Source organism: Nitrospirota bacterium, assembly GCA_040757595.1.
In the GTDB taxonomy this organism is placed as follows: domain Bacteria; phylum Nitrospirota; class Nitrospiria; order Nitrospirales; family Nitrospiraceae; genus JBFLWP01.
On the sequence record JBFLWP010000016.1, the window covers coordinates 1 to 56,894 of the forward strand.

The window sequence follows — 56,894 nt, forward strand, 5'->3', positions numbered from 1 at the left end:
GAGATCAAGGCGGCGCGGAAGCGATGGGAGGCGGCCCAGGCCATAGTCCCGCAGGTGCAGACCCTCCCGGACCCCAAGCTCCAGCTCGGGTATCAGCGCATGCCCATGGTCGAGCCGCTGCAAGGGGCCATGTACGGGTTCGGCCAGGAAATCCCGTTTCCCGGCAAGCTGCAGCTCAAGGGTGAGGTCGCCCTGAAGGAGGCGGAACGGTTGGAGCAGGAGTACCGCGCGACGCGGCTCCGCCTCATCGCCGCTCTGAAAGAGGCGTACTTCACGCTGCACTTCGTCCACAAGAGCATCGAGATCGTGGAGAGGAACAAGACCCTGTTGATCCAGTTCGAGAAGACCGCCAAGTCCCGCTACAGCGTCGGACAGGCCGCCCAGCAGGACGTCTTCCGCGCCCAGGTGGAGATCTCGCGGGTCCTGGACCGGCTGGCCGTGCTGGAGCAGCAGAAGGAGAGCCTGCACGCCGCGATCAACCGGCTCCTCAACCGGCCGCCGGCCGATCCCTTGGGCACGCCGGAGGAGATCCAGATCCCGATCCTGACCGTCTCCCTGCCGGAGCTGACCAAGCGGGCCGACGCCTTCTCGCCCGCGCTGCTGGCCTCCGCCAAGGGGATCGAGCGGAGCGAGCAGGCGGTCTCCCTCGCCCGCCGCCAGTTCTACCCCGACTTCGACATCAGCGCGCTCGGCACCAGGAACGACCTCATCAACGACAACGGCTATCAGGTGATGCTGGGGATCAAGATCCCGCTCTTCTACGAAACGAAGCAGCGGCAGGGCGTGAAGGAGGCCCTCGCGACCCTGTCCGGCGCCAGGGAAGACCTGGCTGCCACCCGTCAGGACATCCTCTTCCAGGTGAAAGACGCCTTCGTGCAGACGCAGCGCGCGGAGCGGCTGATCACGATCCTGCGGGACGCCATCATTCCCCAGTCCACCCTGGCTCTCCAGTCCGCGCAGACCGGGTACGCGGTCGGCAAGGTGGACTTCCTCACGCTCCTGAACAGCCTGCTCACCTTGCAGGAGAGCCAGTTGGAGCTGCACGGCGAGATGGTCGCGCACGAGAAGGCGGTGGCGAGGCTGGAAGCGGTCACGGGCGGGCCGCTGGCCGCCAAGCCGGAGGCGGGGAGGCCGTCGCCATGACGCGTCGGGCCCTGGCCGTCGGCCTCACGGCCCTGCTCGTGGCGGGCCTCGCCGCCTCCTACTGGCTGGCGACGCAGGAACCGGCGCCTTCGCCGGCCGGCCCCATGAAAGACTCCATGCCCGGCATGCCGGAGACGCCGGGGATGGAAAAAAGCCGTGAGATTCACCCGTTGCAAAAGGAGGAGCAACGGGTCCCCGACGTGAAACGTGAAACGGAAGCCCTCACGCCGGAAGGCGGCATCGTTACGATCGCGCCCGAGCGGCTCCAGACGATCGGCGTGAAATACGAGCCGGTCGCACGCCGCCCGCTGGAGAAGACCGTCCGCACCGTCGGCCGGGTGACGGTGGACGAACGGCGCCTGGCCAAGGTGACGATCAAGTTCCACGGCTGGATCGAGACCCTCCTCGTCAGCGCCACCGGCGACCACGTCAAGAAGGGCCAGATCCTGTTCACGATCTACAGTCCCGACCTCGTCGCCACCCAGGAGGAGTACCTGCTGGCCCTGCAGGGCAAGAAGCAGCTCGGCCAGAGCGAGTTTCCGGAAGTGGCGCGCGGGTCCGAGGAGCTCCTGGAAGCCACGCGCCGCCGCTTCCAGCTCTGGGACATCACCGAAGACCACATCCGCGAGCTGGAGAAGACGGGGAAGGTGCTCAAGACGCTCCCGATCCATTCGCCGATCACCGGCACCGTCATCAAGAAGGTGGCGCTGGCCGGCGCGCACGTGGACCCGGGCGAGGAGCTCTACACGATCGCCGACCTCTCCCGCATCTGGCTTCTCGCCGACATCTACGAATACGAGCTGGCCTTCATCAAGGTCGGGCAAGGGGCGACCGTCACCCTGTCCTACGACCCGACGACGAAGCTGCACGCCCACGTGGGGTTCATCTATCCCACCCTGGACCCCAAGACCCGTACCGCCAAGGTTCGCTTCGAGCTGGACAACCCGGAGGAGAAGCTCAAACCGGACATGTACGCCAACGTGGAGCTGAAGGCGAACCTGGGCACGAAGCTGGCCGTGCCCCAGGAGGCGGTGATCGAGTCCGGCCAGAAGCAGCTCGTGTTCATCCACCACGGGGGAGGCCGTCTCGAGCCCCGCCTGATCAAGTCCGGAGTCAAGACCGAGAGCTACTACGAAGTCGTCGCGGGCCTCAAGGAGGGGGAGCACGTGGTGACCTCCGCCAACTTCCTGATTGACAGCGAGAGCCGCCTGAAGGCGGTGGTCGAGAGCATGGGTGGGATGGGGATGAAGCCGTGACGGGTGAAGGGTGATCTGTGATGAGCAAAGACGACCAAGGGCGTTCCTATCAAACCCGTCACTCATCACCGATCACCCATCACGGGCTTGAACATGGTTGAAAGAATCATCGAGTTCAGTGCGAGAAACCGCTTTCTCGTCTTCCTGCTGATCTTCACCAGCGCCGCCGCCGGCCTCTGGGCGCTCAAGCAGACCCCGGTGGACGCGCTTCCCGACATCTCCGACACGCAGGTGATCGTCTACACCACCTGGCCCGGCCGGTCCCCGGACCTCGTCGAGGACCAGATCACCTACCCGATCGTGACCGCGCTGCTGTCCGCGCCCAAGGTCACCGTCGTGCGCGGGTTCTCGGACTTCGGCTACTCCTACGTCTACGTCCTCTTCAAGGACGGCACCGACATCTACTGGGCCCGCTCCCGGGTACTGGAATACCTGAACCAGCTCGCCGGGCGCCTCCCGGAGGGGGTGACGGCGCAGCTCGGACCGGACGCCACCGGCGTCGGGTGGGTCTTCCAATACGCCCTCGTGGACGAGACGGGCCAGCACGACCTGGCGGCGCTGCGCAGCTTCCAGGACTGGTACCTCCGCTACTGGCTCCGCAGCGTGGACGGGGTCGCCGAGGTCGCCAGCATCGGCGGGTTCGTGCGCCAGTATCAGGTCAACCTGGACCCGACCAAGGTGCTGGCCTATCGCCTCTCGATCCCGTCCATCGTCGAGACGATCCGGCAGAGCAACAACGACGTGGGCGGCCGGGTCGTGGAGTTTTCGGGGATCGAGTACGTGGTCCGCGGGCGGGGCTACATCAAGCGCGCGGAGGACATCGAGAAGATCGCGGTCGGCGTGAGCGAGAACGGCACCCCGGTCCTGCTGCGCGACGTGGCCACGGTGCGCCTGGGGCCCGACATGCGGCGCGGGCTGGTGGAGCTGGACGGGCAGGGCGAGGTGGCGGGCGGCATCGTCGTGATGCGGTTCGGGGAGAACGCCCTCACGGTCATCGAGCGGGTCAAGGCCAAGCTGAAGGAGATGGAGCCCTCGATGCCGAAGGGCGTCAAGGTCGTCGCCACCTACGACCGGAGCGACCTGATCCGGGAATCCATCGCGACGGCCAACGAGAGCCTCGCCGAGGAGCTGATCGTCACCGGCGTGCTGATCATCGGCTTCCTCCTCCACCTCCGCTCCGCCCTGCTCCCGATCCTGACCCTGCCGCTGGCCATCCTGATCTCCTTCATCGCGATCTACTTCACGGGCGTCGGGCTGCACATCATGTCGCTCGGCGGCATCATCGTGGCGATCGGGGACATGGTGGACGCGGCGATCGTGATGGTGGACAACGCTCACAAGCGCCTGGAGGAATGGGAACGGGGCGGCCGTGAAGGAGACCGGACGCAGGTGCTCATCGAATCGGCCAGGGAAGTCGGGCCGGCCATGTTCGCCTCCTTGCTCGTGATCGCCGTGTCCTTCCTGCCGGTCTTCGTCCTGGAGGCGCAGGAAGGCCGGATGTTCAAGCCCCTGGCCTTCACCAACTTCCTGGGCATTGCGGCCTGCGCGGTGCTGGCGATCACGCTGATCCCGGCCGCCCTCCCGACCGTCATGCGCGGCCGGATCTTCCCAGAGCAGCGGCACCCGGTCAGCCGGCTCCTGCAGGCCCTCTATTCACCCGTGCTGCGGGCGGCGCTGCGCCACCGGCTCGTCGTGCTGCTTCTGGCCGTCGCCCTATTGGCGAGCGTCGTCCCCGCCTACCAGCGGCTGGGCTCCGAGTTCATGCCGCCGCTGTACGAGGGCACGATCCTCTACATGCCGACCACGCCGCCGGGCCTCTCGGTCACCGAAGCCGCCAGGCTGCTGCAGACGATGGACCGGAAGCTCCGCGCCTTTCCCGAAGTCGAGCAGGTCTTCGGGAAGGCGGGCCGGGCCGAGACTTCGACCGACCCGGCGCCGTTCAGCATGATGGAAGTGGTCGTGACGTTGAAGCCGAAGGCCCGGTGGCGGCCCGGCCTGAGCCACGAGGCGCTCGTGGACGAGATGGACCGGGCCTTGCAGTTTCCGGGCGTGACCAACGCCTGGACCATGCCGATCAAGAACCGCATCGACATGCTGACGACCGGCATCCGGACTCCGGTCGGCATCAAGGTCTTCGGGCCGGACTTGAAGCAGATCGAAGAGATCGGCAAGCGCATCGAGGCGGCGGCGAAGGACGTGCCCGGCACCCGCAGCGTCTACGCGGAGCGGGTCTCCGGCGGTTATTTTCTCGACTTCGACATCAACCGCGAGGAGATCGCCCGCTACGGGCTCAAGCTGATGGACGTCGGACGGATCATCGAAACGGCCATCGGAGGCGAGAACATCGCGACCACGATCGAGGGGCGCGAGCGCTACCCGATCAACGTCCGCTACCTGCGCGAGCTGCGCGACGATCCGGAAAAGCTCAAGCGGGTCCTGGTGGACACGCCGACCGGCGCGCAGGTGCCGCTGGCGCAACTGGCGGCGCTCCGGTTCGTGAGCGGGCCGCCCATGATCCGCGACGAGAACGGCATGCTGGCCGGCTACGTCTACCTCGACATGGCCGGACGGGACGTGGGCGGCTACGTGGACGACCTCAAGCGGGTCGTGCGCGCGCAGGTGCCGCTGCCGCCCGGCTACACGATCGCCTGGTCCGGCCAGTACGAGTTCATGCAGCGGGCCTGGGAGCGGCTGCAGCTCGTGGTCCCGCTGACCCTGCTCATCATCTTCGTCCTGTTCTATTTCACGTTCCGGTCCGTGGCCGAGACCTGGATGGTCATGCTGGGCCTGCCCCTGGCCCTCGTCGGCGCCGTCTGGTACCTGGCCGAGCTGAACTACAACATGAGCATCGCGGTCTGGGTCGGCATCATCACCGTGGTAGGCACGGCCGCCGAAACCGGCGCGGTCATGCTGGCCTACCTGGACGAAGCCTGCAAGCGGCGCCAGGCGGCGGGCGGGCTCAAGACGATCGAAGACCTGATCGAGACCGTGCACGCGGGCGCGGTCGAGCGCGTCCGGCCGATGGCGATGATCGGGCTGGTGGACGTACTCGGGCTGGTGCCGGTCATGCTGGCGACCGGTACGGGCGCGGACGTGATGAAGCGGGTGGCGGCCCCGCAGGTCGGCGGGGTCTTCTCCGCCATGATCCTGACCTTGATCGTGATCCCGCCGATCTACGTCCTCTGGCGACGGTGGAAAGAGAGATAAGGAGGACCACCCCTGAACCGATGCGTGGGCTTCCGTGGCAATTCAAGGTGGAATGTGGCATCTACTTTAGCGTGATGAGGAAGGGACTATGGCCTGGAAAGCACTGACGCCCATAGGGCTTGCAGTCACCTTGTTGGGCAGTAGCGGATGCGCGTCACAGCCGGCCCAGAAGCTTCTCCCCGCCCCGGCGGGCACACCAACTGCCGCGGCTCAATACAATGTCGAAGGAATCCAGGCCTATGATCAAGGCCAATGGGAGCGCGCCAAGCAACGATTCGAGGCGGCTATCCAGGCGTCACCGGAACTGGCGGAAGCCCATTACAACCTCGGCCTGGCGTTGTACAAACTGGGGAATCTCCAAGAGGGCGACAAGCACTTCATGAAGGCGGCCAACCTGGCCCCAGGGCACAAGGTCATCTGGGACTCCCCGCCCCTGCGAAACGTCTACGTGCCGTCCAAGTCCGTCGAGCCTTCCGACGGACACTTCGGCCACCGCCACTAGCAGCTCACGCGCAATATCTTGAGAAAGGAGGGACAGTCCATGGGCGACGATGTGTTCTACGTATTGGTAGGCCTGGTGGCGGGCATGCTGAGCGGGCTCATCGGCATAGGAGGAGGGATCGTGATCGTCCCCGCATTGGTCCTGCTGTTCGGCTTCTCGCAGCACCAGGCTCAAGGGACGACCTTGGCCCTCATGGTGCCGCCGATCGGACTTCCGGCGGCATGGACCTATTACAAACACGGCTCCGTCAACTTCGAGGCTGCCCTGCTCGTGTGCCTCGGCTTCTTCCTGGGCGGTTTCTTCGGAGCCAAGCTTGCGACCGGATTGCCCAACGTCATTCTCGAACGGCTGTTCGGCTTGGCCATGCTCGCGATCGCGCTGAAGATGCTCTTCGCGCGGTGACGGGGCTAACCATGCGGCAAGGAGGAGGCCTCGTGAAAATCCAGAAGCTCGTCATGGGGATTGGCGTCCTGCTCGTGGCCGGTTCGTGGAGTCTGGCCCTGACGATCGCCGGCAATCCCGAGAACGGCCGTCTGATTTACGAGCGGCTCTGTCTTCGCTGCCACGGCGAGGCGCTCGACGGGAAAGGACCGGCAGCGAGATCGCTCAGCGTGCCGCCCGCGGACTTTCACGCCTACTCCTCTCGAGTGAAAGACGATTTCGAGCTGCTGCTGACGATCCAGCGGGGCAGAACGTTCACGGAGATGCACCAATGGGAGGACAAGTTGACGGACAAGGAGATCCGCGACGTCGTCGCCTACATCCGCAGCGCGATCCCCGGTGTCAAGCCATAAGCCGCTGGAGGCGCCGGCACGAGGATGTTAGCAAGCCCGGATCAAATGGATGAAATGATGCCACCGTCTCTTCGACTTGCCCTCATCCTATCGGCTTGCGCCGTCCTGCTCGCGCTAGCGGGCTGCGTGGGCATGTATCCGGACCGTCTCATCGCGCGGCAGGACCATGCCGGGCTCGCCCTCCATTACGCCCACGAGGCTCGAGAGCTGAACGAGAAGGCGCATGAGTGGGAGACCCTGGCCAAGCTGTATGAGAAGCATCCCGACGTGAACGCGAAAGCCGAGACGGCTCAGTTCGCCGAACGTTGCCGGACGATCGCCCGGCACTTGAGGCAGGCAGCGGAGGAAGCCGAGACGCTGGCTGCCGCCCACCAACAGACTCTCTCAAAGAACGCATCCGATCCACGTCCGTGATGAGTTTTGAGTCACCGGCATCGGGGCTCAGGCCGCTTCCAACGGCGAGCAATTGAGCGATCCCCCCAGTCCGTACATGTCGAGGCGTAATGAAACAGGTTGCCCGGCCCCCTCGGTCCCAAATTTCTACACGTGGGAACGGCATGTCAGTGTACGAAATTGTACGCCATACGTAAGCCCTTGATACCCTTGTAACTCACAAGCCATCCTTCGCGATCCTTGAGGCCTGGCTTTTGCTCTGTGCCAGTGGCCTCTCGATTGGGTTCTGAGCCGGTCCGCCAACTCAGAGCTGTCATGACCACTGCTTCATTATCATCCGAGAGCAACAAGCTGTACCGGCGCCTGCCTCTGCTGATCCTCGCCATCGGTCTCATGGCGGTGCTCAGCGGCGTTCTCGCTTTGCGCTACCTCCAAACCAGGATGATCGGCACGGCCGGCGAGGGGCTGGCCCTGGCCGCCTCGGACATCGCAGACAAACTCAGCCACGAACTCTTCGAACGATACACCGGCTTGCAGATCTTCGCCAGGACGGCTGAAACCTACATGCACGACCGTTCAGCCTTGACCGCCTATCTCGAGACGGTACGGCGGGTGTATCCCGTGTATCTCTGGCTTGCCGTCGCCGATGCGACGGGGACGATCATCGCTTCGACCGATCCGGCCAGTGTCGGAAAGGATCGCAGCCGGCAGCCCTGGTTCCAATTCGCCAGCGGCGAAGCTCAGGTCTATGTCGGTGAGGTCTCGTCCTCTCCGGACGCCGGCAAATCGCGGGTCGTCTCGATCGCCGCCCCGATCACCGATCGGCCGGGCCGGTTCGCCGGCGCCGTGGTCGCCCATGTCGGAATAGCAGCACTGGAGGATACGGCGGTCAGGAGCCTCCGCAGCTTCCAGGCTATGAAAGGATACTACGGTCGCCTCGAATATGAGCTGCTGACCAGCTCCGGAGAGGTGTTCGTGGATTCCCTCAAGCGGGGAGAGGAATCATTGAACCTCAAACACCTGGGGCTGCCGTCCGCGGAACTCCTCTCGGCAGGCAAGCCCGGCTACGTGAGCGAGATGCACCTCCGTCGCCACGTCCCCGTCCTCACCGGCTACGCCCAGACGGAGGGCTATGGCCGGTTCCCGGGACTGAAGTGGGGCATCCTCATTCGACTCGACGAACGCGACGTCCTCTCCCCGATCCGCAAGGTACAAAGGGTCCTGGCCCTCGTAGCCGCCCTGGTATTCGTCCCCGTCTTGGGGTTCCTTCTCTGGACCAGCGCTCGGCTCCGTCGCGAGGGGGCCCAGGCGCAGGAACAGCACGCCCGCGCGCAGGAAGCCGAGCAGAGAATCCGCGACATCGTCGAGCACAGCACGAACCTGTTCTATTCGCACACCCCGGACCATGTCCTGACCTACCTGAGCCCTCAGGCTCGAACCTACCTCGGATACGATCCGGCGGAGGCCCGCATTAGATGGACAGAGTTTCTCACTGACAATCCCTGCAATCAAAAGGGCGTCGAGCTGACCCAGCGGGCCATTGACACGGGCCAGGCCCAGCCGCCCTATGAGCTGGAGCTCAAGACGAAGGACGGGCGCGTGATCTGTGTAGAAGTCCATGAAGCGCCCGTCGTGCGGGACGGCAAGACCGTGGCCGTCGTCGGCTCGCTGACCGACATCACCGAGCGCAAGAAAGCGGAAGCGGCTCTGCAGGAGGCCAACGCAAGGCTATCCGCGCTCATCAGCTCGTCGCCGCTCGCCATCGCCGTCCTGAATCCGGACGGCAGGGTGGGCCTGTGGAACCCGGCGGCGGAGGCCATGTTCGGCTGGACGCGCGACGAAATCATCGGGCGCTCGCTCCCGATCGTGCCCCCGGGCCGGATGGAAGAGCACCTAGCCCTCCGGTCCCGGACCTTGAAGGGCGAGGCTATCACCGGGATTGAGCTCGTCAGGCAGAAGAAGAGCGGAGCGTCGATCACGATCAGCCTGTCCACGGCCCCCTTGCGGGACTCCAACGGCACAATCACCGGCATCCTGGGCATCATGACCGACGTCACGCAGGCTAAACAGCTCGAGCACCACGCCCGGAGGTTGGAGCACATGGCACTGCTCGGCCAGTTGATGGGCGGGATCGCGCACGAGATCAAGAACCCCCTGTTCGTCCTGACCGGTTCCATGCAACTGCTGAACGACCGGCTGGCCAACAAGGAATATGCCGACCTTCGGGGCGATCTCGACAGGATGGACGAAGCCGCGAAGCGCATGATGCAGAGCATCCAGCGGTTCCTGACCCTGGCGCGGCCGGCCCCTCCGGCACAGGAGGTTTGCGCGGTGCAGGCCATCCTCCAGCAAACCCTGGACTTTCTGCGTCACGAATTTCTCACGAATCAGGTCAGTGTGGAGGCCAATCTCACCCCCGATCTCCCTTCTATTGAGTCCGATCCGAGGCTGCTCCAAGAGGTCTTCCTGAACCTCGTTGTGAACGCGGTCCAGGCCATGCGCGAGGCGCACGGGAAGGGGAAGCTGACCGCGTCTCCGCGTCCCCGCGTCCCCGCGTCGGATCATGCAGGACACGGCGACACGGAGAAGGGGCGACGCAGCGACATTGACCACTGGATTGAAGTCAGGATCCAGGACGACGGGCCGGGGGTCGCGCCGGAGCACCGGGACAAGCTCTTCGAGCCCTTCTTCACAACGAAGCCGCCCGGCATCGGCACCGGGCTCGGCCTCTGGACCGTGCGCTCTAACCTGACCACGCTCGGCGGCGCCGTGACCTTCGAGACCGAGGTCGGACAGGGCACCACCTTCATCGTCCGACTGCCTCTGGTGAGAGAACAGACGCGGGGATGGGGGGGACACGGAGGCGCGGTGAGTGAGAACCGACGCAGAGACACGGCGAAGGGGTGAAACGGCGAGCGCCGCGTCTCCCCGTCTCCCTTTCCCCGCGTCGCTTTTGCCTCCGCGTCGGCTGCCCAAGGCGCCCCGTGACCCGTTCCCCTTCCCAGTCCGGGCGGCTTCGTGGATAATGCCATCCCATGCCCTGGTTGGTCTTCCTCCTCAGCGCCGTCGCCGTCGTCCTCGCCGGGACGAAACTCTCGGAGTACGGCGATGAGATCTCGGAACTCACCGGCCTCGGCCGCCTGTGGATCGGCGTGGTCTTCATGGCCGCCGCCACCTCCCTGCCGGAAGTGTTCACCACCGTGAGCGCCGCCTGGCTGGGCGCCCCGAACCTGGCGGCCGGGGACCTTTTCGGCGCGGTCATGACCAACATGTTGACCTTGGGGATCATTGACCTGGTCCATCGCCAGAAGCGCGTGTGGCAGCAGGCGGCCCTCGGGCATACGCTGGTCGCCTCCCTGGCCATGGCACTGGTCGGCCTCGCCGCCCTGTTCGTCACGGTGAAGCTCAACGTGGCCCTCTGGGGCATCGGGCTCGACAGCTCGCTGCTCATCCTCGTCTACGTCCTGGGCATGCGGGTTGTGTTTCGTCAGGAGGACGTGGAACGCCGGCGGAGGGAGCAGGAACGGATCGTGGAGGCGCTGGAGGCGGCGGAAGCGCGGACCGAAGGCCGGAAGGCCGAGCTTCGCCGGGCGGCGGTCGGCTTCGCCGCCTCCGCCCTGGCTCTGCTGGCCGCCGCGCCGTTCCTGGCCTCCTCGGCCAGGGAGATCGCCGACCTGACCGGCATCGGCACGACGCTCATCGGCACGACGCTGGTCGCCCTCACCACGTCGCTGCCGGAGCTGGTCACCTCGCTGGCCGCCGTGCGCCTGGGCGCCTTCGACCTGGCCGTGGGCAACCTCTTCGGCAGCAACGCCTTCAACATGAGCGCGTTCTTCTTCGCGGACCTGGCCTACCGGTCCGGGCCCCTGCTCGGCTCCGTACAGGGCGCGCACGTCGCCACGGCCCTGTTCGGCATTCTCCTGATGAACGTGGGGCTGATGGGGATCATCTACCGGGCGGAGAAGCGCTTTCTCTTCATCGAGCCGGACAGCCTGCTCATGATCGTGGGCTACACTCTGGGGATTTGGGTCCTGTTCCGGCTGGCGGGATGAAGACGACGACGAATCCGGAACGCCGAACGATGAACGGACCATGGCACGCGACGGCGCCGGAGGCGTTGGCCGGCGAGCTGCACACGAGCCTGGACTCGGGGCTGAGCGGCCGCGACGCCCGCGAGCGGCTCGCCGCGCAGGGGCCCAACGTCCTGCCGGAGGCGCCGCCCGCGTCTCCGCTCCGCCTGTTCCTGGCGCAGTTCGAGAGCCTCATCATCTGGGTCCTGATCGGCGCGGCGGTTCTGTCCGGGCTGCTCGGCGAATGGGTGGACCTCGGGGCCATCCTCGCCATCGTGCTGCTCAACGCCCTGCTCGGCTTCGTCCAGGAATACAAGGCGGAGCGATCGCTGGCGGCGCTCAAGAAGCTCTCGACCGCGACCGCCCGCGTGATCCGGGACGGCGCCGTGCACGTCGTGCCCGCGAGCGACCTGGTTCCCGGCGACCTGATCCTGGTGGAGGCGGGCGACCACGTGCCGGCCGACGCCCGGCTGGTCTATGCCACGGCGCTCCGGACCCATGAAGCCTCACTGACCGGCGAGTCCACGCCCGTGGACAAGACCGCCCGGGCTCTGACCGGCGACCGGCTGCCGCTGGCCGACCGAACCAACCTGCTCTTCCTCGGAACCAGCGTCACGGCCGGCAAGGGCCGGGCGCTCGTGGTCGCCACCGGCACCGGGACCGAGCTGGGCCGCATCGCCAGCCTGCTGCAGAAGGCGCCGGTCGAGCCGACCCCGTTGCAGAAGCGGCTGGGGCAGCTCGGCCACTTCCTGCTCTTCCTATCCCTGGGCATCGTGACGGTCGTCTTCCTGCTGGGCCTCTGGCGGGGCGAGCCGCTCGTGGGCATGTTCCTCACCGCAGTCAGCCTCGCCGTCGCCGCGATCCCGGAGGGGCTGCCGGCCATCGTCACGATGACCCTGGCTCTGGGCGTGACGCGCATGGCCAGGCGCCACGCCCTCATCCGCCGGCTGCCCGCCGTCGAGACCTTGGGCTCGACCACGGTGATCTGCACGGACAAGACCGGCACGTTGACCAAGAACGAGATGACCGTGACGAGGCTCTTCCTGCCCGGGCGGCTCTTCGAGGTGACCGGCGAGGGCTATGCCCCCACAGGAGAAATACGTCAATGGTCAATGGTTAATGGTCAATGGCAAGCGGGCCATGAGCCATCACCCGTCACCCATCACCCATCACCCATCACCCATTCGAGTCTGCGCGAACTGCTCAGCGCCTTCGCCCTCTGCAACGGCGCCTCGCTCAGGGAAGAGGAGGGCGCGTGGCGCATCGTGGGCGATCCGACGGAGGGCGCTCTGCTGGTCGCGGCGGCCAAGCTGGGCCTGTGGAAGGAGCCGCTTGAGGCGGACCAGCCCCTGCTCGGGGAGGCGCCCTTCGATCCGGAGCGGAAGCTGATGACGATGGTCCGGCAAAGCCGTGGCGGCCCGGTCGCCTACGTCAAAGGAGCGCCCGACGTCCTGCTCCTGCGCTGCACCCACCATCTCACGGAGGAGGGGCGGATCGAGCCCTTGGGCGACGCCGTCAGAAAGCAGATCCTGGAGGCGAACGGGACCTTCGCGCAGGAGGCCCTGCGGGTGTTGGGGGCGGCGCGGCGCCCGTTGGACAGGGCCCCGACGGAATTCCGGGCCGACGAATTGGAGCGCGAGCTGATCTTTCTGGGACTGGCGGCCATGAAGGACCCGCTGCGCCCGGAGGCCCTCCGGGCGGTGCAGGCCGCCCGTGAGGCCGGCATCAAGACCGTCATGATCACGGGCGACCATAAGGAGACGGCGATCGCCATCGCCCGCGAGCTGGGTCTCCTGGACGGCCGGGACCGTCTGCCGGGCGAGCCGGCCCCGGCCCTCTCCGGGACCGAGCTGGACGACCTGACGGACGAGGCGCTGGCGGAGCAGGTCGAGCGGATCGCCGTCTACGCCCGCGTCTCGGCCGAGCACAAGCTCCGCATCGTCCGGGCCTGGAAGGCGCGCGGGGCGATTGCGGCCATGACCGGCGACGGGGTCAACGACGCCCCTGCCGTGAAGGAGGCCCACGTCGGGGTCGCCATGGGGTTGACCGGCACGGACGTGACCAAGGAAGCCTCGGACATGGTCGTGACGGACGACAACTTCGCCTCGATCGAGGCGGCGGTGGAGGAGGGCCGGACCATCTACGACAACATCCGGAAGTCCGTCCACTACCTGCTCTCCTGCAACCTGAGCGAAGTGCTCGTCATGCTCCTGGCCGCGCTGCTCGACCTGCCCCTGCCACTCCTGCCCGTCCAGATCCTCTGGATCAACCTGGTCACGGACGGCCTGCCCGCCCTGGCCCTGGCCGTGGACCCGGCCGATCCCGACCTCATGCGGCGGCCGCCGCGCCGGCCCAAGGCCCGGTTCCTGGAGCGGGAGCGGGTCGCGCTCATGTTCGCCCAGGGATCGTTCATGGCCCTTGTCACGATCGCGGCTTTCGCCTACTGTCTCTATGGGATGGACCAGAACCTGGACCGGGCCAGGACCGTGACCTTCACCGTGCTGGTGATGGCGCAACTCTTCCACTCGTTCAACTGCCGGAGTGACCGCCATTCGCTCGTCTCGATCGGCTGGCGGACGAACCCCCATCTCCTCTGGGCGGTCGGCGGCTCGACGCTGTTGCAGACCGCGATCATTTCCACGGCCTGGAGCCGGGAGGTCTTCAAGGTCGCCCCGTTCAACCCGGAACATTGGCTATTCGCTTTCGGGCTCGGCCTCCTGCCCCTGCTGGCGATGGAAGTCTGGAAGGCCGGGCGACGGGGCAGGGGTCCGTTGACCCTGCTCTGTCTGGGGGCTCTGGCCCTCTCCTTCCTCGGCCCGATGGGCTGCACCAGAGAGGGTGAAGAGCCCCGGGACGCCAAGCCCCCGACCGACGCGGCCCGCCCCGGCGTCGTGCGGCTCAAGCCGGAGGCGGCGGCCGCCGCAGGGGTCGCGGTCCAGCCGATCCGGCGCGGCGAGTTCCGCCAGCACCGGGACTTTCCCGCCACGGTCCAGCCCAACCAGAACGAGCTGGCCGAGGTCACGACCCTGGTGCGCGGGCGGGTCGTGGAGGTCTACGTGGACTTCGGGCAGGACGTGAAGAAGGGGACCGAGCTCGCCCGGCTGGACAGCAGCGAGCTGGGGCTCGCGGAGGCCGATTACCTCAAGGACCTGGCCAAGCTGCACGAGGCCGAGCGGGCCTACGAGCGGGCCCGGGACCTCCTGCACGACAAGGCGATCAGCCTGGCCGAGTTCCAGCGCAAGGAGGCGGAGGCCCTCGGCGCCAGGTCGGAGGCCCGCGAATCGCGCAACCGCCTGGGCGTGCTGGGCGTGAACGAGGAGGAGATCGCCCGCCTGGAGAAGGAACAGACGATCCGGTCCACGGTTTCGATCAAGGCCCCCTTCGCGGGACGGATCATCAAGCGCAACGTCGCCCGCGGGGAAGTCATGGAGACCACCGACGAGCTGTTCACGCTGGCCGATCTTTCCGACGTCTGGGTCATCGCCAACGTCCCCGAGAAGGACGTGCGGTTCATCAAGTCCAGCCACGTGGTGGACGTCCGGCTCGCCGCCTACCCGAACGAGGTGTTTCACGGCAAGATCACCTACGTGGGGGACGTGCTGGACCCGGCGACCCGCACGATGAAGCTCCGGGTCACCGTCCCCAATCCGGACGGGCGGCTCAAGCCCGAGATGTTCGCCACGGTCCGGGTCTACGGGGAGCCGGAGCGCCAGGCGCTGGCCGTCCCCCTCTCGGCCGTCCTGCGGGACGCGGGCGCGCCGATGGTCTTCGTGCTGGCCGGGCCCGGCCAGTTCGAGGCGCGGGCCGTGAAGCTGGGCGAAGAGAGCGCGGAGCTGGTCAAGGTCCTGGACGGGCTGCGGGAGGGTGAGCAGGTGGTGACGGCCGGCGCCTTCGCGCTCAAGTCCGAGGCGGAAAAGTACAAGATCGAGCCGACGCGATGATCGCGGCGATTCTCGCCTTCTCCCTGCGCCAGCGCCTCCTCGTGGCCGCCACGGCCTGCCTCCTGGCCGTCGGCGGGGTCTACGCCTACCGGGCCCTCCCCATCGACGCCTTTCCCGACGTCACGAACATCCAGGTGCAGATCCTGACCGAGGCCCCCGGCCTCTCGCCCGTGGAAGTGGAACGGTTCATCACGTTCCCGCTGGAGCTCCAGATGACGGGCCTGCCCCGCCTGACGGAGATCCGGTCCATCTCCAAGTTCGCCCTCTCGCAGGTCACGGTGGTCTTCGACGACCAGACGGACATCTACCGGGCCCGCCAGCTCGTGCTGGAGCGGCTGGCCGAGGCCAAGGGCCGCCTGCCGGAAGGCGTCGAGCCGGTCATGGCGCCGGTCATGACCGGGCTCGGGGAGATCTACCAATACTACCTCGCCGGACCGGAGCCGTCCGCCGACGGGGCGTCCCCCGAGAGCCGGCTGATGACCATGCGGACGGTGCAGGACTGGGTCATCCGCCCGGCCCTCAAGAGCGTGCCCGGCGTGATCGACGTGGACTCGCTGGGCGGCTTCGTCAAGCAGTACCAGGTGCTCGTCCATCCCTCCAGGCTCAGGAAATACAACCTGACCCTGCACGAGATCTTCGATGCGGTGGCCCGGAACAACGCGAACGCGGGCGGCAACGTGCTCGAGCGGCACGCGGAGCGGGCGATCGTGCGGGGCGTGGGGCTGATCCGCACGGTCGAGGACATCGAGAACATCGTCGTCAAGGCGGAGGCCGGCACGCCCGTGTTCGTCCGCGACGTGGCCGAGGTCCGGATCGGCCACGCGGTCCGGCACGGGGCCGCGATCCTGAACGGCGAGCGGGAGGTGATGGCCGGGATCGTGCTCATGCTCCGGGGCGCCAACGCGCGCGAGGTGGTCGAGCGGGTGAAGGACCGGGTCGAGGCGATCCACCGGGACGGCCTCCTGCCGGACGGGCTGCGGATCGTCCCCTTCTACGACCGGAGCGACCTCGTGAACGCGGCGGTGGAGACCGTCTCCGGGGCGGTGCTCGAGGGGGTCGGGCTCGTCACGCTGATCCTGTTCGTCCTGATCGGGAACGTCCGGAGCGCGATCGTGGTCATGGCGACCCTCTGCCTGACCCCGCTCGTCACGTTCCTCGTCATGGGCCGGGTCGGGCTCTCGGCCAACCTGATGTCGCTCGGCGGGCTGGCCATCGCGATCGGGGAGATCGCCGACGCCTCGATCGTGATGGTCGAGAACATCCACCGGCACCTCTCGCAGCCCCACGACGCCTCGCGGAGCCGGCTGCACGTGGTGCTGCAGGCCGCGAAGGAGGTGGGCCGCCCCACGGTCTTCGGCGTCCTCATCATCTGCATCGTGTATCTGCCGATCATGACCCTCTACGGGATGGAGGGGAAGATGTTCGCCCCGCTGGCCTACACGATGGTCATCGCGCTGCTGGTGTCCCTGGCCCTGACCCTGACCCTCTCCCCCGTGCTCTCCTCGCTGCTGCTGAGCGGGCGCGGGACGGACCAGGAGACCGTGGCGGCCCGCTGGGCCAGGCGGCTCTACGCACCCGTCCTCAGCCGGGCGCTGGAGCGGCGCGGGCTCGTGGTAACCGGCTCCGCCCTCCTCCTGATCGGCACCGTCGCGCTGACCCCCTTCCTGGGCCGGGAGTTCATCCCGATCCTCGACGAGGGGGCGCTCACGCCCCAGGTCATCCGGCTGCCCAGCGTCTCCCTGGCCGAGTCCATCGAGATGGAAAAGCGCGTGCAGAAGGCCATGCTGGAGTTCCCCGAGGTGCGGACGGCGGTCGGGAAGATCGGCCGCTCCGAGATCGCCTACAGCCCGGAGGAGCCCAACGAGAGCGACCCGGTCGTGACGCTGCGGCCGAGGGACACTTGGACCACCGCCCAGACGAAGGCCGGCCTGGTGGACGCGATCCGGCGGCGGCTGGCCGACGTTCCGGGCATCTCGATCCTGATGAGCCAGCCGATCCAGGAGCGGGTGGACGAGCTGATCTCCGGCATCCGGACCGAGTGCGCGATCAAGCTCTACGGCGACGATCTGGATACGCTCAAGGCCAAGGCCGACGAGATCGCCGAGATCATGCAGACCGTGCGGGGCGTCAAGGACCTGAAGGTCGAGCAGATCGCCGGCCAGCCCTACCTGACCGTGGACATTGACCGGCACAAGATCGCCCGCCACGGGATCAACGTGGCGGACATCCAGGAGATCGTCACGACCGCGATCGGCGGCAAGCCGGCCACCACCGTGTACGAGGGCGAGCGCCGGTTCCAGCTCTTCCTGCGCTTCCCCGTGGAGTACCGGAACAGCGCGCGGGCGATCGGGGACATCCTGGTCCGGTCCTCCTCGGGCGCGCCGATCCCGTTGAGCGAGCTCGCCGCGATCGAGTGGCGCGAGGGGCCGGCGCGGATCAGCCGCGAGCAGGTGCGCCGCCGGATCTACGTGGGGTTCAACGTGGTGGGCCGCGACATCGGGGGCGTCGTGGAGGAGGGCCGCCAGAAGCTGGCCGCGCAGCTTCACCTGCCGCAGGGCTACACGGTCGTCTGGGGCGGCGCCTTCGAGAACATGGAGCGGGCCATGGCCCGGCTCCAGATCATCGTGCCGCTCTCGGTCGGCTTGATCTTCTTCCTCCTCTTCCTCTCCTTCCATTCGGTCCGCTACGCGCTCCTGATGCTCCTCAACCTGCCCTTCGCCCTGATCGGCGGGGTGGCGGCCCTCTGGGTCAGCGGCCAGTACCTGAGCGTCCCGGCCTCGATCGGCTTCATCAGCCTCTTCGGGGTCGCGGTCGGCAACGGCATCCTGCTCGTCTCCACGATCACCCAGCTCCGCGAGCCGGGGCCGGGACAAGAACGAGGGATGGCGCTCGACGAGGCGATCGTGACCGGCTGCTCCCTCCGGCTGCGCCCGGTCCTGATGACGATGCTGACGACCCTGCTCGGCCTGCTGCCCCTGCTTCTGGCCCAGGGAACCGGCGCCGAGGTCCAGCGGCCCCTGGCGACGGTGACGATCGGCGGACTGGTCACCTCCACCGCCCTGACCCTCCTCGTCCTCCCGGCCCTCTACCGCTGGGTGGAGGAGCGCCGGCCGGCGGCCGGCCAGTCTTGACGGGATCACCGGTGTTGCCGTGCCGCGGGGAACCTTGCTAGGCTTCGACCGGCAAGGGGGAAGCCATGACGTCCCGTGACCTGCTCAGCCCGTTGCTCTGCCTGCCGCTCTTCATCGCTGCTCCATCGGCGGCCTGGGCGGCCGAGAACTCAGCTCCCCTCTTCGACAACCTCGGCTCCTACCACCATGCGATCTCGACCGGATCGCCGCAGGTCCAGCGGTATTTCGACCAGGGCATGGTCCTCTCCTTCGCCTTCAACCATGCGGAGGCGATCCGCTCGTTCCGCGAAGCGATCCGGCTCGACCCGGACTGTGCCATGTGCCACTGGGGCGTCGCCTACGCCCTCGGCCCCAACATCAACAGCGACATGGACCGGAAGGGCGCCCGCGAGGCCTACAAGGCGATCCGGCTTGCGCTGAAGAAGGCCGACCGGGCGACCGAGGCGGAGCAGGCCTACGTCCGGGCGCTCGCCGTCCGTTACGCCGCCAAGCCTCCGTCCGACCGCAAGGCCCTGGATCTTGCCTATGCCGACGCGATGCGGGACCTGGCCCATCGTTTCCCGGACGACGTGGACGCGGCGACGCTCTTCGCCGAATCCCTGATGGACACGACGCCCTGGCACTACTGGACCGAGGACGGGCAGCCGGGGCCGGTCACGGAGGAATTGGTCGCAACCCTGGAGTCCGTGCTGGCCCGGGCTCCCGAGCATCCCTTCGCCCTGCACCTCTACATCCACGCGATGGAGGCCTCCCCGACCCCGGAACGGGCCGAGGCGGCAGCGGACCGGCTGGGTCCGCTCGTGCCCGGAGCCGGACACCTGGTCCACATGCCCGCCCACATCTACCTGCGGATCGGCCGGTACTCTGACGCGGAGGTGGCCAACGCCAAGGCGGCCGCTGCCGACGAGGCCTACTTCGCCCACAGCGATCACAGTCATGCCGAAGGCCTCTACGCAGCCGGCTACTATTTGCACAACATCCACTTCCTCTGGCAGGCGGCGCTGTTCGAAGGGCGAAGCCATGTCGCGCTGGAGGCGGCCAGGAAGCTCGCGCGGGAGGTCACGCCTGGGCGGCTCAAAGCCCACCCGGAGGCGGAGCACTTCCTGCCGATCCCGCTCTTCACGCTGGCGCGGTTCGGCCGGTGGGACGAGATCCTGGCCGAGCCCAAGCCGCCCGCCGCGCACCGCTACCACCGGGCCATGTGGCACTACGCGCGCGGGCTGGCGCTCGCGGCAGGGGGCCGGCTCAAGGAAGCGGGCCGGGAAGCTCGACAGTTGGACCGGCTGGCCGCCGGCCTGAAACGGAAGGCCGGCGCGGAGACTCCGTCGGTCCCGGCCGCCGACCTCGTCGCCCTGGCCGGGCACCTGCTGGCGGCCGAGATCGCCGACCGCGGAGGCCGCTCCGACGAGATGCTCCGCCACTATCGGGACGCGGTTCAGATCCAGGATCGGCTGCCCTACATGGAGCCCCCCTACTGGTACTATCCGGTTCGTCAGGATTTGGGGATGGCGCTGCTGCGGCTGGGACGTCCAGGGGAGGCCGAGGAGGCCTTCCGTGAGTCGCTTCGCCGCCATCCCCGCAACGGCTGGTCGCTTTACGGCCTCGCCCAGAGCCAGAAACAACAGGGCAAGGCCGAGGCGGTCGAGACGCAGCGGCGCTTCGAGGAGGCTTGGGCGAGGGCGGACGTGCCGCTCGCCGATTTACACTTCTGAGCGGCTTTGCCGAGGTGACGATGAAACGCCGTGCGCAATCCGGGACCATTCGGGTGAAGCGGGCCTACGAGCCGGCGAGCTCCAAGGACGGAGCACGCTTTCTGGTGGATCGCCTCTGGCCGCGCGGGCTCACGAAGACCGCCCTCAAGCTCGACGGCTGGCTGAAGGAGGCGGCTCCGAGCGACGGGCTGCGTCGCTGGTTTTCCCACGATCCGGAGAAGTGGGTTGAGTTCCGGCGCCGCTACTCGGCCGAGCTGGACGGCAAGCCGGAGACCTGGCAGCCGATCCTGGAGGCGGCCAGGAAGGGCCCGATCACGCTCCTCTTCGGAGCCAAGGACCGGGCGCACAACAACGCAGTCGCGCTCAAATCCTACCTGGAATCCAAGTTTTTCTCATCTGTAGCGTTCCGCTCCAACGTCCCTCCCCCAGTTGTAGCAAGATGCCATCTGAAAACGGTTGAGGGTCTTCTCTAACCGACGGCTTTCCTTCATAAATCCCGATAACGCCGGCGTTCGTCGGTGGCCCGTGCCTTGCTACTTTCCATCGAATCCGCAAGGATGAGGGTCGTTGTCCGCCGACCCTCCGAGCGACCGAGCGGGGCGCGATGTTTCAGGTGCAACGGAAAGAGCGGGTCATCGGCTTGGCCTTGGCTGCCGCCGTCGCGATCGGCGGATTCGCCGCCATGACGGAGTGGCTCCGCAACCAGCGGCTGCCCGACGGCCTGATCCAGGCCAACGGGCGGATCGAGGGCGATCATGTCACCATTGCCAGCAAGTTCCCGGGACGGGTTCAGGCCCTGCTCGCCCGCGAGGGCGACGTCGTCAAAGCGCGGCAGGTTCTGATTCAGATCGACGACGTCCAGACGAGGGCCAAGGTCGAGCAGGCCCGGCGGGCGTTCGAGACCGTTGAAGCGCAGGTCCAGGCGGCCCACACCTCGCTCGCCGTGTTGAATCTGGAGGTGCCGCTGGCCATCGAGGCCGCGGACGAGCGGGTCACCAGCGCCCGTGCGGCCGTGGCCAAGGCCGAGGCGGTGGAGTACGAAGCGCGTCGCGACGCGGAGCGGATCCGTCCGCTGGTGGCCGAGCAGGCCGTGTCGCAGCAGCAGCACGACCAGGCCGAGGCCCGATGGACCGTGGCCAAGAACGACCTGAAGGCGGCCAAGGCCGCGTTGCTTCAGTCGAGGAAGGAATTGGCGCAGGCGGAGCTGGGCTGGAAGAGGATTCACGCGAAGGAAAGCGAGGTGGCGGCACTGGAGCGCCAGCGCGACCAGGCGGAGGCGGCCCTGAACGAAGCGGACAGCGTGCTGGCCGACCTGACCCTCGTCGCGCCGACCGACGGGACGGTGACGACCCGCTTCGTGGACGTGGGGGAAGTCGTCGCGACCGGCGCCCCGCTGCTCGAGCTCGTGGACCTGGACCGGCTCTACCTCAAGGTCTACGTCCCCGAGGTGCAGATCGGCAAGCTTCGCCTGGGATTGCCGGCCCGCATCTACACGGATGCGTTTCCGGACCAGCCCTTCGAGGCGACGGTCAAATACATCGCCTCGCGGGCCGAGTTCACGCCGAAGGAAGTCCAGACCCCGGACGAGCGGGTGAAGCTCGTCTATGCGGTGAAGCTCTATCTCACCGAAAACCCGCAGCACCGGCTGACGCCCGGATTGCCCGCGGACGCGGTGATCCGGTGGCGCGACGACGTGGCCTGGGCGAAGCCGAAGTGGTGAACCAAACGCAAGGCGTGAAACGTGATGAGTGATCGGTGATGGGTGGTGAAGAGATGATCGAAGAGGACAGGACCGTCACCAGTTCACCGGTCGCGCATCACCCGTCACCCATCACCCACGACGAGATCGTGCGCGTGGCCGGCTTTGGCAAGCGGTACAAGAAGCAGGTCGCCGTTCAGGGCGTGGATCTCACCATCCGGCGCGGCGAGCTGTACGGCCTGATCGGCCCGGACGGAGCCGGCAAGAGCAGCCTGATGAAGGCAATCGCCGGCGTGCTGACGTACGACGAGGGAGCGGTGGAGGTGTTCGGCATCGCCGTGGACTCCGAGCGAGCCGCGGAACGGGTGAAACACCGCCTCGGCTTCCTGCCTCAGGGGCTCGGTCTCAACCTGTACCCGGAGCTCTCCGTCGAGGAGAACATCGACTTTTTCGCCCGCCTGCGTCTGGTGCCTGAACGCGAACTGGCCGAACGGAAGGCCCGCCTGCTCGCCATGAGCCGGCTGGACCGCTTCCGGGATCGCGTCATGAAGCATCTCTCCGGCGGCATGAAGCAAAAACTCGGGCTGATCTGCACGCTCGTCCACGAACCGGACTTTCTCATCCTGGACGAGCCGACGACCGGCGTGGACCCGGTCTCCCGGCGGGACTTCTGGGCCATTGTGTCCGAGCTCGTGCAGGAACGGGGCATGACGGCCCTCGTGTCCACCGCCTACATGGACGAAGCGGCGCGCTTCCACCGGCTGTCCTTCATGTCGAGCGGGCGCGTCCTGGCCTCCGGTTCGCCGCTCGACATTCAATCGCTCGTTCCCGGCACCAAGGTGACCGTGCAGGCCGAGCCCCAGGTCGAGGCCCTGATTCGCCTGAAGAAGACGTTCCCCCACGTCGAAGCGGTGGGTCCGTTCCTGCACGTCTTCGCGGAAGGAGCCGAGCCGGCGGCAGCGGCCCGGCGGATCGAATCCGCCCTGGGGGACATCAAGGCGGGCCGCCTGCAGGCGGAGGAGCCGGAGCTCGAAGACGTGTTCGCCGCCCTGTTGCTCAGACAGGAGGGCCACCAGGATGCCGGCGATCTCCGCGGCGGCGCCCCGTTGCAGCGCCAGCGGGACGGGCTGGCCATCGAAGCGCGGAACCTCGTCCGCGATTTCGGGGCCTTTCGTGCGGCGGATCGGGTCAGCTTCCAGGTCAAACAGGGGGAGATCTTCGGCCTCCTGGGAGCCAACGGCGCGGGAAAGACCACGGTCATCAAGATGCTGACCGGCATCCTGCCGCCCAGCGGGGGAGAAGGCCTGGTCGCCGGAGCCGACATGCGCGGGACCGGCGGGGCCATCAAAGAGCGGATCGGCTACATGTCCCAGGCGTTCTCGCTGTACCTGGACCTGACGGTGGTCGAGAACATCCGCCTCTTCGCCGGGATCTACGGCCTCGGCAAGCGGGAGACGAACGAGCGGCTGGAGTGGATCGTGCACATGGCGGGGCTGGCCGGCTACGAGTCCGGCTTGACGGGCCGGCTCCCCATGGGCGTGCGGCAGCGTTTGGCCCTGGGCTGCGCGCTGGTACACCGCCCGCGCGTCCTGTTCCTCGACGAGCCCACCTCGGGGGTCGATCTGATCGGGCGGGGTCGCTTCTGGGACATCCTGGTCCGCCTCTCGCGGGAGGAAGGGGTGGCGATCCTGATCACGACCCACTACATGGGCGAGGCCGAGCACTGCGACCGCCTGGCGCTGATGCATGCCGGCCGCATCGTGGCGGACGGGACGCCGGCGGACCTGAAGCGGCAGGTGGAACGGGAGGCCGGCCGTCTGCTCGAGGTGGTCGCCGACCAGCCGGGGAAGGCCCTGGTCTATTTGCAGCGGGCCGGCTTTCACGGCGCGTCCCTCTTCGGGACCAAAATCCATTTCCTGTGCCGCGACCCGGTGCGGGACGAGGAATGCGCCTGTCGCGCGCTGGAGGCCAGCGGCGTGGCCGTCAAATCCGTCGCCGGGCGCCCGCTCAGCCTGGAAGACGTCTTCGTCTACAAGGTGATGGCGCTGGAACGGGAGGAGCGCGTGGCCGGCGCGTACGCGCACGCATGAACCTGCGCCGCATCGCCATCGTGGCCTCCAAGGAATGGCGGGAGACGCTGCGCGACCGGATGTTCCTCCTGCTCGCGTTCCTGATCCCCGTCGCCTGGATGACCGTCTTCGGGTACGGCCTGGTCCTCGACGTGGAGCACGTCCCGTTCGCCGCGCTCGACCGGGACCACAGCCGGCTCAGCCGAGACTACGTGTCTCGCTTTCAGCAATCCCGTTACTTCGACTTCCGGGGATACGTCCGGGACGAGCGCGAACTCGATCGTCTCATTGCCCGCGGCGTCGTCCGGGCAGCCATCATCGTGCCGGACACGTTCCAGGAGCGCCTGCTGGCCGGGGAACCGGCCGCCGTGCAGACCCTGCTCGACGGCACCTTTCCCCTGCGCAGCGACATCACCAAGGGCTACGTCATCGCGATCAACGGCGCGTTCAGTCAGGAGCTTCTGGTCGACCATCTCGCCCGCACGCGACGCCTGACGCGGCAACGGGCGGCGGAGATCGCCCAGCCGGTGAAACTCGAGGTGCGCTACCTCTACAACCAGGCCGTGAAAAGCGCCTGGACCATCGCCCCGGCTCTCGTGATGTTCGTGCTCACGATGTCGCCGCCGCTCCTGACCGCACTGGGCATCGTCCGCGAGAAGGAACGCGGCTCGATCTACAACATCTACAGCTCGACCGTCACGCGGTTCGAATTCCTGATGGGGAAGCTCCTGCCCTCCGCGATCATTTCCTCGATCAATGTCGTCGTGCTGTGGCTGATGGCCGTGTACGTGTTCGGGGCGCCGTTCAAAGGGAGCTTCGCCTTCTTCTTCGCCGCCTCCTTGCTCTTCATCGTCTGCACGACCGGCATCGGGCTGGTCGTCTCCATGCTGGTCAGGACGCAGCAGGCCGCGTTGATCATTACGATTCTGATTTCGATCATCCCGTCGGTGAACTACTCGGGCCTGTTGGTCCCGGTCACCTCTTTGACCCACGGCGCGCAAGCCTTCGCCCATGCGTTTCCGGCGATGTACTACACCAACATCGTTCGCGGGATCTTCCTGAAAGGCGTCGGCGTGGACGTTCTGTGGCCCGACGTGCTGATTCTCGTCGCGTTCGCCGTTGCGCTGCGGGTGGTCGGGTGGTTGCTGTTCACGAAGAGGCCGCGGGCATGATCATCTGGTGGCGGCGGTTGCGCGCGATGACCGTCAAGGAGCTCCGGCAACTCGGCCGGGACGCGGCGCTCTTGTTTTTCTTCCTGTGGGCGTTCACGTTCAATATCTACGAGGCGGGCGGCGGGATCAACATGCAGCTCCGCCACGCGAGGATCATGGTCCACGACGCGGATCACAGCGTGTCGTCCCGCGAGTTGCTCAACCGCTTCCACCCGCCCTACTTCGCGTTCCAAGGGGAATTGCCGGACCTCGCGGAGGGCCAACGCCTGATGGATCGGGGCGCCACGCTGGCGATCCTGGACATCCCGCCGCGATTCCACGAATCGCTGGTCGCCAGGGAGCCGACCTCCGTGCAATTGCTGGTGGATACCACCAGCTCGCCGCAGGGCCTGTCGGCGGCCAGCTACGCGGGGCGGATCGTGGGAGAGTTCGGGCTCGACGCGGCGGGGCGACGCGCCGGCCCCGATGCCGGGGAAGCGCCGGACGCGCCTGTCGTCACCAGCCAGCATCGCGTCTGGTACAACCCGGAGCAGAACGAAACCTGGTTCCAGTCCGTGGCGGAGCTGTTGAGCATGATCACGGTGTTCTCCACCCTGCTTCCGGCGGCGGCGCTGGTGCGGGAGAGAGAGCGGGGCACCGTGGAGCAGTTGCTCGTTTCCCCGCTCACGCCGTTCCAGATCATGTTTCCCAAGGTGATCGCGATGACCCTCGTGATCGTGACCGGGACGGCCGCCAGCACGTTCGGGATCATTCAGGGCGTGTTCCACGTGCCGGTCAAAGGCAGCGTGATCCTGTTCTTCGCCCTGACGACGCTCTACGTGTTCACCACTGCGGGCCTCGGTCTCATGATCGCGACGTTCGCCGGCAACCAGGCGCAGGTGGGGCTCATGAACATCCTCGTCGTGGCCCCGATGCTGTTGCTGTCCGGGACCTGGGCCCCCCCGGAGGCGATGCCGGAATGGGTGCGCGGGTTGATGGTGTTTTCTCCCCTGCACTACTTCATCAACATCGCGTACGGGATCCTGCTGAAGGGCTCGGGCCTGGACCTGCTGTGGGATTCGGCCCTGACGATGGCGCTGCTCGGCGGCGCGCTTTTCGGCTTCGGCGTCTGGCGGTTCCGCCGGCAGTTCGCCTAGGATTTGCGCATCCGGCTGGCATCACGGGGGTGGATGGGTGTAAACAATTAGGGGCCCATGCAGCCGAAGACCGAAGACGCACCCCTAGTTCCGCAGGCCGGCTTGTCCGTCGGGGACGACGCCACCGTCCGTTGCGGCGGTCTCTGGACCCTGCCGCAGCTCGCGGAGCTGGAGCGATGCCTCGAAACGTTCCCGTGGCCCGAGGCCGCGGCGGTGGTCTGCGACGCCGGCCAGATCGAGGCGATGGACACGGGCGGGGCCTGGCTGCTGCAGCGGAGCTTGAACGACCTCCGGCAGAGGGGCCGCCAGGTCGAGCTGCGGGGCCTGCGTCCGGAGTTCGCGACCCTGCTGCAGATCGTCGCGGCGACCCCGACGCAGGCGGCGCCGGCGGCCGCGGCCCCTGCCGGGGCTACGCTCGAGCAAGTCGGCCGGATGGCCTGGAACGAATGGGGCCAGGTCACCGGCGGCCTCGCCTTTCTCGGCGAGAGCCTGGTCATGCTGCTCCGCCTCCTGGTCTCGCCCCTGAGGGTCCGCTGGCGGGCCGTGATTCGCAGCCTGGAGCTGGACGGGTTCAACGCCCTGCCCATCGTGGGCCTGTTGTCGTTTCTCATGGGGGTCGTGATCGCCTACCAGGGAGCCGAGCAGTTGAAGACCTTCGGCGCCAACATCTTCATCGTGGACCTGGTCGGGGTCTCCATCCTGCGGGAGATCGCGCCGCTCGTGACGGCGATCCTGGTCGCCGGCCGGTCGGGCTCCGCCTACGCGGCGCAGCTCGGCACGATGAAGGTGACCGAGGAATTGGACGCGATCCGGACCCTCGGTCTCTCGCCGATGGAGCTGCTGGTCGCACCCAAGGTCCTGGCCCTGGCGATCGCGCTCCCGCTGCTGTCGGTCTACGCGGACGCGGTCGGGGTCTTCGGCGGCATGCTGATCGCCAGGAGCGATCTCAGCATCAGCTTCCGGGAGTTCCTCACCCGCTTCGAGGACGCGGTCGCCCTGCGGCACTTCCTGATCGGGATCGCCAAGGCCCCGGTCTTCGCGGTCATCATCGCGCTGGTCGGCTGTTACCAGGGGTTCCAGATCCGGGGCGGGGTGGACGACGTGGGCCGGCGGACGACGGTCAGCGTGGTCCAGGCGATTTTTCTGGTCATCGTGCTCGACGCCTTCTTCTCGATCGCGCTGAACTGGTGGGATCTCTGATGCAGGAGGCGCCCGATCTCATCGAGGTGAGCCACGTCGCGACCCGGTTCGGCCCCGTGGTCGTGCACGAGGACGTGAGCCTGACGGTCCGCCGCGGAGAGATCTTCGCGATCGCGGGCGGGAGCGGCTGCGGGAAGTCCGTGCTGCTGCGGGAGATCGTGCTGCTGCAGAAGCCGACCGCCGGCGAGATCCGGCTGTTCGGCCGGGACGTGCGCACGATGACCGAGGCGGAGGTGCTGGCCTTTCGCCGGCGCTGCGGGGTCCTGTTCCAGGGCGGCGCGCTCTTCAGCTCGCTGACCGTGCTCGAGAACGTGATGGCGCCGCTGCGCGAGCACGCGACGCTCAGCCCCGGGCTCACCCGCGAGCTGGCCGTCCTCAAGCTCGACCTGGCCCGCTTCCCGCTGGACAGCGCGGGCAAGTTCCCCAGCGAGCTGAGCGGCGGCATGCGGCGGCGGGCGGCCCTGGCCCGGTCGATCGCGCTGGACCCGGACCTGCTGTGCCTGGACGAGCCGACGGCCGGGCTGGACCCGGTGACCGCCGGCGGGTTCGACGAGCTCGTGCAGCACCTGCAGACCCTCCTGGGGCTCACGATCGTGATCGTGACCCACGACTTGGACTCGCTCTGGCGGGTGGCGGACCGCGTGGCCGTGCTGGGGAACGGCCGGGTGCTCGGGCTCGGCACGATGGAGGAGCTGTCGGAATCGGAAGAGCCCCTCGTCCGCGAATATTTCCACGGGCCCAGGGGGCGCCAGGCGATGCAGCAGGCGGAGGCATGGAGCCGAAGGTAAACTACACGCTGGTCGGCGCGTTCGTCGTGCTGCTGACCGCGGCGCTGATCGGGGCCGCGCTCTGGCTTGGCAAGGGCGAGTACCGGAAGAGCTATGACCGCTACTACGCCTACATGACCGAATCGGTCTCCGGCATGAGCGTGAATTCGCCTGTGAAGTACCGCGGCGTGGAGGTGGGCCGGGTCAAGGAGATCATCCTGAACCCGGACAACCCCGAGGAGGTGCGGCTGACGATGGACATTCTGCGCGGCACGCCCGTGAAGGAGGACACGGTGGCGATCCTGGAATCCCAGGGGTTGACCGGCCTCGCGTTCGTGAACCTGGCCGGCGGCAGCCGCGAGGCTCCGCCGCTCACGGCCAAGGAGGACCAGGAGTATCCCGTGATCAAGACCGGCGCGTCCCTCTTCTACAAGCTGGACGAGGCCCTGTCGAAGCTCCTGGCCGACGAGTCCGTGTCGCGCCTGCTCAACGATTCCTCCGGGCTCATCCAGGACATCCGGCTCGTCCTGAGCAAAGAAAACCGCGAGTCGCTGAGGCAGGTCCTGAACGACCTGGCGGTCACGACCCATGCCCTGGCCGCGCGCAGCCAGCGGCTGGACGAGGGGGTGGACAGCGCCGCGGAAACGTTCAAGCACCTGGCCAAGACGAGCAAGACACTGAACGACGAGCTCCCGCTCATCCTGGTCCGGGTGCACCGCAGCGCCGCCGCGCTGGAGAGTCTGTCGAAGGACCTCTCCCGCACGAGCGCGACGGTGGGGACGCTGGTGGCGGACACGAAACCCGGCCTGGAGCAGTTCTCCGGTCAGACCCTGGCCGACGTCGGCCAGCTCGTGACGGAGTTGCGGCAGCTCACCGCCACGCTGCAGCGGGTGGCCGCGCGGCTCGAGCGGGAGCCCAACGCGTTGGTGTTCGGCCGGGGGCCGCAGCCCCGCGGGCCGGGAGAATGAACGGCAACACGTGACGGGTGACGCGTGACGAATGACGGGTGGCTCACGCCGGGACGGCGGACGATGCGTGGCGGCTCACGCGCGGCCATTCTTGCGCTGACCGTTCTGCTGGCGGCCGCCTGCAGTTTGGCCCCGTCGCGGACCGTCGAGGACCTGCACACCTACCTGCTGGACCCGGAGCTCCCGTCCGCGGATGGGGCACCGCCGGGCCGGGGCGGAAGCGGGACCCTCCTGATCGGCGTCCCGCGGGCGCAGGCGGGCTTCGACACGCCGCGCATGGTCTATCTGCTGCGGCCGCACGAAATCCAGTACTTCGCCAGCAGCGAATGGGCCGACACGCCGGCCCGGATGCTGACGCCGCTCCTGGAGCAGGCCCTGGAGCGGACCGGCGCCTGGCGCACGGTGGTGCTGGCGACCAGCTCGCTGCGGGGCGACCTGCGCCTGGATGCCGAGCACCTGGCGCTCCAGCAGGAATTCTTTTCGAAGCCCAGCCGCGTGCGGGTGACGCTGCGCGTGCACCTGGTGGAGCCGCGCGGGCAGGCCGTCGTCGCCTCCAAACAGTTCGAGGCCGTCGAGGACGCTCTCAGCGACGACCCCTACGGGGGCGTCCTCGCCGCCAACCGGGCCGTGGCCAAGCTGCTGAACGAGGTCGCGGATTGGGTCGGCGCCCAACGGGTTGCGGTCCAGCCGCGCGACCGGTGAGCACGGCCCGATCTGTCCCGCCGGGCCCATGCCCGGTCTGCCGAATCCTTTCGCCCCTCCTTGCCTCTCACGGCAAGGGAAGGAAGGAGGCAGCCATGGACGTCCGCAGCAAGGTCTACGCCTACCGCACCTCCGTCCGGTGGACCGAGCGCAGGCTCGGTCTCATCTCCTCACCCGGCAAGCCCGACATCCAAGTCGCGACGCCGCCCGAGTTCAAAGGGCACGAAGGCATCTGGTCCCCCGAGGATCTCTTCGTGGCTTCGGCCAACGTCTGCCTGATGACCACCTTCCTGGCCTTCGCGGAACGGGCGGGGTTGGGCTTCACGGCTTATGACAGCGAGGCGGAGGGCCGCCTCGAGCTCGTGGACGGGAGATTCCAGGTCACGGCGATCACGCTGAGGCCGCGGGTCACGCTGAAGCCCGGCGAGGATGCGGCCAAGGCCCGCGAGATCGTCGAGAAGGCCGAGGCCAACTGCCTGATCTCCAATTCGATGAAGAGCCGGATCACGCTCGAACCGACGATCGTCTGACGGCTGATGACTGATTGCCGAGAGCTGTTTTCCGACTGTAGCATCATGCGCTAGGCGCACATGGACACTGTAGCGTTTCTCGCCAGACTGCTTCTCCAGGCCCGTCGAGGAAAAGGCCAAACAGCCTGTTCGCTCAACGGGTTGTCCTTGCCGTGCCCGGGCGCGCCGGTGGGCACGCGAATCGCAGCAATCGCCGGCGTTTCCTCACAAACCCCAGCGTGATCTGGGACCTATCAGGGAGGGACCTATGAAGCGAATCATGACGGCGGCGGCGTTGGTGATCGGCATGGCCCTGCTCACGAGCGGGCCGGCCTGGAGCGACGCGAAGGGCAAGAAGAAAGAGGACGAGGGCAAGGAAAAGGTCGAGATGGCGACGGCCGCCAAGGTCACGATCGATCAGGCCATCAAGACGGCGTCCGAGAAGGTCGCAGGCAAGGTGATCGAGGCCGAGCTGGAGAAGAAGCACGACAAGGCCGTCTGGGAGGTCGAGGTGCTGACCGCGGACGGCAAGGTCATGGAAGTGCACATTGACGCCGACAGCGGCGCGGTGATCGACACCGAGGAGAAGAAGGCGGAGGGCGAGCACGAGCGGAAGCGGGAGCGCAAAGGGAAGCACAAGTAATCGGGCCTGAGGCGCCGACGATGAAGCACGCATCGCTGCAGGCACCGGCCAAGGACGTGATGAACACCAGGGTCATGGCGGTCGGCCCGCACGCGCTGGCCCGTGACGTCGCGCTCCACCTCCTGTCCGGCGTCTTCAGCGGGCTGCCGGTGATCGCACGGGATCGGGCGCTGCTCGGCGTCGTCACGGAATTCGACCTCCTCAAGGCCCTCGAGGAAGGCCGGGACCTGGACGCCGTCGAAGCCGAGGCGATCATGAGCAAGCCGCCGATCACGGTGGAGGAGGACACGCCGATCAAGGCGGTCATCAAGCGGATGACCGAGGCGAACGTCCTGCGCGTGCCGGTGGTCCGCGAGGGGAAGCTCGTCGGCGTGATCTCCCGGTCGGACCTGCTGGACCACCTGATCGCCAAGCGGCTGATCGTGGCCTACGGGACGTTGTGAGCCCATGGGGTCGCGGGTCCTCTGCAGGGTTGCGTTCGTGCTCCTGGGCATCGGGGCCTTCGCCTTGGGCTGGTCTTTCGTCAAGGGCTGGACGGCTCCGGGAAGCGACGGGCGGACGGAGATCCGACTGGCGCCGGCGGAGCGCGACCAGATCCTCGCGGAGATGCGGGACCTGCTCAAGGCCGTCCACGGAGTCGTGGACGGCCTGAGCCAGCCGGACGAAGCGGCGGGCCGGAAGCAGGCCGAGCAGGCCGCCCGCTCCGTAGGGCTGGCCACGGCGGCCGACGTGAATCCGGCGCTCATGGCCAAGCTGCCCCTGGCGTTCAAGCAGATGGGCATGTCCGTCCACCAGGACTTCGACGGGATCGGAGAGGCGCTGGCCCAGGGCGAGGCGCCGGTCCAGGTCCTGACCCGATTGTCCAGCATCAGCAGCCGGTGCACGACCTGCCACGAGATGTACCGGCTGTCGGGAGGGAACCGGTAAACGGTGACCAGTATTCCGTTCTCAGTTTCAGACTCAGAAAACTGACCACTGAGAACCGACAACTGAAAACTTTCATAAGAGGGAGGTGCGCCATGACCTGCAACGTGGGGGGAATCGAACGGCCGATCCGGATCGTGCTCGGAATCATCCTCCTGGGGATCGGCTCCTTCGCCGAGCTGCCGGCTGCGGGAACTGCCGTCGCGTTCATCGTCGGGGCCGTGGCCCTGGTGACCGGGGCCATCGGGTTCTGCCCGGCCTGGGCCCTGTTCGGCATCAACACCTGTCCGACGAAACCGGCCGAGAAGACGTGAAACGTGAGACGTAAGGCGTGAGGAGGCCGGGCTTTCCGTTCTTTCCTCCTCACGTCTAACGTCTAACCTCTCACGTCTCACGCCTTTGGGAAAGGAGCAAACATGGCTCGCATTGTCATCATCGGGGCCTCCATCGGGGGGCTTCCCGCCGCCTACGAGGCGCGCGCGCTGCTGGAGAAGAAGCACAAGGTCACGGTGATCTCGAACGTGGACTACTTCCACTTCGTGCCCTCGAACCCCTGGGTCGCCGTCGGGTGGCGCACGCGCAAGGACATCAGCTTCCCGCTCGGCCCCGTGCTCCAGAAGAAGGGCGTCGAGTTCATCCACGCGGCGGCGGAGCGGATCGAGCCGGAGCAGAACCGGGTCGTCACGGCTAAGGGCGAAGTGCCCTACGATTACCTGGTCATCGCCACCGGCCCCAAGTTGAACTTCCCCGCCGTGGCCGGCCTGGGGCCGAGCGGCTACACCCAGTCGGTCTGCACGGTGGACCATGCGGAGCAGGCCTGGGGCACCTACCAGGCCTTTCTCAAGGACCCGGGCCCGATCGTGGTCGGCGCGGCGCAGGGCGCCTCCTGCTTCGGCCCGGCCTACGAGATGGCCTTCATCCTGGACGCGGACCTGCGGAAGAAGCGCCTGCGGAAGAAAGTGCCGATCTACTTCGTCACGCCGGAGCCCTACATCGGCCACATGGGCCTGGCCGGCGTCGGCGCCTCGCGCCGGCTCATGGAGGACGAGTTCGCCGAGCACTCGATCAAGCCGATCACGAACGCGGTGATCCAAGAGGTCCAGCCCGGTCGGCTGGTGCTCGGGGACGGTCAGGCCATTCCGTTCCGGTACTCGATGTTCATCCCGCCCTTCGCCGGGGTGGATGCGGTGGCCGGCACGGCCGGGCTGTGCAATCCGAAAGGCTTCGTGAACATCGACCAGTACCAGGCCAACCCCAAGTACAAGAACATTTACGCGGTGGGGGTCTGCGTCGCGATCCCGCCGGTGGAGCAGACGCCGGTCCCGACCGGCGCCCCCAAGACCGGCTACATGATCGAGTCCATGGTCTCGGCCACGGTCCACAACATCAAGGCCGACATCGAGAACGATCCCAAGCGGGAGACGGCCACCTGGAACGCGATCTGCCTGGCCGACATGGGGGACACGGGCGTGGCCTTCGTGGCGCTGCCCCAGATGGCCCCGCGCAACGTGACCTGGGCCAGGAAGGGCAAGTGGGTGCACCTGGCCAAGATCGCGCTGGAAAAGTATTTCCTCCGCAAGATGAAGAAGGGCGTGAGCGAGCCCTACTACGAGAAGGCGATCCTGAAGACTCTGGGGATCGCCAAGCTGGAGCAGCAGGCCTGACATGCGAATCCGAGCGCGTGATTGGCGATGGCCCGTGGTCGGCTGGCTGGGAGGGATGGTCCTCGCCGCCTGTGCCACAGGACCTCAGGATCAGTCCTTCCCCGCCCAAGCGGCGCTGATCGGCAAGACGAAGCAGGAGGTGCTGGCCTGCGCGGGCTCGCCGCTGGGCGAGACCAGGAAGGACGAGGCCGTGGTGCTGACCTATTTCAAACACGCGCCGCCCTTCGAAGAATCGTTTGCCGAGTCGAAGGCGAGCCGGCCCGCCGTCCGCCACGGCTGCGTGGCGCGCGTGACGCTGAAGGACGACCGGGTGACGGACGTGCGGTACCAGTCCGTGCCGGAGCGTTTCGCGGCCTACGACCATTGCGAAGAGATCTTCACGAAATGCGCTCAGTAGCTGGGACCTTGCTTCACGGGAGCACGCGGTCGTGATCGGCCAAGCGGTCTTGCCGGTGGCGGCGGGCGTGCCGATCGGCCTGCAGCTCGGCGCCACGGGCACCGGCGGGGCGATCCTGGCCGTCCCCGTGCTCGTCTACGTGGCCGGCATCCCGGCCAAGGAGGCCGCCGCCATGTCCCTCGTGATCGTCGCGGCCTCGGCCTGGCTCGGCGTGTGGGAGTACAGCCGGCTCGGCCTGGTCAAGCCCAAGGCCGCGGTGGCCTTTTCCTGGACCGGCGTCGCCGGCTCCTGGTTCGGAGCCTACGGGCACAAGCTGGTGCCGAACGAAATCCTGCTCGTCGGGTTCGGGATCATGCTGCTGCTGGCCCGGTACTTGATGATGCGCCAGCGCAAGCTCGCCCAGGAAGCCGAGCCGGACTCCAGTTGCGCGGCCCGCTTTCCCCGGACCTGCTGGCTCAAGCTGGCGGGACTGGGCCTGGTGGTCGGGGTGCTGAACGGGTTCTTCGGGGTCGGCGGCGGCTTCATGATCGTCCCGGCTCTGGCCCTCTTTGCCGGGTTCACCCCGCGCCAGGCCATCGGCACCTCGCTCTGCATCATCGCGATCATTTCCTTAGGCGGCATCGCGCGGCACGTCCAGCTCGGAGCGCTGAACGGGCCGCTGACCCTGCTGGTGATCCTCGGAAGCGCGGCCGGCATGGTCCTGGGCGCCCGCCTCGGGCAGATGGTCGCCCCGCAGACGATGAGCCGGTTCACCGCCGCCGTCACGGTCAGCATCGCGGCCATGCTGATCGCCGTGAACGGCGCCAAAATTCTGAATGAGAATTTTTAGTTGAGAGTTTTGAATTTTGAGTTGCCCCCCAACTCAAAACTCACAATTCACAACTCGAAATTCAGGGACAAAGGGACAATATGAGCGTTCACGAACCAGAGCCGAGCAAAGACGCCCCCGGCTTCCACACCCCGGTCGGCTCCCGACGGACGTTCTTCCGGTGGATGACGGGGCTCGCCGCGGGCTTCATCGGCGCCGGACTGGCCGTCCCGCTGCTCGGCTACGTCGTCTCCCCGGCCTTCACGCGCCGGGAAAAACCCTGGGTTCCGGTCGGCCGGGTGGACGACCTGCCCGTCGGCGAGCCCAAGCAACTGGATTACATCACGACCCTCAAGGACGGCTGGATGGAGACCAAGGCCCACAAGGCCGTCTGGGCGATCAAACAGGCCGACGGCCAGGTCACCGTCTTCTCGCCCCTCTGCACCCATCTCGGCTGCGGTTACCGGTGGGACGATCCGGACCGCAAGTTCAAGTGTCCGTGCCACGGCAGCGTGTACGACCTCGCTGGCAAGGTGCTGGGCGGGCCGGCTCCGCGTCGCCTGGACGTGCTTCCCTCGAAGGTCGAAAACGGGCAGCTCTTCGTGATCTACAAGGAATTCAAGGCGGGGCTTCCGACGCCGGTGGAACTGTGACCGTTAGACGTAAAACGTGAGACGTGAGATGTAAGGCGGGAGCGTACAGCGCGGGACGGGAAAAGTGGAGAAACCGCACAAGAAACTGGATGCTTGGCGACTCGCCGTCGAACTCGCAACTTACGTTTACCGAACCACTGATCACTTCCCGAGGGACGAGCGTTTTGGTCTGACCGATCAGATGCGCAGAGCGGCTGTCAGCATCCCCAGCAACATTGCTGAAGGCGCAGCCCGAAAAAGCAAGAAGGAGTTTGCGCAGTTTATTCACACCGCACGCGGTTCGCTGGGCGAGCTTGATACGCACCTGGAACTGGCGCGTCGCCCGGGCTTTCTCGACGAGGGCACATGGAAAGACCTCGACGCGCGCATGAAACGTATTGACATGGCTCTTGCCGGTTTGCTTCGCTTCCGACAATCGTCTCACGTCTGACGTTTCACGTCTTACGAGATAAATATGGCGTCCAAACTATACGAATGGCTGGACAGCCGGCTGAAGCTCCAGCCGATCGAGAAGACGCTGCTGGACGAGCCGATCCCCGGCGGGGCGAGCTGGATCTACGTGTTCGGCTCCGCGACGCTCTTTCTTTTCCTTCTCCAGGCGGTCACCGGCATGTTCCTGGCGATCTACTACGCCCCCACGCCGGACCACGCCTACGACAGTATCCGGTTCATCGAGACCCAGGTGACCTTCGGCGCCTTCGTCCGCGGCCTCCACCACTGGGGCGCCTCGGGGATGGTCGTGGCCATCGGCCTGCACATGCTCCAAACCTTCCTGTACGGGGCCTACAAGCCCCCGCGCGAGGTCATGTGGATGGTCGGGGTCGTGCTCTTCCTGATCACCCTGAGCTTCGCCTTCACCGGCTATCTCCTGCCCTGGGATCAGAACGCCTACTGGGCGACGCAGATCGGGATCAACATGGTGGGGACCGTGCCGGTCGTGGGAGACGTCCTCGTCCGCGTGCTCCGCGGCGGCGAGGCGCTGGGGGCGCTGACTCTTTCCCGGTTCTTCGCCGTCCACGTGCTGTTCCTCCCGGCGACGCTGGCCATCGGCGTCGTGCTCCACCTGTTCATCCTCCGCCGCGTCGGGCCCGCGGGCCCCTGGACCGACGAACGGGCCAGGCTCGGCGGCGAGACCTTCTACCCCCGCCAGGTCTACATGGACGCGGTGGTCATGCTGGCCGTCTTCGCCGGGCTGGCGACCCTGGCGCTCGCGGTCAGCTTTCCGCTGGCGGACAAGGCCAGCCCCTCCGACACCACGTTCGTGCCGATCCCGGAATGGTACTTCCTGTTCTACTACCAGTTGCTGAAATACGTGCACGGGCCGTTGGAGCCGCTGGCCACCTGGGTCCTGCCGGCGCTGTTTTTCCTCCTCCTGCTCTTCTGGCCCTTCATTGACCGCAACCCGGCCCGCAACCCGATCCGGCGCCCCGCCGCCCTGGCGGCCGGCGCGGCGCTCCTCGTGACGGTCTTCGCGCTCCTGGGCGTCTCGCTGCGGGACCTCTACGCGGTCCCGCGCGTGGACCCGGCCGTGGCGCGCGGACAGGCGGTCTTCGCCCGCTTCGGCTGCGCCGGCTGCCACCGCGTCCACGGAGAAGGAGGCGCGATCGGGCCGGACCTGTCCTACGAAGGCGACGCGAGGCCGGAGCGGGAGTGGCACCTGCGGCACTTCCGCGACCCGCAGTCGGTCTCGCCCGGCTCGATCATGCCGAAGTTCCCGCTGACCGAGCAGGAATTGAACGACCTGGCCAGCTACATGCTCAGCCTCAAGCGCCCGGCGGCATGAGCGGGAGACTGATCCCATGGGCGATGACCGCATGAAGCTCTCCGTGGCTTTCCGCGGCGGCGTGCGGCTCGACGTCCTCAGCCGGTCCCATACGGTGGTGACCGACCAGCCGGTCGAGGACGGAGGCGCGGACGCCGGCATGAGCCCGGTGGAGTTGTTCGTCGGCTCCCTGGCGAGCTGCGTAGGGTATTTCGTAGTGCGCTATTGCGCCAGGCACCGGATTCCCTGCGACGGTTTCACCGTCGAGGCCGAGTGGACGATGGCGGAACAGCCCCACCGGGTGGGAGCCGTGGCCCTGCGGATTCAGCTTCCCGCGGAACTCCCCCCAGATCAACAGGAGCGGCTGTTGAAGGTCGCCCACGGCTGCACGGTGCACCAGTCGCTCGTCGTGCCGCCCCAGGTGGAGATCCGCCTGGCTCCGCAAGGCGTCCGGCCCGGCGGCGACTGACGGAAGAAGGGACAAGGATGGGCCCCGTTCTCACGGTGCTGCTCGCCATCGGATTGACCCTGTCCTCGTCAGTCCCTCTTCCGGCGGCCGAGCGGCCCATGATGGCCCCTCGTGTGCCCGCAGACAAACTCGGGGAGGCGCGAGCCTTGCAGAGCCCGCTGCCGGCCTCACCGGACGTCGTCACGAAGGGCAAGGCGCTCTATGAGGGAAAGGGCGCCTGCTTCAACTGTCATGGTAAGGACGGCCGGGGCAACGGGCCGGCGGCGGCGGGCCTCAATCCCCCGCCGCGCGATTTTCGTCACCACGGCTTCTGGCGGCACCGGACGGAAGGCGAGATCTTTTGGGTCATCAAGCACGGCATCCCGGGGACCGCGATGGTCCCGTTCGGAGGACAACTGACGGACGAGGAGATCTGGGCGGTGATCCAGTATGAGCGGAGCTTCGCCGGAGGGCGCGGCGGGCCACGCAGAGGCATGGGCGGCATGGGGCCGAAGGGCTGCTGCGGCCCGGAGTCCGAACGGTAGCCGTGCAAGCCTTGGAGCCGCCATGACCAGGATGATCGCGCTCGTGATCGGCAGCCTGATGCTCCTCGGCGGCGGCTGCGTCGAGGCAGGTCGTCGCTCCGAACCGGTCTCGCCTCCGGAAACCCGTCAGCGCCTGGTAGTGCCGCCGGACACCAAGCGGGAGGCTAGGGCCGTGATGCGGCAGCACCTGGAGTCGGTGCAGCAGATCGTCGCCGCGCTGGCGCGGGAGGACTTCGAGCAGGCACAGGGACTCACCGAGACCCACTTGGGATTCTTCATGCACCGGCAGGCGATGCAGAAGCAGAGGCCGGAAGACTTCCCGCCGGCCTACCACGATCTGGCCATGGCCCATCACGAGGCGGCCGAGGATCTGGCACGGACGATGCCCTCCAGGGACCTGAAGCAGATCCTGCCCAAGCTGGATTCGGTGCTCAAGGCCTGCGTGGCCTGCCACAACGCCTACCGACTGTGACGGGAGACGTCCATGGAACCAACGACAGTCACGCGCTTCTTCCAACAAGATCACGAGCGGCTGGACGGGCTGCTCCGGCAATTCCACGAGCTGAAACGGTCCGATTCGGCCAAGGCCGTGGAGGCGTTCAAGGAGTTCAAGTTCGGCCTGCAGCGACACATCGTGTGGGAGGAGGAGCTGCTGTTCCCCCGATGGGAACAGGCCACGGGCATCACGGAAGGTCCCACCCGGGTCATGCGGATCGAGCACCGCCGCATCGGCGAGGCGCTGGAGATGATCCACAAAAAGGTGCAGGCCGGAGACCCGGAGAGCGACCAGGAGGAGCAGCAGTTGGTCGCGCTCCTGGCCTCCCACAACCAGAAGGAGGAACGGATCCTCTACCCCGCCATTGATCAGGCCCTCGACGAGCGGGACCGCTCCGCCCTGTTCACGGAGATGCGGGCCATCCCCGAAGACCGGTACCGGGTCTGCTGCCCCACCAACCCCGCTTGACCGCAAGCACCGGGACCCGGCGATCCGCCGGCGCCTTGACAGCCCCTCCCCCGGCCCGTACACTCGCTCCGCGATGGGCACCAGCGCGCGAGGACAGGCCGCGACCGGCGATGGCAACGTCGCGGCGCAGTTCGACCGCCTGTACCGGGACCACGTGGACCGGATCTACCGGTTCGCCCAGCGGCTCTGCGGACAGACGGACGACGCCAAGGACCTCGTCCAGGACACCTTCCTCAACGCCTATCGCGGACTCAAGCAGTTCCGCGGCGAGGCGCAACCCTCCACCTGGCTCTATACGATCGCGTCCCGCGCCTGCATCCGCATGCGGCGCAAGCGCAAGGGCGAGCCGGAGCGGGAACTGTCGCTCGAACAGTTCATCCCCACCTCCGAAGGGGAATTCCGCCTCCAGATCCCGACCGAGGGACTGACGCCCGAGGAAGTCCTGGAGAACAAGCAACTCCGGCTGGCGCTCGAGCGGGCCATCCAGAAGCTGCCGAAGAAGTACCGCCTCGTCCTCGTGCTGCGGGACATGGAGGGGCTGACCGCGAAGGAAGTCGGCTCGATCATGGGCCTCAACGAGCGGGCGGTGAAGTCCCGCCTCCACCGGGCCCGGCTGTTCGTGAGGAAAGAGCTGAGCGCCCAGGGAATCACCGATCCGGCCGGCCGCGGGCGGTCCGAGCGGTGGAGGCCGACTGACGACTCTCCGGGAACGAACGCGCTCGAGGTGAAACCATGACGACGAAGCAGCCGGCCACGACCAGACGCCGATCCGTTCATCAGGGTCACGCCGGCCACGGCCATTCCAAGGCGCAATGTATCAAGGTGCTGCGTCGCCTCTCCGCCTACCTGGACAAGGACCTCTCCGTCGCCGTGTGCAAGGAGATCCGCAAGCATCTCGGGGCCTGTCCCAACTGCGAGGTCTTCATCGGATCGTTGCGGCAGGCGATCGCGCTCTGCCGGCACGTGGAGCCGCCCCCGCTCACGCCCGCGCTCAAGGCCAGACTCCGGATCGAAATCCTCAAGGCCGCCGGCCGTTCCTGACCCCCTGAATCCTTCTCCGACCCCATGCCTCATAGAGACTGTCCGTGATGAGTGGAACGTGGTATCCGCCAAACCCGGCGCGATAGAATGTAGCCAGTGGAGACCTTGATGCGGCAGCGGCGGTTCTGGTCGGTCGGAGCCTTCTGGCTCCTGACGGTCTTCCTGACCCCATGGGGACCCGCTTGGGCCGGGCCGACCCTGGCCCCCTCGGACACCATGCCGGAAGAAGAAGTCCTCGTGAAGATCCGCGCCCGTTCGTTCGAGCCGAACCGGGTCGTCCTGCACGCCGGGCGCAAGACGAAGCTGATCTTTCACAATCTCGACGCGGAGCTGCACGCCTTCGTGCCGGTCGGGCTGTTCACGGGCCTCAACCTCAACGTGAGCGGGAACGGCGCGCCGGAGTTCGGACCGGACGGCTTCAAGCGCGTGATCATCCCGTCGGAGGGCCGAGCGGAGTTCCGGTTCATTCCCCTTCAGACGGGCACGTTCCCGTTCTTCTGCGACATGCCGGGCCACGACATGAAAGCCAAGATCGTGGTGGAATGAGGGGAATGCAATGTCTGCGTGGCGGATGGCGCCGCTGACTGCGCTCCCGGCCCTGGCTCTCTGGCTGACCGCGGGCGGCGAGGCGAACGTGCCCGGCGTCCCGGAGCAGGGCAAGCCCATCTATGAAGACCGGTGCGCGAGCTGCCACGGGCTCCAGGGCCGCGGCGACGGCCCCCAGGCGCCGTTCCTGTCGCCCCGGCCGGGCAACCTGGTCTCCGCGGGCATTTCCGTGAAATCCGACAAGGAGCTGCTGGCCGTCATCGCGAACGGCAAGCCTCGCACTGCCATGCCGGCCTGGAAAGACCTGCTGACCGAAGAAGAGCGGCGGGACGTGCTCGCCTACATCCGCAGCCTCGTGCGTTTCAACAAGCCCCTCACCCCCGCGCCGCCCACCGAGTCTCATTAGGGGGCCGCGCGACCCCGGCCGAGATCGATTTAGAGGAGTCGCCACCCGCAACCTGAGAAGCGGCGGACACCGCCGGGGTGTTCGGAATCAGGGTTCAATTCCGAGAAGCACCAGAGGGACCGCCGGCACTCCTCGGCCCTGGCGAACCACATTGTAAAACTCACCCTCGTAATAGGCCACTCCGGAACTCATCTGGCTTTGCAGGGATTTCATCGGAAGAATCTCCACTCCTACATCGATGCGATCACCCACGTAGAATGCAAGGTGTTTGACAAAAAGATCGTAAGCGACGAACGCGTACTTACCAAACTGAACTTCAACCGCTACGCGGTCTTTAACGAAATCAGTCTGATTGTAGCTAAAGATCGGGGTTTCGCCTGCAGCTTCTATTTCCCGCTTCTGCTGTTCAGAGGACATTGTCAGCGTCTTGCGAATCAGTTTTTCGCTGCGCGTAACCCAATAGCTTACCCTACTTTCTTCCCACGCCTTTGTGCGAAGCAGGTTCTTGAAGGCAGCATTCATATCGATCGGGCTGAAGAGAAGCTCTCCTTTCATCGTTTTTTCTTTGGAAACCTTGGTGCGGCACTTGTTCGCATCCACATCTTTGATAACCGATTGAATCTCTTTCCAAAGGGTTGGCTTATGAACGAGAAGAAATTCGAGCCCGTTAAGGTGGGAATAGGTTTCAGCAATTCTCATCGGCGCGCTTTTCTCCCATATTTCGGGCTTCTCTCGAACAATGTAACCTGCCCGGTGGTCTTAGCCCAAGGGGAAACGGTCAGACTATTCCCTCCTTCAACAGGGTCATAAACCGGCCTATCCATGGGGCGGGTACGCAATGTGCCGTCGATTTCCTGTTGAATCCTTTGCCGTGCGAGATGAATGTATCTGGAGACAGTCTCCGCGCCGACCCCTCGTCGTGCGTGCCGAATGGCGGCGATGACCGTTGTCCCCGTTCCAAGGAACGGGTCAAGCACCCAGTGTCCTTCGTTCGATAGAGATAAAACCAATCGTTCGATCAGCTCTACTGGGAACTGGCAGGGATGCTCGGTCTTCTCGATATGGTTGTTCTTGACGTTTGGAATCACCCACAGGTCTCCTGGATTCTTGCCCATGGGGTTACAGGAATACTGGCCAGCTTTGGGGCCTTTGAAATATTTCTTCCCAGGGTACTTCTGTGGTACTCGAACAGCGTCGAGGTTGAAAACGTAGTCGTCAGACTTTGTGAACCATACAATGGTTTCATATCGTCCAGAGAAGCGGCGGCTGCAGTGCAGTCCGTGTTCGAAGTGCCAGATGATGCGATTCCTCATCCTGAGCCCGAGATTCGAGAAAATAGGATAGAGAACTGTGTCCAAAGGGATGATTGCCCCTTCTTCCACGTAGTTGCCGACCTGCCAGCAAATACTGCCTCGCGGGGACAAAGCGCGGACACATTCGGCAATTACCTGCGCCTGTTGTCGAAGGTAGAGATCGAGATGAAGCCTCTTTTCGTACTCCTTGCCGATGTTGTAAGGAGGCGACGTTACTATGAGTTGGACCGATTCGTCCGGAATGGTTTGCAGCAGTGCGAGGCAGTCTCCAGGATAGACGACTATGGATTCCGAAAGGGCAAACTCATCTGCGATTCTTCGCTTCTGGCTGAAAAGGGGCTGGCTGGATGACTTCATTCCTCTTCTCCCTAGTCAGCGTTTTCGTGGAACGCAACGGTTGAGCATGCTGAACAGCACACTGCACCCGCACAAACCGGAAACTGGCGGGTAAGTATGGGGCGCCTTCTATGACTTGTCAACGATCCTATCAAGCCATTTATAAATCTTACCCAGCGGGGATCGTTGAGTCATTTGTGAATCTTACCGGGCGGCATGGTCGTCGCAACGGTTGTGGGAGTCTGCAGGCTCCCTGCCGGAACAATGGCTTCCGCATTTGCCCTATACGACCCGATCGCCGCGTGGTCCGACCTGGCGCGCGTCTCCCCCTCCGGTGGCTGCGCACCGGTCGTCATCCCTGCTTGCGTTGGAGCCGTGGGCTAAAGGTCCACCCGTGCCACGGGGTGCTGGCCCGCGGCTGCGGCCGCCGGGGAGCCGTCTCGCGTGGGGTGCGCGGGGCCCGCGTCGCGAGCGCCCCCAGCCGCTCGAGGTGGCCGTCAATCCGCTGCGAGAGGACAAACGGGTCGGTGGTCTCCAGCACCCGCTGCAACGCGGCGACCTTGGCCGGATCCGCCTCCGGACAAGCCCGCACCCGCTCGAACGGCGTCTGCGGCCGGTCATAGCGCCGAAGCAGCCGCGAGCCCACTCGCACCTTGCGTACCAGTTTCATGGACGGTTGGAACAGATTCTGAAAGAGCCGCAGGTCCACATAGAGGGCGTTGAGGGCGGTCAGGGCCTCCCGGCTGTCATACCGCTCCCAGCCGACCAGCTTGCGGACATGGGTCCAGTTTTTCTGCTCCACGTGGGCGTTGTCATCCTTCTTGTACGGGCGCGAGCGCGTGAACTGCACCTGCTGCCCGATCGGCCGGTCCTGACAGAAGGCCCAGAGATGGTCGTTGATGAACTCGCTCCCGTTGTCGGAATCGACGCCCCGCAGCGGGAACGGCAGGTGTGCCTCGATCGTGGTCATGGCCTGCACCACCGCGTGGCGACTTTTGCCCATCACCGCCTGCCGCTCCACCCAGGTCGTCTGGATGTCCACCCCGTCCAGGGTGTGCAGGCACTCGCCGGTGGCCGAGGCGCCCGAGTGCGACACCAGATCGATCTCCAGATAGCCCGGCTTGCGGACATCCCAGGGCTCCGTCTTGATCGGGATCTGGTGCTTCAACAACGCCCCCGGACGCGTCGTCCCATACAGCCGCCGCTTGAGCCGGCGCTTGCGAGCCTGCAGCCGCCGATCGATCTGCCGGGCACTGATCCGCCGGAGCTGCGCCTCGACCGCCGGCCTGACCGTGGCGCGCCGCTTCAGCCAGGGCAGCCAGTGGGGGAGGGCCGCCTTCAGCCGCATCCCACACAGATAGCCCGAGGCGGCCAGATCTGGGCCAGGAGCCGAATGACCTCCTCCGAGTAGGTGGGCCCCCGCCGGCCTACCCGGCGCACCGGCGGCCGCGGAGGCTGCTGGTGGCTCAGCACCTCGATCGCATACTTGCGATGATACCGACAGACCCGCGTCACTTCGTCCAGCAACGCCGAGCGCGTCGCCCGGTCGGCCCGTTGATACCGCTGCCACATCACCCGCAGATACTCGCACTTCGACCGTCGCGCCATGCCTGCTGCCCCCATCCTCCCCCTCCTTCGGCTCCGCACCCTGCGGACCTGGAGGGTAAGAAATACAAATGGCGCAACGATCTGTCGCCCGGTAAGATTTTAGATGACTCAATACGACGATGTCAGTGCCGGAGGCCCAGTGTGCTATTCTAAACACCCCATCACCTGCTTCGCATAGCAGGCCGTTGAGACAGCCGCCCGTCTTAAAAACCGATCGCTACCCTTGTCCTTCTCCCTTTTGTTCGCTCCGTCAGCCATGTTAGAGTAGCGCCCTTTCCATCGGAGAGGAGTCCGAGCATGAGTCGTGGCAATGTGTTTTCGCGGGCCCTACTTGCCGCGTTGGTGGCCGCCTCGGCGGCGGGCCCGCTCGGCCTCGGCGGCGAATCGGCACAGGCCGCCGCTCCCCAGAAGAAGGCGAAACCGTCCGCCAAACCCTCGCCAGCCGGGACGGTCGCGCAACGGTACGCGGAGGCCCTGGCGGCCGGCGACCGTCTCGCCGCCGGTCAGCTCGACTTCGCCTGCCTCTTCCGCATGGTCGGGCCGGGCGGTAAGAAGGCGACGGCCTTCCCGCCGGCGGCCGACCCGGTCTACGCCCGCTGCTGGGACCAGTTGTCGCAAGCCCACCAGAGCGCCGTCGAGTACCGGGAGCAGGGCATGGACACCCTGTGGCCGGGGAAGGGCTCGCTGGTGTTCTTCCGCGAGCCCTTGACCTCGTACGCCTCCTCCTTCTTCGTCATGGACCTGGTGGGCACCTCGCCGCCCGGCAGCGGCCTGAAGCTGGAGTACCTCAACAGCCGGAAGCTCCCAGCCGTGTCCTTCAAGCTGCGCGAAGACGCCCCGACGATCTCGGCGCCGGCCACGCTCGTCACCCTGCGCGTGACCTACAAGGACCCCCTGACCTCGCCGGTCTCCTACGCCCCCGGGACCTACAAGTGGACCAGCACGATCAAGCGGCCGCGGGCGGCGCTGAAGGCGGTCACGGTCAAGTGGGTCGTGGTGCGCGGGCTGAAGAAACTGGGCTTCCCGAGCGACGCGGCGGTCGTGAACCGGCCCGTATCGGAACGGGACGGGGTGCGCGTGCCGTTCGCGACCGAGACCAGCGTCTACGTGGAGGATTCCGCCGTCTGGTGGGGACCGGCCGATCAGCCGGGGACCCTCCTGGCCGCGGTGGGGCGCGCCGCGCTGTTCCCCGGCCTCGCCGAGCGGGTCGCGATGCTCAACCGGGTGCTGATCATCGACCCGGCCCAGCCGGACGCGCTCACGTTGCTCACCCGGGACCTCTACCAGACCCTCCTGCGCGCCGCCGAGGCGGAGCACAAGGTCCTGGTGGGGGATGAGGTGCTGGGGGCCCGGTTCGACGAGCTCTACTGGGACGCCTACGCCCAGACCACCAGGATGGCCATTTCGCTCGGAATGGAGATGGGAGGCCTGGCGAAGCCGACGCCGGCCGATTACCTCTACCGGCTCATTCCCGCGATGGAGATGCTGGCGAAAGTCCGGCCGGAGGACTTGGAAAACCGCCTGCGCCTGGGGATCGCCTACCGTTGGAACAACGACCAGCTCGGCGCGATCAACACCCACGAGGCGCTGGTCCGCGCCCTGCCGCCGGAGCGGTACGTGCAGCGGGCCCGGGCCCTGATCGAGCTGGCCTGGTCGCGGATCGCGCGCGTGTCCTGGAATCGCAGCTTCAACGACCCCAGCATCCTCCAGGCGTACCGGGAGGCGGAGGAGGCCTACAAGTTCACGGATCGGCCGCTGGACAAGTTCGTCGCGGCCTATACGATGGCCTACAGCCTGGCCTTCACGCCGAACCGCGACAACCGCGCCATGCTGGAGCTGTTGACCGACGCACAGCGCTGGTACCAAGACCTGCCGGGAGCCTCCCCGGCCTCCTGGCGGTACCTGCTCAGCAACGACTCGCTCAAGGGCGTGCTGGAAGCGGACCCCCTCTTCAAGCCCCTGCTCGACGCCTCGCAGCCGTAAGACGTGAGACGTAAAACGTGAGACGTGAGAATAGGGGATGGAAGTCTACACCTCTTACGTTTCACGTCTCACCTTTCACGTCTTCAATCGCGCCAGCTCCGCGAAGTAGGTCGCGAGCGCCTTCATGCCCCCCGACGCCTGCCCCCAGTCGAAGTGCTCGTTGGGCGCGTGGTAACCGTGCTCCGGCAGGCTGAGGCCGACGAACAGGATCGGCACCCGCCAGGCCTCCGCCATCTTCACGACGGCTCCGATGGACCCGCCTTCCCGCACGAAAGCCGGCTCCTTGCCGAACCCCGCCTTCATGGCCCGCTTCACCGCCTCCGCATAAGGCCCGCTGAAGACCCCGCGGAAGGGCTCGAGCATGCTCTCCGCCTCCACTTCGACATCGGGGTTCAGATCCCGCACGAACCGCTTCAGCAGCCGGAAGATCAGCTCCGGCCTCTGGTTCGGCACGAGCCTCATGCTGACCTTCAGCTCCCCCGAGCCGGGCACGACCGTCTTGACCCCCGGGCCCACGTAGCCCCCGGCCAGCCCGTGCACCTCGAACGTCGGGGCGGCCCAGATCCGGCGCAGCACCTCGGCCGCGCCCGTCGCGCGGAGCGAGTGGAAGCCGTAGGCCCGCATGAAGCGTGCGACTTGGAAGCCCGAGGCCAGAAACTGGTCGAGCTCGGCCCTGGTCGGCCGCACGACCTCGTCGTAGAAGCCCGGAATCTTCACCCGGCCGGTCCTGGCGTCCACGCAGGCCCGGGCGACCTCGCAGAGCTCGGCCAGCGGATTGCGGGCGGCGCCGCCGGTCAGCCCGGAATGGGCGTCGGTCCTGCCGGTCCTGAGCGAGAGCCTCGCGCAGAGGAGCCCGCGCAGCCCGGCCGGCATGGCCGGCTTTCCCCTGGCGACCCAGATCGTGTCCGACACGACGACCGAATCGGGCCGGGGCACCTTGGCCCGTTGCCGCAAGACGTCCCCGAAGTGCGGGCTCCCGATCTCCTCCTCCAATTCCCAGAGGAACCGGACGTTGACCGGCACGCCCTCCTCGACCGCATACCGGGCCGCGAGCAGGGCGGTGAGCGCCGGGCCCTTGTCGTCCGTGGTCCCCCGCCCGTGATAGAGCCCGTCCTGCTTGCGAAAGGCGAAGGGAGCCTGCCGCCATTGCGGCTCCTGGGCCGGCTGCACGTCCAGATGGTTGTACACCGTCACGGTCGGATGCCCGGTCCCGGTCACCCAGCCGCCCGAGACCGCGGGATAGCCGCCGGTCTCCACGACCTGGGCCTCGGCGCCCAGATCCTGGAGATATTGCGCCGCGAGGTCGGCGGTCCGGCGGATGTCCTTGGCACGGACCGGGTCCATGCTGATCGAGGGCAGCTCGACCAGCTCGGCCAGCATCCGCTCGAAGCGCGGTCGGATGTCTCGAATGTAGGATTCCAGTCGCTTGTCGCGGGAAGGCGTTGATCGGTCTTTCAAGGAGGTGCCTCGTCATCGGCGTCGGCGGCCGCGCTTGGCGCGCCGCCTTTGCACGGTTTCCTCAATCAGTTTCATCTGGGCGGTGAGATGGTCACGGATCTCGCGATCACCCAGGCGCAGAGCCTGGACACAGCGCTCCACGGTCGCCTGCGCGTCGGCGTCCAACTCCTCCCAGGCTTCCAGTATCCGGCGAAGCGCCGCTGACTCCCCTTTCCCGCCATAGGCCCGGGGCGGCACTTCCGCGATCACCCCTTCCCGCCAGACCTCACCCTTGCCGGTCCGCAGCCACTCCACGCTCCGGCCAGTGAGGTACGCCACGCGGTAGAGCCAGGCTTCTGGGATTTCCCCGCGCGTGATGGCAGAGATGACGGACTGGGGCCGGATCTCCAGCTTTGTCGCAAGCTGCGCCTGCGTCTTGACGCCAAGCGCAGCAAGAAGACGCTCAACGATTCCGCGCGGTTCAGATCTCATTTTATATTAGCTTATTCTGAGTTGACAATTGGTAAGTTTTTGCTTATAATTCGTAATTAGGGTAGGCGGTCCGACGACTGCTGGTGATGACGCGAAACCTTTTAGACAGCATCCCGGATATAAACACACGACGGGCGTCCCGCCTCGGGGCATTCGTCGGTAGAGCGGAGCATGTCAGTCCTGGAGAAGCCGGCATGCTCCGCTTTTTATGGCGTGGGAGTCTAGCCTCCTTTCACCGAGGATTCAATGCCTACCGGGTCAGATCCCTCTTCGGAGACGATTCTGCTCGCTGAGGATCATGAGTCGGTACGGCAGTTGCTCACCAAGATTCTTCACAGGCAAGGGTATACCGTCCTCAGCGTCGACCGCGGGACAGAGGCGCTCCGCCTCTGGGAGCGGCATGAGGGGCCGATCCACCTGCTCCTGACCGATGTCCAGATGCCGGAGATGGGCGGACCGGAGCTTGTTCGGCACATTCGAGCCCAGCGGCCCACCATCCCCGTGATCTACATGTCCGCCAATCCCTGCCCCGCGCTCCTGTCAGCCCTGGAGTCAGAGTCTAAGACCGCCCTGCTCCTGAAGCCTTTCACGCCAGAAATCTTGACGCGCACGGTGCGCGCGCTCCTGGCCATGGGGGATTGACTCGCCGTCCCGCCCTGGCTGCTGCCCCGCTTGACCCAATTGGCATCTTGTGGTCTGCTGAGCCATGCCCCCGCTGTGGCTGGCCGCCCTGCTTGTCCTGCCGTTCTCCGTTTCCACCGCGACGATCGCCCCGGCATCCGCCGAAGAGCCGGTCGCCATCGGCAGGATCCTGGCCGAGCCGGATCTGTTTCACCTCAAGACGGTGGCCGTCCGCGGCACGGTGCTGGATCTGCGCATGATCGAGCCCTACCAGCAGCCGACCGGCGCGACCTGCTACGGGGCCTATCAGTTCACCGTGGGGGACGAGACCGGCTCGATGGACGTGACCGTGCTCGGTGTCTGCGGAGTGCCGCTCTTCAGGCCGCCGGCGATCATGGCCGGAGACCGGGTGACCGTGCTCCTGCAAATCCAGGACGCAGCCCATCTCGGCGCCTTTTTCGGGCTGGACGGCCGGCCCGTCCCCCACCTGAGCCAGCAGACCCCCCTGGCCCTGGCCCGCGAGATCTTCCGTATCGAACTGAAACCGTCCGCGCCCGCGCCCTGACCAGAAATGGGCCGGCTGGATCAAAAGCCGCTCGTGAGGCGACGCGGAGAAGGGGCGGAAGGTCACTCCACGAAGGCGAGCGGCAGGTCGGCGTAACCGGCAGGGGTGAACGTCGCCGGAGACTGGGCCCCGTTCGTGAGCAGCGGCACCGCCTCCGACACGTAGGCGTCCAATTCCTGGAGCGTGACGGTTTGGTCGAGGTTCAGGTCCGCGCGGCCTCGCAGGCCTCCGAGGATGACCGTGACGAAGGCCCCGTGCTGCAAGCCCTCGCGCTCGACTGCATGCTCCCGGCCCCGGCAGGACGAGAAGGTGGCGGCCCGGAACGGCTGCACCTGCTTCAGCAGCCGCTCGTGGTCCGCCGCTTCCGCCTTCGCCCCGCCGGGGCCGCGCCAGTAGCAGGTGTCGGTGAAGATCACCTTCCGTCCGGGCAGCTCCAGCACCCGTCGGAGATCGTCCCAGCCGATGGCGCGCGCCGGATCAGGGAGCCCCTGGTCCGAAAGCCGCGCGTCCTGCGGCAAGAACGTGAAACGGCCCTGCTCGTCCATCAGGCCCTGTCCCCCCAGGAACAGCATCACCACGTCGTTCGGCTTCGACTCGCTCAGGCGCGACAGGCCCTCCCGGATGTTGCGGACGGTCGGCTTGGCGGAACCGGCGTCCGTGAGGACCTGGGCCCGGATCTCCCCGAAGACCTTCCCGCGCTGCCGCAACAGCGCCTGGGCGAGGCTGTCCGCATCGCCCACCGGGTATCCCAAGGACGGGATCCGTTTGTCCTGATAGTCGTTCACCCCGACCGTGAGCAGCCACAGGTCGGGAAGCGGCCGCGCGGCGGCCGGCGACTGCGAGCGCGTCGTCAGGTGGAGGCTCGTCCGCTCTTCCGCAAACCCGTTGAACACCACGATCTCGACCAGGTTCGCCCCGGCTTCGAGGGACAGGGGGACTTCCAGATCCATCGTCCGCTGTGCCGCGGGCGGCGGTGAGTCCGCGACCTTGTACCCCACGCCGGCGTCCGGGAGTCGGGAGATGCCGCCCGGCAGGGACAGCCGGGCCCCGTTCACGTAGACGCTCGCCCGACTGATCGGCAGATGGTGATCCTCGGCGTGCACCTTCAGCACGACGGACGGCGCCTCGACGGTGATCCAGTCCTCCGGGGCCAGGACGGCCAGCTCTGGCGGCTGGACGCTCTGCAAATGCATGCGCGTTGCGATCTCGTGCTCGGCAATGCCCGCGGCGATCGCCCGTTCGCTGCTCCCGAGCCGGATGGCCGCCTCGACGATGGGCGGTTTGAAGAACACGGCGCGGAACTGGTCAATGCCGTAGACCCGCAATCCGATCCGGACGCTCAAGTTCTGATCGCCCTGCTCCGAGGCGTTGTAGTAGCCCTCCGGCGTGAAAATGATCCACTCCCCGTCCTGAAACCCCACCAAGGTCGCGATCGCTCTGGCCGTCTCCGTCTCCCACAGCCGCATCGTTCCGTCCAGGCTCCCGGACAGGATCTCCCGCCCGTCCGTCGAAAACTCCACCCCGACGACGCCGCCGGTATGGCCGGAAAAGGTCCGCGCCTCGCGGCCGTTGGCCGGGTCCCACAGCTTGAGCGTCTGGTCCTCGGACCCGGAGAGGACCCTCGTCCCGTCCGGCGAGAAGGCCACGTCCCAGACCGCCCCCTCATGGCCGGTGAACGTCTGGAGCTCCCGGCCGGTCGCGACATCCCAGAGCTTGAGCGACTGGTCCACGCTGCCCGAGAGGATGGCCTTGCCGTCTGGAGCCACGTCCACGGCCCGCACCGGCTGGGTATGGCCGGTGAGCGTCCGGACGTTGCGTCCCGTGGCCGCCTCCCAGAGCTTGAGCGTATTGTCTTCGCTTCCGGACACGATCCATTTCCCGTCCGGCGAGAACTCGACGTCCCAGACCGCCTCCGAATGGCCGCTGAAGGTCCGCAGCTCGCGCCCCGTGGCCGCCTCCCAGAGCTTCACCGTCTGGTCCCCGCTGCCCGACGCAATCCACTTGCCGTCCGGCGAGAAGGCGACGTCGGTCACGCCCCAAGTGTGCCCGCGGAAGGTGCGGATCTCGCGGCCCGTCGCCACGTCCCACAGTTTGACCAGGCGGTCGCTGCTGCCCGAGAGGGCCAGCGTCCCGTCCGGGGAGAGGGCCACGGCGGTGACGGCGAGGCTGTGGCCGGTGAAGGTCCAGAGGGCCCGGCCGGTCCGGATCTCCCAGAGCTTGAGGGTGTGGTCCCGCCCGCCGACGAGCGCCAACCGTCCGTCGCGGGAGAAATCCACGTCGCGGGCCTCCATGACCTTCCCGCTCAACGTGCGCACGTCCCGACCGGTCCGGGCGTCCCAGAGCTTCAGCGTCTGATCTTCGCTGCCGGACAGGACCCACCGGCCTTCCGGGGAAAAGCTCACGGCCATCACCGGTCTGACGTGCCCGGTGAAGACGCGCACCGTGCGGCCGGTCGCCGTCTCCCACAGCCGCAGCGTCTGATCCTTGCCGCTCGAGATGATCCACGTCCCGTCGGGAGAGAACGCAGCGGCCGTGACCCCCTGCTCGTGGCCGACGAAGGTTCGCAGGGACCGGCCGGTGGCCACGTCCCACAGCCGCAGCGTCTGGTCCTCGCCGCCCGAGATGGCGAGCTTGCCGTCCGGAGAGAAGTTCACCGTGTTCACGGCCTGCCGGTGCCCGCGGAAGGTGCGGACCTCCCGCCCGGTCGCCACCTCCCAGAGGATCATCGTCTGATCCACGCTGCCGGAGAGGGCCCACTTGCCGTCGGGCGACAAGGCCACGTCCGTCACGGCCTGCTCGTGCCCCACGAAGGCCCGGACTTCTTCGCCGGTCGCCACGTCCCAGAGCTTGAGGGTCTGATCCAGGCTGCCGGAAAGCGCCCGCTTGCCGTCCGGAGAAAAGGTCACGTCCCAGACCCCCTCTTCGTGTCCGCGAAAGGTCCGAATCTCCCGGCCCGTCGCGACGTCCCAGAGTTTGAGGGTCCGATCGTAGCTGGCGGACAGGGCTGACCGGCCGTCCGGCGAGAAGGCGACGAAGGTCACCGCCTGGGTATGGCCGAGGAAGGCCCGCACCTCCCGCCCGGTGGCCACCTCCCACAGCCGGATCGTCTGGTCCTCGCTCGCGGACAGGGCCCGCTTGCCGTCCGGGGAGAAAGCGACGGCCCGCACCCCGCCCGCATGGCCCAGCGGGATGAACACTTCCCCCGGCTGATGGGACGCGACGGCCGGCCCGGCGAGCCACCAGCCCCACCAAAAGAGAACCGATATGAGGACTGTGACGCTCATCCTATCCGTTCCAAGCCCGAAGGCGGCCCATTGTGGCAAGAGCTCCTCCTGGTTGCAAGCATCCCCTGGAAGGGCGCTCGTCTTGGATCAGTCGGTCGATCCGTGCTAGAGTGCCCACATATGGGCACCCCGGACAACGGCGCGTTTCTGCTGGAGACGGTCGGGCGCTTGATCGGCTTGCGGGGTCTGCGCGAGTTCGACGAGGCCCTGGCTCGTGTGCTGGCCCGCCGCCTCAGCGTCGAAGTCACCGGCTTGTACCTCTACAGCGAGGCCGCCAACTCGTTCACGCCGGTTTCCAAAGCGCTGATCGACCCCGCCTCACCCGGCTATCATGTCGGGCAACTTCCCGCCGCAGGGACGATGAAGGAAGCGGCGCTGCAGGCCGGGCGGGCGCTCCTGTGCAACGACGTGGGCACTTCCTCCTGGGCGGAAGCCCGCGTCCTCCAACATGCCGGGCACAGCGCCGCTTCGGTGATCGTGTCGCCGCTGATCCTCCACGCCGGCGACGGGCACGTCCGGTCGCGAACGATCGCGGTCCTGGCCGCCGTGGCGATCGGCCGACGCGACGCCTTCACCGAGGAGGATCGGCGGCTCATGGAAGAAGTGGGCCGGCAGCTTGCGCCAGTGCTCGATTCGGTCCTCGCCGCGGAGGAACGCGACGCCTTGACGGAGATCAACAGCCGTGTCGTGGTCGGAGCGGTGACGATGGCAAGCCTGATGCCGGCGATCAAAGCGACCCTCCAGCGGGTGATCCCGCACGACGCGCACGGGCTCATGCGCTTCACGGAGGGCCCGCAGGGGCCCTGGTTCGAGCCGATCCACATCGAAGGGCTGAAGTTGGACGTGGAGGCGCTGCGGCCGTTCCCGTTCGAGCGGATGGCGCCGGCGGAAATGCTCGCGACCGGCCGGCCAGTGCTGATCACCGGCTACGGCCACGAACGGTTCGTCGAGGCCCCCTACTTCGAGTCACTGGGGCTGCTCTCCGCCATGCTCTGCCCGCTGACGGTGCGCGGCGGGCCCTACGGCTTTCTGGCCGTCGCCAGTCGGCGAAAGAACGCCTTCTCGGAGCGGGACCTGCGGCTGGCCGAGCAGATCGGCCTCAACCTCTCACAGGCCATCGCGAACCTGCTGGCCTACGAGGAGATCAGCCGCCTCAAGGACCAACTGGAGCAAGAGAACGTCTACCTGCGGGAGGAGATCGGCGCCTCGGTGGACTTCAAGGAGCTGGTCGGAGACAGCCAGGCGCTGCAACGGGCGCTCAAGGCCATCGAGAAGGTCGCGCCGACCGATTCCACCGTGCTGATCTCGGGCGAGACCGGCACGGGCAAGGAGATGGTCGCGCAGGCCATCCACCAGCTCTCGCCGCGCAAGGACCAGCCGCTGATCAAGGTCAATTGCGCCGCGCTGCCCCCGACCCTGATCGAATCCGAGTTGTTCGGCCACGAGAAGGGCGCCTTCACCGACGCCACGGCGCGCAAGATCGGGCGGTTCGAGCTGGCCAACCACGGCACCATCTTCCTCGACGAGGTCGGCGAGATCCCGCTCGACTTGCAGGCGAAGTTGCTGCGGGTGCTGGAGGCCCAGGAGCTGGAGCGGGTGGGCGGCAGCCAGACGATCGCATTGAACGTGCGCGTGCTGGCGGCGACGAACCAGGATCTCGAGCGGGCCGTGAAGGCCGGGGCGTTCCGCGCGGACCTGTACTACCGGCTCAAGGTCTTTCCGATCCGCGTTCCGCCGCTGCGGGAGCGGCGGGAGGACATTCCCATGCTCGCGCGGCACTTCGTGAAAAAGTACAGCGCCCGCCACCGCAAGGCCGTGACGAGGATCGGCTCCGCCACCCTGCGGGCCCTCGGCGCTTACGAGTGGCCGGGCAACGTCCGCGAGCTGGAGCACGTGATCGAGCGGGCGGTCATCCTTTCGCAGGGGCCGGTGCTGATCGTTGACGAATTCGAGGGCGAGGTCTCCGCTGGCTCCGTTGACCGACCGGCGAAGGGACCAAGAACGCTCAAGGACGTGGAACGGGCGCACATCCTGGACGTGCTGAACCAGACCAACTGGGTCGTGGCCGGCAAGAACGGCGCGGCGGCCCGCCTGGGGCTCAAGCGCTCCACGCTCCAGCATCGGATGCAGAAGCTCGGCATCCGAAAGTCCTTCCTCACCCGATCCTGAATCCTGCCCGTCTTTCGGCAGAAGTGCCCGCATGCGGGCGCTGGCGCGCCGCCGCGGTCCGATCGCTCCCCTCCCGTCTTTTCGGAATTTACCCGCTTGTCCAATCGGTTCGCTCTCCGGATCCGGCCCGCGCGAGACCGGGCACCTTTCCTGCTCCTCCCCCTGAACCGCCATGAGCGAGGGACGCACGACGCCGGAAGCGGTGAGTCACGCGGTGGAGGAATACCTCGGCCAGCGGCAGGCGGAGATCCTCCCTGCCGGCGACCAGTCCACGGGCGGGCGCCGGTTTACCTGGTGCGGGGACGTGCTGGAGTTCCTCGTCGAGGGGCTGGCCGAGCGGCTCGCAGCCCGCGGGATCACGTTCACGAGTCCCTTCCCCGGTCCGCTCCGCCTTTGGGACGAAGACCAGCAGCCGGACGGTCAGCACGTGCGGCGGTTTTGGACGACGGCGCTCGAGCGCGGGTGTCCGATCGCCAAGCTTTGCACGTTCTTCTTCCATCGCCACGACACCCCGGCCCTGCCGCGGGCGCCCAAGGTCGTCGGGTTTCCGCCGGACTATCTCGAAGAGCCCGAAAGGGACCGGGGATGAACTACGTCGCGCTCAAGATGCTGTTCGGCGACCGGGCCAAGTATCTGATGCTGCTCTGCGGTCTGGCCTTCGCGGTCATGCTGATCGTGCAGCAGGGTTCGATCTTCTGGGGCCTGATGATCTGGTCCCAGTCCGGGATCAGCAACTTGAACGTCCAGATCTGGGTGACCGATCCGAACATCAGCCAAGTGGAAGAGGTGAAGCCGATCGCGGACACGACCGTGGCGCGCGTGCGCTCCGTGCCGGGCGTGGAGTGGGCGGCGCCGCTCTTCAAGGGCGTCGTACGGGCCCGCCTCGCCAACGGCGAGTACCACCGCGTTTCGCTGGTCGGCCTGGACGCCGCCACCATGATCGGCCGACCGGCGCGGCTCTTCGAAGGGCGGATCGAGGACCTGCGCACGCCGGACGCGGTGGTGGTGGACCAGTGGGCCGTGCAGCGCATGGGCGGGCCGGACGTGGTCAAGGTCGGCGCCGTCTTCGAGATCAACGACAAGAAGGCGCGCGTCGTGGGGATCGCGAACATCCAGAAGGACTTCCAGAACATCCCCGCCGTCTACACGACCTTCGACCGGGCCGTCGCCTACGCGCCGCCCGAGCGGCGCGTCCTTTCTTACGTGCTGGCGAAGGCGAAGGACGGAGTGCCGGTCGGGGAGGTGACGAGACGGATTCGCGAGCAGACGGGCCTGGGGGCGTTCACCCAGGAAGAGTTTGGCATGAAGACGATCCAATGGGTGCTGAAGAACACCGGCATCGGCGTGAACTTCGGCACGACGATCGTGCTGGGCTTCATCGTCGGCATGGCGATCGCGGGCCAGACCTTCTATCTGTTCACGGTGGAGAACCTCAAGCAGTTCGGCGCGCTCAAAGCGATGGGCACCTCCACCGTCACCCTGGCCCGCATGATCATCCTCCAGGCCTTCACGGTGGGTCTGATCGGCTACGGAGTGGGGATCGGCCTGGCGACGCTCTTCGGTTACGTGACCGCCGGGGAGGGGCGGCTTCCCTTCGTCGAGACCTGGCCGCTGCTCGGCCTCGTCTTCGTCTCGCTCCTGGGAATTTGCACCGTGTCGGCCGCGATCAGCATCGTCAAGCTGGCCAAGCTGGAGCCGGCGATCGTCTTCAGGTGACCCAATGGAAGTCGACGCGCAGATCGAGCCGGAACAGCACGGCGTTGCTCCTCCCGCCGTCAAGGTCCGGGGCGTGATCAAGTCCTTCGGGACGGGAGACGCCAAGGTCGCGGTCCTTCGAGGCGTCAATCTGGAGGTCCAACTCGGCGAGCTCCTGCTGCTGGTCGGGGAATCGGGTGGCGGCAAGACGACGCTGCT

At 66.8% G+C, this 56,894-nt stretch carries 54 protein-coding genes (1 of these 54 running past the window's edge); 47 read left to right on the top strand and 7 right to left on the bottom strand.

Translation table 11 applies throughout. The features are described from left to right. From AB1411_13590 to AB1411_13785, 40 genes are all read left to right on the top strand, one after another. A partial coding sequence (locus tag AB1411_13590) for a TolC family protein (protein ID MEW6544624.1) occupies window positions 1-1,143 on the top strand: 1,143 nt, incomplete at its 5' end. Beyond that, window positions 1,140-2,399 (top strand): efflux RND transporter periplasmic adaptor subunit, encoded by a 1,260-nt coding sequence (locus tag AB1411_13595; GenBank protein ID MEW6544625.1) that lies wholly within the window; start codon window positions 1,140-1,142, stop codon window positions 2,397-2,399. The genes AB1411_13590 and AB1411_13595, both read left to right, overlap by 4 nt. A gap of 93 nt (window positions 2,400-2,492) precedes the next feature. Continuing rightward, window positions 2,493-5,606 carry a CusA/CzcA family heavy metal efflux RND transporter gene (locus tag AB1411_13600; GenBank protein MEW6544626.1) on the top strand — a complete coding sequence of 1,038 codons (3,114 nt, stop codon included), beginning with the start codon at window positions 2,493-2,495 and terminating at the stop codon, window positions 5,604-5,606. Window positions 5,607-5,694: 88 nt separating this feature from the next. Then, the gene (locus AB1411_13605; GenBank protein ID MEW6544627.1) at window positions 5,695-6,108 is read left to right on the top strand and encodes a tetratricopeptide repeat protein; all 414 of its coding nucleotides are present in this window, start codon (window positions 5,695-5,697) and stop codon (window positions 6,106-6,108) included. Between the two features lie 39 nt (window positions 6,109-6,147). Next, the gene (locus tag AB1411_13610; GenBank protein MEW6544628.1) at window positions 6,148-6,510 is read left to right on the top strand and encodes a TSUP family transporter; all 363 of its coding nucleotides are present in this window, start codon (window positions 6,148-6,150) and stop codon (window positions 6,508-6,510) included. A 32-nt stretch (window positions 6,511-6,542) separates the two neighbouring features. Continuing rightward, a complete protein-coding gene (locus AB1411_13615; GenBank protein ID MEW6544629.1) occupies window positions 6,543-6,902 on the top strand; it encodes a cytochrome c in 360 nt (119 codons plus the stop codon). A gap of 57 nt (window positions 6,903-6,959) precedes the next feature. After that, window positions 6,960-7,316 (top strand): hypothetical protein, encoded by a 357-nt coding sequence (locus tag AB1411_13620; protein MEW6544630.1) that lies wholly within the window; start codon window positions 6,960-6,962, stop codon window positions 7,314-7,316. Window positions 7,317-7,610: 294 nt separating this feature from the next. Next, a complete protein-coding gene (locus tag AB1411_13625) occupies window positions 7,611-10,202 on the top strand; it encodes a PAS domain S-box protein (protein ID MEW6544631.1) in 2,592 nt (863 codons plus the stop codon). A gap of 128 nt (window positions 10,203-10,330) precedes the next feature. Beyond that, on the top strand, window positions 10,331-11,347 hold the full coding sequence (locus AB1411_13630) for a sodium:calcium antiporter (protein MEW6544632.1): 1,017 nt from the start codon (window positions 10,331-10,333) through the stop codon (window positions 11,345-11,347). Between the two features lie 29 nt (window positions 11,348-11,376). Next, window positions 11,377-15,306, top strand: a complete 3,930-nt coding sequence (locus tag AB1411_13635; GenBank protein ID MEW6544633.1) for an HAD-IC family P-type ATPase — start codon at window positions 11,377-11,379, stop codon at window positions 15,304-15,306. Further along, window positions 15,303-18,437 (top strand): CusA/CzcA family heavy metal efflux RND transporter, encoded by a 3,135-nt coding sequence (locus AB1411_13640; GenBank protein ID MEW6544634.1) that lies wholly within the window; start codon window positions 15,303-15,305, stop codon window positions 18,435-18,437. Before AB1411_13635 ends, AB1411_13640 begins: the two co-directional genes overlap by 4 nt. A gap of 65 nt (window positions 18,438-18,502) precedes the next feature. Further along, the gene (locus AB1411_13645; GenBank protein ID MEW6544635.1) at window positions 18,503-20,149 is read left to right on the top strand and encodes a tetratricopeptide repeat protein; all 1,647 of its coding nucleotides are present in this window, start codon (window positions 18,503-18,505) and stop codon (window positions 20,147-20,149) included. 20 nt (window positions 20,150-20,169) lie between these two features. Continuing rightward, a complete protein-coding gene (locus tag AB1411_13650) occupies window positions 20,170-20,622 on the top strand; it encodes a DUF488 domain-containing protein (GenBank protein ID MEW6544636.1) in 453 nt (150 codons plus the stop codon). Window positions 20,623-20,753: 131 nt separating this feature from the next. Beyond that, complete coding sequence (locus tag AB1411_13655) at window positions 20,754-21,869, top strand: efflux RND transporter periplasmic adaptor subunit (protein MEW6544637.1); 1,116 nt, start codon at window positions 20,754-20,756, stop codon at window positions 21,867-21,869. A 38-nt stretch (window positions 21,870-21,907) separates the two neighbouring features. After that, window positions 21,908-23,938, top strand: a complete 2,031-nt coding sequence (locus tag AB1411_13660) for an ATP-binding cassette domain-containing protein (GenBank protein ID MEW6544638.1) — start codon at window positions 21,908-21,910, stop codon at window positions 23,936-23,938. Then, complete coding sequence (locus AB1411_13665; GenBank protein MEW6544639.1) at window positions 23,935-25,089, top strand: ABC transporter permease; 1,155 nt, start codon at window positions 23,935-23,937, stop codon at window positions 25,087-25,089. Before AB1411_13660 ends, AB1411_13665 begins: the two co-directional genes overlap by 4 nt. Continuing rightward, the gene (locus AB1411_13670; GenBank protein ID MEW6544640.1) at window positions 25,086-26,225 is read left to right on the top strand and encodes an ABC transporter permease; all 1,140 of its coding nucleotides are present in this window, start codon (window positions 25,086-25,088) and stop codon (window positions 26,223-26,225) included. Before AB1411_13665 ends, AB1411_13670 begins: the two co-directional genes overlap by 4 nt. A 57-nt stretch (window positions 26,226-26,282) precedes the next feature. After that, window positions 26,283-27,425: an MlaE family lipid ABC transporter permease subunit gene (locus AB1411_13675; protein ID MEW6544641.1), complete on the top strand. Its 1,143-nt coding sequence runs from the start codon at window positions 26,283-26,285 to the stop codon at window positions 27,423-27,425. Then, a complete protein-coding gene (locus AB1411_13680) occupies window positions 27,425-28,213 on the top strand; it encodes an ATP-binding cassette domain-containing protein (GenBank protein MEW6544642.1) in 789 nt (262 codons plus the stop codon). The genes AB1411_13675 and AB1411_13680 overlap by 1 nt, the downstream gene beginning before the upstream one ends. After that, window positions 28,198-29,160 carry an MlaD family protein gene (locus AB1411_13685; GenBank protein ID MEW6544643.1) on the top strand — a complete coding sequence of 321 codons (963 nt, stop codon included), beginning with the start codon at window positions 28,198-28,200 and terminating at the stop codon, window positions 29,158-29,160. The genes AB1411_13680 and AB1411_13685 overlap by 16 nt, the downstream gene beginning before the upstream one ends. A gap of 63 nt (window positions 29,161-29,223) precedes the next feature. Next, window positions 29,224-29,862, top strand: coding sequence for an ABC-type transport auxiliary lipoprotein family protein (locus tag AB1411_13690; GenBank protein ID MEW6544644.1), 639 nt, complete (start codon window positions 29,224-29,226; stop codon window positions 29,860-29,862). A gap of 95 nt (window positions 29,863-29,957) precedes the next feature. After that, window positions 29,958-30,392: an OsmC family protein gene (locus AB1411_13695; protein ID MEW6544645.1), complete on the top strand. Its 435-nt coding sequence runs from the start codon at window positions 29,958-29,960 to the stop codon at window positions 30,390-30,392. Window positions 30,393-30,639: 247 nt separating this feature from the next. Next, window positions 30,640-31,014: a PepSY domain-containing protein gene (locus tag AB1411_13700; GenBank protein MEW6544646.1), complete on the top strand. Its 375-nt coding sequence runs from the start codon at window positions 30,640-30,642 to the stop codon at window positions 31,012-31,014. Between the two features lie 20 nt (window positions 31,015-31,034). Then, a complete protein-coding gene (locus AB1411_13705; protein MEW6544647.1) occupies window positions 31,035-31,457 on the top strand; it encodes a CBS domain-containing protein in 423 nt (140 codons plus the stop codon). A gap of 4 nt (window positions 31,458-31,461) precedes the next feature. After that, the gene (locus tag AB1411_13710) at window positions 31,462-31,941 is read left to right on the top strand and encodes a hypothetical protein (GenBank protein ID MEW6544648.1); all 480 of its coding nucleotides are present in this window, start codon (window positions 31,462-31,464) and stop codon (window positions 31,939-31,941) included. Window positions 31,942-32,033: 92 nt separating this feature from the next. Then, window positions 32,034-32,252: a DUF2892 domain-containing protein gene (locus AB1411_13715; protein MEW6544649.1), complete on the top strand. Its 219-nt coding sequence runs from the start codon at window positions 32,034-32,036 to the stop codon at window positions 32,250-32,252. A 102-nt stretch (window positions 32,253-32,354) separates the two neighbouring features. After that, a complete protein-coding gene (locus tag AB1411_13720; protein ID MEW6544650.1) occupies window positions 32,355-33,602 on the top strand; it encodes an FAD/NAD(P)-binding oxidoreductase in 1,248 nt (415 codons plus the stop codon). A 1-nt stretch (window position 33,603) separates the two neighbouring features. After that, the gene (locus AB1411_13725; protein MEW6544651.1) at window positions 33,604-33,999 is read left to right on the top strand and encodes a hypothetical protein; all 396 of its coding nucleotides are present in this window, start codon (window positions 33,604-33,606) and stop codon (window positions 33,997-33,999) included. 31 nt (window positions 34,000-34,030) lie between these two features. Then, entirely contained in the window at window positions 34,031-34,828 is a 798-nt protein-coding gene (locus AB1411_13730; protein MEW6544652.1) for a sulfite exporter TauE/SafE family protein, read from the top strand. Window positions 34,829-34,908: 80 nt separating this feature from the next. Next, window positions 34,909-35,460 (top strand): ubiquinol-cytochrome c reductase iron-sulfur subunit, encoded by a 552-nt coding sequence (locus AB1411_13735; GenBank protein ID MEW6544653.1) that lies wholly within the window; start codon window positions 34,909-34,911, stop codon window positions 35,458-35,460. A 64-nt stretch (window positions 35,461-35,524) separates the two neighbouring features. Then, window positions 35,525-35,890 (top strand): four helix bundle protein, encoded by a 366-nt coding sequence (locus tag AB1411_13740; protein MEW6544654.1) that lies wholly within the window; start codon window positions 35,525-35,527, stop codon window positions 35,888-35,890. A 24-nt stretch (window positions 35,891-35,914) separates the two neighbouring features. Further along, window positions 35,915-37,243 (top strand): cytochrome b N-terminal domain-containing protein, encoded by a 1,329-nt coding sequence (locus tag AB1411_13745; protein ID MEW6544655.1) that lies wholly within the window; start codon window positions 35,915-35,917, stop codon window positions 37,241-37,243. 16 nt (window positions 37,244-37,259) lie between these two features. Next, window positions 37,260-37,691, top strand: a complete 432-nt coding sequence (locus AB1411_13750) for an OsmC family protein (GenBank protein MEW6544656.1) — start codon at window positions 37,260-37,262, stop codon at window positions 37,689-37,691. Between the two features lie 17 nt (window positions 37,692-37,708). Beyond that, window positions 37,709-38,215 (top strand): cytochrome c, encoded by a 507-nt coding sequence (locus tag AB1411_13755; GenBank protein ID MEW6544657.1) that lies wholly within the window; start codon window positions 37,709-37,711, stop codon window positions 38,213-38,215. A 22-nt stretch (window positions 38,216-38,237) separates the two neighbouring features. Further along, window positions 38,238-38,687 (top strand): hypothetical protein, encoded by a 450-nt coding sequence (locus AB1411_13760; protein MEW6544658.1) that lies wholly within the window; start codon window positions 38,238-38,240, stop codon window positions 38,685-38,687. 12 nt (window positions 38,688-38,699) lie between these two features. Further along, window positions 38,700-39,179, top strand: a complete 480-nt coding sequence (locus tag AB1411_13765; protein ID MEW6544659.1) for a hemerythrin domain-containing protein — start codon at window positions 38,700-38,702, stop codon at window positions 39,177-39,179. Window positions 39,180-39,252: 73 nt separating this feature from the next. Then, the gene (locus AB1411_13770; GenBank protein MEW6544660.1) at window positions 39,253-39,915 is read left to right on the top strand and encodes an RNA polymerase sigma factor; all 663 of its coding nucleotides are present in this window, start codon (window positions 39,253-39,255) and stop codon (window positions 39,913-39,915) included. Beyond that, on the top strand, window positions 39,912-40,220 hold the full coding sequence (locus tag AB1411_13775) for a zf-HC2 domain-containing protein (protein MEW6544661.1): 309 nt from the start codon (window positions 39,912-39,914) through the stop codon (window positions 40,218-40,220). The genes AB1411_13770 and AB1411_13775 overlap by 4 nt, the downstream gene beginning before the upstream one ends. Window positions 40,221-40,328: 108 nt before the next feature. Further along, complete coding sequence (locus tag AB1411_13780) at window positions 40,329-40,766, top strand: cupredoxin domain-containing protein (protein MEW6544662.1); 438 nt, start codon at window positions 40,329-40,331, stop codon at window positions 40,764-40,766. 10 nt (window positions 40,767-40,776) lie between these two features. Then, complete coding sequence (locus tag AB1411_13785) at window positions 40,777-41,172, top strand: cytochrome c (protein ID MEW6544663.1); 396 nt, start codon at window positions 40,777-40,779, stop codon at window positions 41,170-41,172. 87 nt (window positions 41,173-41,259) lie between these two features. Here the strand turns inward: AB1411_13785 and AB1411_13790 are convergent, their stop codons facing one another. The 4 genes from AB1411_13790 to AB1411_13805 form a co-directional block, all read right to left on the bottom strand. Then, on the bottom strand, window positions 41,260-41,871 hold the full coding sequence (locus AB1411_13790; GenBank protein ID MEW6544664.1) for a BglII/BstYI family type II restriction endonuclease: 612 nt from the start codon (window positions 41,869-41,871) through the stop codon (window positions 41,260-41,262). Continuing rightward, entirely contained in the window at window positions 41,868-42,842 is a 975-nt protein-coding gene (locus tag AB1411_13795; protein ID MEW6544665.1) for a site-specific DNA-methyltransferase, read from the bottom strand. Before AB1411_13795 ends, AB1411_13790 begins: the two co-directional genes overlap by 4 nt. A 331-nt stretch (window positions 42,843-43,173) precedes the next feature. Further along, window positions 43,174-44,169: a hypothetical protein gene (locus AB1411_13800; protein ID MEW6544666.1), complete on the bottom strand. Its 996-nt coding sequence runs from the start codon at window positions 44,167-44,169 to the stop codon at window positions 43,174-43,176. Continuing rightward, window positions 44,160-44,444, bottom strand: a complete 285-nt coding sequence (locus AB1411_13805; GenBank protein MEW6544667.1) for a hypothetical protein — start codon at window positions 44,442-44,444, stop codon at window positions 44,160-44,162. The genes AB1411_13800 and AB1411_13805 overlap by 10 nt, the downstream gene beginning before the upstream one ends. A gap of 282 nt (window positions 44,445-44,726) precedes the next feature. Between AB1411_13805 and AB1411_13810 the strand changes: the two genes are divergently transcribed. Further along, window positions 44,727-46,412 (top strand): hypothetical protein, encoded by a 1,686-nt coding sequence (locus AB1411_13810; protein MEW6544668.1) that lies wholly within the window; start codon window positions 44,727-44,729, stop codon window positions 46,410-46,412. A gap of 75 nt (window positions 46,413-46,487) precedes the next feature. Here the strand turns inward: AB1411_13810 and AB1411_13815 are convergent, their stop codons facing one another. Together AB1411_13815 and AB1411_13820 are read right to left on the bottom strand one after the other, a co-directional pair. Beyond that, on the bottom strand, window positions 46,488-47,870 hold the full coding sequence (locus AB1411_13815; protein MEW6544669.1) for a M20/M25/M40 family metallo-hydrolase: 1,383 nt from the start codon (window positions 47,868-47,870) through the stop codon (window positions 46,488-46,490). Between the two features lie 12 nt (window positions 47,871-47,882). After that, the gene (locus AB1411_13820) at window positions 47,883-48,341 is read right to left on the bottom strand and encodes a helix-turn-helix domain-containing protein (GenBank protein ID MEW6544670.1); all 459 of its coding nucleotides are present in this window, start codon (window positions 48,339-48,341) and stop codon (window positions 47,883-47,885) included. A 246-nt stretch (window positions 48,342-48,587) separates the two neighbouring features. On the opposite strand from AB1411_13820, the gene AB1411_13825 reads away from it, so the two are divergent. Next, window positions 48,588-48,983 (top strand): response regulator, encoded by a 396-nt coding sequence (locus AB1411_13825; protein ID MEW6544671.1) that lies wholly within the window; start codon window positions 48,588-48,590, stop codon window positions 48,981-48,983. A 64-nt stretch (window positions 48,984-49,047) separates the two neighbouring features. Further along, the gene (locus AB1411_13830) at window positions 49,048-49,527 is read left to right on the top strand and encodes a hypothetical protein (protein ID MEW6544672.1); all 480 of its coding nucleotides are present in this window, start codon (window positions 49,048-49,050) and stop codon (window positions 49,525-49,527) included. 62 nt (window positions 49,528-49,589) lie between these two features. On the opposite strand, the gene AB1411_13835 is transcribed toward AB1411_13830, so the two are convergent. Next, entirely contained in the window at window positions 49,590-52,811 is a 3,222-nt protein-coding gene (locus AB1411_13835) for a hypothetical protein (GenBank protein MEW6544673.1), read from the bottom strand. Window positions 52,812-52,931: 120 nt separating this feature from the next. On the opposite strand from AB1411_13835, the gene AB1411_13840 reads away from it, so the two are divergent. The 4 genes from AB1411_13840 to AB1411_13855 all read left to right on the top strand — a co-directional run. Beyond that, window positions 52,932-54,980, top strand: a complete 2,049-nt coding sequence (locus AB1411_13840) for a sigma 54-interacting transcriptional regulator (protein MEW6544674.1) — start codon at window positions 52,932-52,934, stop codon at window positions 54,978-54,980. Window positions 54,981-55,152: 172 nt separating this feature from the next. Further along, window positions 55,153-55,569 carry a hypothetical protein gene (locus AB1411_13845; GenBank protein MEW6544675.1) on the top strand — a complete coding sequence of 139 codons (417 nt, stop codon included), beginning with the start codon at window positions 55,153-55,155 and terminating at the stop codon, window positions 55,567-55,569. Beyond that, complete coding sequence (locus tag AB1411_13850) at window positions 55,566-56,696, top strand: ABC transporter permease (GenBank protein ID MEW6544676.1); 1,131 nt, start codon at window positions 55,566-55,568, stop codon at window positions 56,694-56,696. The genes AB1411_13845 and AB1411_13850 overlap by 4 nt, the downstream gene beginning before the upstream one ends. Before the next feature lie 4 nt (window positions 56,697-56,700). Beyond that, a protein-coding gene (locus AB1411_13855) for an ABC transporter ATP-binding protein (protein MEW6544677.1) crosses the window boundary here: on the top strand, window positions 56,701-56,894 show its start. The gene runs 616 nt beyond the window's last position; 194 of the gene's 810 nt are visible here — the first part of the coding sequence; it begins with the start codon at window positions 56,701-56,703; its stop codon lies beyond the right edge, outside the window.

Coding starts and splice junctions, on each gene's coding strand:
- AB1411_13600 (MEW6544626.1), top strand. CDS start 2,493: ATGGTTGAAAGAATCATCGAGTTCAGTGCGAGAAACCGCTTTCTCGTC.
- AB1411_13685 (MEW6544643.1), top strand. CDS start 28,198: ATGGAGCCGAAGGTAAACTACACGCTGGTCGGCGCGTTCGTCGTGCTG.
- AB1411_13775 (MEW6544661.1), top strand. CDS start 39,912: ATGACGACGAAGCAGCCGGCCACGACCAGACGCCGATCCGTTCATCAG.
- AB1411_13675 (MEW6544641.1), top strand. CDS start 26,283: ATGCAGCCGAAGACCGAAGACGCACCCCTAGTTCCGCAGGCCGGCTTG.
- AB1411_13610 (MEW6544628.1), top strand. CDS start 6,148: ATGGGCGACGATGTGTTCTACGTATTGGTAGGCCTGGTGGCGGGCATG.
- AB1411_13620 (MEW6544630.1), top strand. CDS start 6,960: ATGCCACCGTCTCTTCGACTTGCCCTCATCCTATCGGCTTGCGCCGTC.
- AB1411_13825 (MEW6544671.1), top strand. CDS start 48,588: ATGCCTACCGGGTCAGATCCCTCTTCGGAGACGATTCTGCTCGCTGAG.
- AB1411_13750 (MEW6544656.1), top strand. CDS start 37,260: ATGGGCGATGACCGCATGAAGCTCTCCGTGGCTTTCCGCGGCGGCGTG.
- AB1411_13780 (MEW6544662.1), top strand. CDS start 40,329: ATGCGGCAGCGGCGGTTCTGGTCGGTCGGAGCCTTCTGGCTCCTGACG.
- AB1411_13745 (MEW6544655.1), top strand. CDS start 35,915: ATGGCGTCCAAACTATACGAATGGCTGGACAGCCGGCTGAAGCTCCAG.
- AB1411_13755 (MEW6544657.1), top strand. CDS start 37,709: ATGGGCCCCGTTCTCACGGTGCTGCTCGCCATCGGATTGACCCTGTCC.
- AB1411_13840 (MEW6544674.1), top strand. CDS start 52,932: ATGGGCACCCCGGACAACGGCGCGTTTCTGCTGGAGACGGTCGGGCGC.
- AB1411_13630 (MEW6544632.1), top strand. CDS start 10,331: ATGCCCTGGTTGGTCTTCCTCCTCAGCGCCGTCGCCGTCGTCCTCGCC.
- AB1411_13665 (MEW6544639.1), top strand. CDS start 23,935: ATGAACCTGCGCCGCATCGCCATCGTGGCCTCCAAGGAATGGCGGGAG.
- AB1411_13710 (MEW6544648.1), top strand. CDS start 31,462: ATGGGGTCGCGGGTCCTCTGCAGGGTTGCGTTCGTGCTCCTGGGCATC.
- AB1411_13595 (MEW6544625.1), top strand. CDS start 1,140: ATGACGCGTCGGGCCCTGGCCGTCGGCCTCACGGCCCTGCTCGTGGCG.
- AB1411_13695 (MEW6544645.1), top strand. CDS start 29,958: ATGGACGTCCGCAGCAAGGTCTACGCCTACCGCACCTCCGTCCGGTGG.
- AB1411_13670 (MEW6544640.1), top strand. CDS start 25,086: ATGATCATCTGGTGGCGGCGGTTGCGCGCGATGACCGTCAAGGAGCTC.
- AB1411_13650 (MEW6544636.1), top strand. CDS start 20,170: ATGAAACGCCGTGCGCAATCCGGGACCATTCGGGTGAAGCGGGCCTAC.
- AB1411_13605 (MEW6544627.1), top strand. CDS start 5,695: ATGGCCTGGAAAGCACTGACGCCCATAGGGCTTGCAGTCACCTTGTTG.
- AB1411_13660 (MEW6544638.1), top strand. CDS start 21,908: ATGGGTGGTGAAGAGATGATCGAAGAGGACAGGACCGTCACCAGTTCA.
- AB1411_13790 (MEW6544664.1), bottom strand. CDS start 41,871: ATGAGAATTGCTGAAACCTATTCCCACCTTAACGGGCTCGAATTTCTT.
- AB1411_13800 (MEW6544666.1), bottom strand. CDS start 44,169: ATGCGGCTGAAGGCGGCCCTCCCCCACTGGCTGCCCTGGCTGAAGCGG.
- AB1411_13680 (MEW6544642.1), top strand. CDS start 27,425: ATGCAGGAGGCGCCCGATCTCATCGAGGTGAGCCACGTCGCGACCCGG.
- AB1411_13635 (MEW6544633.1), top strand. CDS start 11,377: ATGAACGGACCATGGCACGCGACGGCGCCGGAGGCGTTGGCCGGCGAG.
- AB1411_13760 (MEW6544658.1), top strand. CDS start 38,238: ATGACCAGGATGATCGCGCTCGTGATCGGCAGCCTGATGCTCCTCGGC.
- AB1411_13690 (MEW6544644.1), top strand. CDS start 29,224: ATGCGTGGCGGCTCACGCGCGGCCATTCTTGCGCTGACCGTTCTGCTG.
- AB1411_13645 (MEW6544635.1), top strand. CDS start 18,503: ATGACGTCCCGTGACCTGCTCAGCCCGTTGCTCTGCCTGCCGCTCTTC.
- AB1411_13850 (MEW6544676.1), top strand. CDS start 55,566: ATGAACTACGTCGCGCTCAAGATGCTGTTCGGCGACCGGGCCAAGTAT.
- AB1411_13715 (MEW6544649.1), top strand. CDS start 32,034: ATGACCTGCAACGTGGGGGGAATCGAACGGCCGATCCGGATCGTGCTC.
- AB1411_13725 (MEW6544651.1), top strand. CDS start 33,604: ATGCGAATCCGAGCGCGTGATTGGCGATGGCCCGTGGTCGGCTGGCTG.
- AB1411_13810 (MEW6544668.1), top strand. CDS start 44,727: ATGAGTCGTGGCAATGTGTTTTCGCGGGCCCTACTTGCCGCGTTGGTG.
- AB1411_13625 (MEW6544631.1), top strand. CDS start 7,611: ATGACCACTGCTTCATTATCATCCGAGAGCAACAAGCTGTACCGGCGC.
- AB1411_13705 (MEW6544647.1), top strand. CDS start 31,035: ATGAAGCACGCATCGCTGCAGGCACCGGCCAAGGACGTGATGAACACC.
- AB1411_13700 (MEW6544646.1), top strand. CDS start 30,640: ATGAAGCGAATCATGACGGCGGCGGCGTTGGTGATCGGCATGGCCCTG.
- AB1411_13640 (MEW6544634.1), top strand. CDS start 15,303: ATGATCGCGGCGATTCTCGCCTTCTCCCTGCGCCAGCGCCTCCTCGTG.
- AB1411_13845 (MEW6544675.1), top strand. CDS start 55,153: ATGAGCGAGGGACGCACGACGCCGGAAGCGGTGAGTCACGCGGTGGAG.
- AB1411_13765 (MEW6544659.1), top strand. CDS start 38,700: ATGGAACCAACGACAGTCACGCGCTTCTTCCAACAAGATCACGAGCGG.
- AB1411_13735 (MEW6544653.1), top strand. CDS start 34,909: ATGAGCGTTCACGAACCAGAGCCGAGCAAAGACGCCCCCGGCTTCCAC.
- AB1411_13805 (MEW6544667.1), bottom strand. CDS start 44,444: ATGGGGGCAGCAGGCATGGCGCGACGGTCGAAGTGCGAGTATCTGCGG.
- AB1411_13770 (MEW6544660.1), top strand. CDS start 39,253: ATGGGCACCAGCGCGCGAGGACAGGCCGCGACCGGCGATGGCAACGTC.
- AB1411_13830 (MEW6544672.1), top strand. CDS start 49,048: ATGCCCCCGCTGTGGCTGGCCGCCCTGCTTGTCCTGCCGTTCTCCGTT.
- AB1411_13655 (MEW6544637.1), top strand. CDS start 20,754: ATGTTTCAGGTGCAACGGAAAGAGCGGGTCATCGGCTTGGCCTTGGCT.
- AB1411_13835 (MEW6544673.1), bottom strand. CDS start 52,811: ATGAGCGTCACAGTCCTCATATCGGTTCTCTTTTGGTGGGGCTGGTGG.
- AB1411_13785 (MEW6544663.1), top strand. CDS start 40,777: ATGTCTGCGTGGCGGATGGCGCCGCTGACTGCGCTCCCGGCCCTGGCT.
- AB1411_13720 (MEW6544650.1), top strand. CDS start 32,355: ATGGCTCGCATTGTCATCATCGGGGCCTCCATCGGGGGGCTTCCCGCC.
- AB1411_13820 (MEW6544670.1), bottom strand. CDS start 48,341: ATGAGATCTGAACCGCGCGGAATCGTTGAGCGTCTTCTTGCTGCGCTT.
- AB1411_13795 (MEW6544665.1), bottom strand. CDS start 42,842: ATGAAGTCATCCAGCCAGCCCCTTTTCAGCCAGAAGCGAAGAATCGCA.